Source organism: Nocardiopsis alborubida (assembly GCF_012396365.1).
Lineage (GTDB): Bacteria > Actinomycetota > Actinomycetes > Streptosporangiales > Streptosporangiaceae > Nocardiopsis > Nocardiopsis alborubida.
The window spans coordinates 279,757-321,849 of sequence record NZ_JAAXPG010000002.1; the positions used below are offsets into that span (position 1 = coordinate 279,757).

General features: G+C 69.8%; 40 protein-coding genes (1 of these 40 only partly in view). 19 read left to right on the forward strand and 21 right to left on the reverse strand.

Going from position 1 to position 42,093, the window contains the following annotated elements; genetic code table 11:
- Window positions 1-528: the 3' portion of an endonuclease/exonuclease/phosphatase family protein gene (locus HGB44_RS03595; RefSeq protein WP_061081276.1), read on the forward strand. 378 nt of this gene lie to the left of the window's left edge; the window shows 528 of its 906 coding nt (coding positions 379-906); its start codon lies off the left edge, out of view; its stop codon occupies window positions 526-528.
- A 286-nt stretch (window positions 529-814) separates the two neighbouring features.
- Here the strand turns inward: HGB44_RS03595 and HGB44_RS03600 are convergent, their stop codons facing one another.
- The 3 genes from HGB44_RS03600 to HGB44_RS03610 all read right to left on the reverse strand — a co-directional run bounded on the left by HGB44_RS03600 (window position 815) and on the right by HGB44_RS03610 (window position 2,385).
- Window positions 815-1,393, reverse strand: a complete 579-nt coding sequence (locus HGB44_RS03600; RefSeq protein WP_061081275.1) for a hypothetical protein — start codon at window positions 1,391-1,393, stop codon at window positions 815-817.
- Window positions 1,390-1,575, reverse strand: coding sequence for a hypothetical protein (locus HGB44_RS03605; RefSeq protein ID WP_061081274.1), 186 nt, complete (start codon window positions 1,573-1,575; stop codon window positions 1,390-1,392). The genes HGB44_RS03600 and HGB44_RS03605 overlap by 4 nt, the downstream gene beginning before the upstream one ends.
- A gap of 648 nt (window positions 1,576-2,223) precedes the next feature.
- Entirely contained in the window at window positions 2,224-2,385 is a 162-nt protein-coding gene (locus HGB44_RS03610; protein ID WP_168443940.1) for a hypothetical protein, read from the reverse strand.
- Here HGB44_RS03610 and HGB44_RS03615 point away from each other — a divergent pair.
- The 4 genes from HGB44_RS03615 to HGB44_RS03630 all read left to right on the forward strand — a co-directional run bounded on the left by HGB44_RS03615 (window position 2,363) and on the right by HGB44_RS03630 (window position 5,999).
- On the forward strand, window positions 2,363-3,271 hold the full coding sequence (locus tag HGB44_RS03615) for a type I-E CRISPR-associated protein Cse1/CasA (protein ID WP_168443941.1): 909 nt from the start codon (window positions 2,363-2,365) through the stop codon (window positions 3,269-3,271). The two genes, HGB44_RS03610 and HGB44_RS03615, sit on opposite strands and share 23 nt — an antisense overlap.
- Before the next feature lie 32 nt (window positions 3,272-3,303).
- Complete coding sequence (locus HGB44_RS03620) at window positions 3,304-3,489, forward strand: hypothetical protein (RefSeq protein WP_061081272.1); 186 nt, start codon at window positions 3,304-3,306, stop codon at window positions 3,487-3,489.
- Window positions 3,490-3,767: 278 nt separating this feature from the next.
- Entirely contained in the window at window positions 3,768-5,018 is a 1,251-nt protein-coding gene (locus tag HGB44_RS03625; RefSeq protein ID WP_061081271.1) for a hypothetical protein, read from the forward strand.
- Between the two features lie 180 nt (window positions 5,019-5,198).
- A complete protein-coding gene (locus HGB44_RS03630; RefSeq protein WP_061081270.1) occupies window positions 5,199-5,999 on the forward strand; it encodes a hypothetical protein in 801 nt (266 codons plus the stop codon).
- Between the two features lie 64 nt (window positions 6,000-6,063).
- On the opposite strand, the gene HGB44_RS03635 is transcribed toward HGB44_RS03630, so the two are convergent.
- The 6 genes from HGB44_RS03635 to HGB44_RS03660 all read right to left on the reverse strand — a co-directional run bounded on the left by HGB44_RS03635 (window position 6,064) and on the right by HGB44_RS03660 (window position 10,390).
- Window positions 6,064-6,252, reverse strand: coding sequence for a hypothetical protein (locus HGB44_RS03635; protein ID WP_061081269.1), 189 nt, complete (start codon window positions 6,250-6,252; stop codon window positions 6,064-6,066).
- 123 nt (window positions 6,253-6,375) lie between these two features.
- Complete coding sequence (locus tag HGB44_RS03640) at window positions 6,376-7,113, reverse strand: hypothetical protein (RefSeq protein WP_061081268.1); 738 nt, start codon at window positions 7,111-7,113, stop codon at window positions 6,376-6,378.
- A gap of 173 nt (window positions 7,114-7,286) precedes the next feature.
- A complete protein-coding gene (locus HGB44_RS03645) occupies window positions 7,287-7,805 on the reverse strand; it encodes a hypothetical protein (protein ID WP_061081267.1) in 519 nt (172 codons plus the stop codon).
- 282 nt (window positions 7,806-8,087) lie between these two features.
- Window positions 8,088-8,447 (reverse strand): hypothetical protein, encoded by a 360-nt coding sequence (locus HGB44_RS03650; RefSeq protein WP_061081266.1) that lies wholly within the window; start codon window positions 8,445-8,447, stop codon window positions 8,088-8,090.
- Between the two features lie 45 nt (window positions 8,448-8,492).
- Window positions 8,493-9,950 (reverse strand): hypothetical protein, encoded by a 1,458-nt coding sequence (locus HGB44_RS03655; protein ID WP_061081265.1) that lies wholly within the window; start codon window positions 9,948-9,950, stop codon window positions 8,493-8,495.
- Window positions 9,836-10,390 carry a hypothetical protein gene (locus tag HGB44_RS03660; RefSeq protein WP_082768417.1) on the reverse strand — a complete coding sequence of 185 codons (555 nt, stop codon included), beginning with the start codon at window positions 10,388-10,390 and terminating at the stop codon, window positions 9,836-9,838. The genes HGB44_RS03655 and HGB44_RS03660 overlap by 115 nt, the downstream gene beginning before the upstream one ends.
- Window positions 10,391-10,748: 358 nt before the next feature.
- Between HGB44_RS03660 and HGB44_RS03665 the strand changes: the two genes are divergently transcribed.
- The 4 genes from HGB44_RS03665 to HGB44_RS03680 all read left to right on the forward strand — a co-directional run bounded on the left by HGB44_RS03665 (window position 10,749) and on the right by HGB44_RS03680 (window position 19,851).
- Window positions 10,749-12,974, forward strand: a complete 2,226-nt coding sequence (locus HGB44_RS03665) for a DNA topoisomerase (RefSeq protein WP_082768416.1) — start codon at window positions 10,749-10,751, stop codon at window positions 12,972-12,974.
- 224 nt (window positions 12,975-13,198) lie between these two features.
- Window positions 13,199-14,095: a hypothetical protein gene (locus tag HGB44_RS03670; RefSeq protein ID WP_061081263.1), complete on the forward strand. Its 897-nt coding sequence runs from the start codon at window positions 13,199-13,201 to the stop codon at window positions 14,093-14,095.
- Window positions 14,096-14,140: 45 nt separating this feature from the next.
- Window positions 14,141-16,387: a hypothetical protein gene (locus HGB44_RS03675; RefSeq protein WP_210751121.1), complete on the forward strand. Its 2,247-nt coding sequence runs from the start codon at window positions 14,141-14,143 to the stop codon at window positions 16,385-16,387.
- Window positions 16,384-19,851 (forward strand): hypothetical protein, encoded by a 3,468-nt coding sequence (locus HGB44_RS03680; RefSeq protein ID WP_061081262.1) that lies wholly within the window; start codon window positions 16,384-16,386, stop codon window positions 19,849-19,851. The genes HGB44_RS03675 and HGB44_RS03680 overlap by 4 nt, the downstream gene beginning before the upstream one ends.
- Before the next feature lie 733 nt (window positions 19,852-20,584).
- Here HGB44_RS03680 and HGB44_RS32640 read toward each other — a convergent pair.
- Window positions 20,585-20,971, reverse strand: coding sequence for a helix-turn-helix transcriptional regulator (locus tag HGB44_RS32640; protein WP_325096931.1), 387 nt, complete (start codon window positions 20,969-20,971; stop codon window positions 20,585-20,587).
- Between the two features lie 47 nt (window positions 20,972-21,018).
- Between HGB44_RS32640 and HGB44_RS03690 the strand changes: the two genes are divergently transcribed.
- A complete protein-coding gene (locus tag HGB44_RS03690) occupies window positions 21,019-22,284 on the forward strand; it encodes a hypothetical protein (RefSeq protein WP_168443942.1) in 1,266 nt (421 codons plus the stop codon).
- Window positions 22,285-22,536: 252 nt separating this feature from the next.
- Here HGB44_RS03690 and HGB44_RS03695 read toward each other — a convergent pair whose 3' ends face one another.
- Genes HGB44_RS03695 through HGB44_RS03730 form a run of 8 tightly spaced genes read right to left on the reverse strand, consistent with a single transcriptional unit; the run spans window position 22,537 to window position 29,173 of the window.
- Window positions 22,537-22,905, reverse strand: a complete 369-nt coding sequence (locus HGB44_RS03695; RefSeq protein ID WP_061081260.1) for a metal-sulfur cluster assembly factor — start codon at window positions 22,903-22,905, stop codon at window positions 22,537-22,539.
- Window positions 22,905-23,381, reverse strand: a complete 477-nt coding sequence (gene sufU / locus HGB44_RS03700) for a Fe-S cluster assembly sulfur transfer protein SufU (RefSeq protein ID WP_061081259.1) — start codon at window positions 23,379-23,381, stop codon at window positions 22,905-22,907. Before sufU ends, HGB44_RS03695 begins: the two co-directional genes overlap by 1 nt.
- Window positions 23,382-23,400: 19 nt before the next feature.
- Window positions 23,401-24,702 (reverse strand): cysteine desulfurase, encoded by a 1,302-nt coding sequence (locus HGB44_RS03705; RefSeq protein WP_061081258.1) that lies wholly within the window; start codon window positions 24,700-24,702, stop codon window positions 23,401-23,403.
- A gap of 3 nt (window positions 24,703-24,705) precedes the next feature.
- Window positions 24,706-25,467, reverse strand: coding sequence for a Fe-S cluster assembly ATPase SufC (gene sufC / locus HGB44_RS03710; protein ID WP_061081257.1), 762 nt, complete (start codon window positions 25,465-25,467; stop codon window positions 24,706-24,708).
- A 7-nt stretch (window positions 25,468-25,474) separates the two neighbouring features.
- On the reverse strand, window positions 25,475-25,810 hold the full coding sequence (locus HGB44_RS03715) for a non-heme iron oxygenase ferredoxin subunit (RefSeq protein ID WP_061081256.1): 336 nt from the start codon (window positions 25,808-25,810) through the stop codon (window positions 25,475-25,477).
- Window positions 25,803-26,963 (reverse strand): Fe-S cluster assembly protein SufD, encoded by a 1,161-nt coding sequence (sufD, locus tag HGB44_RS03720; protein WP_061081255.1) that lies wholly within the window; start codon window positions 26,961-26,963, stop codon window positions 25,803-25,805. Before sufD ends, HGB44_RS03715 begins: the two co-directional genes overlap by 8 nt.
- Before the next feature lies 1 nt (window position 26,964).
- Window positions 26,965-28,377: a Fe-S cluster assembly protein SufB gene (gene sufB / locus HGB44_RS03725; protein WP_061081254.1), complete on the reverse strand. Its 1,413-nt coding sequence runs from the start codon at window positions 28,375-28,377 to the stop codon at window positions 26,965-26,967.
- A 19-nt stretch (window positions 28,378-28,396) separates the two neighbouring features.
- Window positions 28,397-29,173: a helix-turn-helix transcriptional regulator gene (locus HGB44_RS03730; protein ID WP_061081253.1), complete on the reverse strand. Its 777-nt coding sequence runs from the start codon at window positions 29,171-29,173 to the stop codon at window positions 28,397-28,399.
- A gap of 308 nt (window positions 29,174-29,481) precedes the next feature.
- Here HGB44_RS03730 and HGB44_RS03735 point away from each other — a divergent pair, with 308 nt between their 5' ends.
- Window positions 29,482-30,423: an ABC transporter ATP-binding protein gene (locus HGB44_RS03735; protein ID WP_061081252.1), complete on the forward strand. Its 942-nt coding sequence runs from the start codon at window positions 29,482-29,484 to the stop codon at window positions 30,421-30,423.
- Window positions 30,423-31,262, forward strand: coding sequence for an ABC transporter permease (locus HGB44_RS03740; RefSeq protein WP_061081251.1), 840 nt, complete (start codon window positions 30,423-30,425; stop codon window positions 31,260-31,262). Before HGB44_RS03735 ends, HGB44_RS03740 begins: the two co-directional genes overlap by 1 nt.
- Before the next feature lie 73 nt (window positions 31,263-31,335).
- On the opposite strand, the gene HGB44_RS03745 is transcribed toward HGB44_RS03740, so the two are convergent.
- The gene (locus tag HGB44_RS03745; protein ID WP_061081250.1) at window positions 31,336-32,028 is read right to left on the reverse strand and encodes an RICIN domain-containing protein; all 693 of its coding nucleotides are present in this window, start codon (window positions 32,026-32,028) and stop codon (window positions 31,336-31,338) included.
- Window positions 32,029-32,152: 124 nt separating this feature from the next.
- Here HGB44_RS03745 and HGB44_RS03750 point away from each other — a divergent pair, with 124 nt between their 5' ends.
- From HGB44_RS03750 to HGB44_RS03765, 4 genes are all read left to right on the forward strand, one after another.
- Complete coding sequence (locus HGB44_RS03750) at window positions 32,153-32,551, forward strand: hypothetical protein (RefSeq protein WP_061081249.1); 399 nt, start codon at window positions 32,153-32,155, stop codon at window positions 32,549-32,551.
- Between the two features lie 6 nt (window positions 32,552-32,557).
- Window positions 32,558-33,505: an EamA family transporter gene (locus HGB44_RS03755; RefSeq protein ID WP_061081293.1), complete on the forward strand. Its 948-nt coding sequence runs from the start codon at window positions 32,558-32,560 to the stop codon at window positions 33,503-33,505.
- Window positions 33,506-33,673: 168 nt separating this feature from the next.
- A complete protein-coding gene (locus HGB44_RS03760; protein ID WP_061081248.1) occupies window positions 33,674-33,874 on the forward strand; it encodes a hypothetical protein in 201 nt (66 codons plus the stop codon).
- A 211-nt stretch (window positions 33,875-34,085) separates the two neighbouring features.
- Window positions 34,086-35,198, forward strand: coding sequence for a COX15/CtaA family protein (locus HGB44_RS03765; protein ID WP_061081247.1), 1,113 nt, complete (start codon window positions 34,086-34,088; stop codon window positions 35,196-35,198).
- On the opposite strand, the gene HGB44_RS03770 is transcribed toward HGB44_RS03765, so the two are convergent.
- Window positions 35,134-36,420 (reverse strand): PrsW family intramembrane metalloprotease, encoded by a 1,287-nt coding sequence (locus HGB44_RS03770; protein ID WP_061081246.1) that lies wholly within the window; start codon window positions 36,418-36,420, stop codon window positions 35,134-35,136. The two genes, HGB44_RS03765 and HGB44_RS03770, sit on opposite strands and share 65 nt — an antisense overlap.
- 227 nt (window positions 36,421-36,647) lie before the next feature.
- Between HGB44_RS03770 and HGB44_RS03775 the strand changes: the two genes are divergently transcribed.
- The gene (locus HGB44_RS03775) at window positions 36,648-37,046 is read left to right on the forward strand and encodes a hypothetical protein (protein ID WP_061081245.1); all 399 of its coding nucleotides are present in this window, start codon (window positions 36,648-36,650) and stop codon (window positions 37,044-37,046) included.
- 75 nt (window positions 37,047-37,121) lie between these two features.
- Here HGB44_RS03775 and HGB44_RS03780 read toward each other — a convergent pair whose 3' ends face one another.
- The gene (locus HGB44_RS03780) at window positions 37,122-38,087 is read right to left on the reverse strand and encodes a heme o synthase (RefSeq protein ID WP_061081244.1); all 966 of its coding nucleotides are present in this window, start codon (window positions 38,085-38,087) and stop codon (window positions 37,122-37,124) included.
- 679 nt (window positions 38,088-38,766) lie between these two features.
- Here HGB44_RS03780 and tkt point away from each other — a divergent pair.
- The gene (gene tkt, locus HGB44_RS03785) at window positions 38,767-40,860 is read left to right on the forward strand and encodes a transketolase (protein WP_061081243.1); all 2,094 of its coding nucleotides are present in this window, start codon (window positions 38,767-38,769) and stop codon (window positions 40,858-40,860) included.
- Window positions 40,861-40,959: 99 nt separating this feature from the next.
- Window positions 40,960-42,066 carry a transaldolase gene (gene tal, locus HGB44_RS03790; RefSeq protein WP_061081242.1) on the forward strand — a complete coding sequence of 369 codons (1,107 nt, stop codon included), beginning with the start codon at window positions 40,960-40,962 and terminating at the stop codon, window positions 42,064-42,066.
- Window positions 42,067-42,093 lie beyond the last annotated feature (27 nt).

Genomic DNA, 42,093 nt, shown 5'->3' on the forward strand with positions numbered 1-42,093 from the left:
GTGGTGCACCTGTCCCACCAAAGCGCCCCGCTCGCTCTGCACCAGGCGTCCTTGGTCAACGATCGAGCCCGCCGGGTCGCGGACCGCGCCCAACCCCCCGGCGCCATCAGGGCCGAGGCCGCCGTAGTGTTCGGCGACGTCAACCAGCCCCGATTGCACCACCCCGCCGCTCCTCCAGAACCTCGTCCGCAGGAGTTGCCCGCGGCCAACCTCGCCTACCGGTACATCGGAGCGCCTGGCCACGAGGTCGTCAACCGGGACGTTGCGGAGCTGTTCGCCCGCTGCCGGTGGACCGACCTGGCGCTGCACCTCGCGGACCTGACTGAGGACCCCCGAGAACAGGCCGATCTCCTCGCGCCGACTGGACGCGGAGGATTCGCGGTCGACCGGGTCTACGTCACCGAGTCCGTGGTGCCCGCTTCTCGCGGACTGCACCAGATATCGGTTCCTAGCGACCACAAAGCCCTGGTCTGGGAGCTTATCCCGGCTCTGATCGACTCGACGCTGACCACCCAGCTGCACAGATAGTGCCACCGGAACGCAGACCGACAACATCCAGGCCCGGTGCTGGTGGCATCCGGCCGATATCGCGGTCAGCGCCGAACCGGTCTACCCACTCGGGCTCGCCGACCTCGTCCAGTCCTACCTGCGAAAGGGAGCGCCCCGCCTCCCCCATGCAGCTGTAAACCTCCGTGCCCGGACTTGGCCCATCCCGTCCGGGTACGGAATCCAGCGCCGTCTTCGTCAGGGGATGGAAGACGGCCCCGGGGCCCGCCCGGCTCCACGCCGGGCGGGCCACCGGCGGGCCACCGCGTCAGGTCGTCCCCTCCACTGGGGGAAGAGCGAGCATGAGGGGCTCACCGGCCACGCGCCCGTCCAGGGACCGCCAGGCCGTCACCCAACGCCGGAAGTACTCCTGGTCTCCCCCAAGGGAGACCACGAATGCGTTGAGCAGGGTGAACGACGGGAGTCTGTCGCGGTCGCGGGAGAGCGCCTCACAAAACCCCGCGGCCGAGCAGGTGCCCACCCGACGTGCCATCACCCGGTAGGAGGGGGAACCGGCCCAGCGCCGGTAGCGGCGCATCATCTCCACGAACTCTTCGACGGTGCGGGCCTCCAGGGGGTCGGGCCTGAGCTGGTAGCCGGGGACGTCGTCGGGCGCGTGCGGCTCGGGCTCCCGAGGAGCCGGGGCGGTGCGGGCCGCCGCGCGGGTGGAGCGCACACCTGTGTTCAAGAGCACGGGATCCAGGGTGACCTCCCGGAAAGGCACCACCGGGACTTCCCCCCAGAGTCGGCCGTCATCGTCCACCCGGATGTTCTGGGGGTGGGTGCCGGGCTGGATCATGAAGCGGATGTCGCCGCGTGCGCGGTGGTGGTGGGGTTGGGCGATCATCGCGTGTCCCGGGGCAGGGCGCGGCGGGCGACCTGGCCGGCGATACCGAGCGCAGCCGCGGCCAGGAGCAGGGCGGTGGCCACGTCGTAGCCCTGCCGGTGCAGGAAGAGGGCCAGGGCGATCACGGTGCACATGAGCACGATGCGCCCCGTCGCCGTGTCGATGACAAAGTGAGCGGTCATGAAGTTCTTTCGTGAGTGGCTTTCAGATTCGGCTGGATGGCCGCACCGAGCCCCGAAGCACGCGAGGGTGACGAGAAATGGAAGATGCCACGCGCGAGCAGGTACGGGCAGGGATACGGCTGAAAGGCCGATGGGGGAAAATTACCTCACGAGGGACCAGAGGACTACGGTCTTGCTAGAGGTATGTCCGCCTCTGGCGGTGCTGCTGCCGCAAATCACCTTCGTGCTGTTTGTCGCCTCGGTGGCACCTTACTGACCAGTACTGTTCGGCGGTGTTCGAGAACGTTCAGAAAAAGGGCCGTGCTGTTCTCGTGGCGTTCTGGAGCTTTGAAACGCGCACGGACGGGTAAGCAAAAGCGTGGGACAGGCCGGAAGGAATTTCCCAGTTTCGGCCATCCGTATTCCCGGTTTAGGGAATAATGGAACCCCGGTGAGAGGCTCGGCTGGATGACGGGGAGCGCGAGCCGGAAGATCTCGCGCTGACCGGTGACGGGCCTCAGGGGCCGGTCCCTGCTCCCCTCCATGAGCAGGGACCGGCCCGCCACCTCTCCCACACGCTGCCCCCAGGGCTTGCGTCGCGCGCACCAACACCGCGGTCCGCCCGGCGTGGAGCCGAGCGGGCCGCGAGGGACGAGGCGTTCACTCCTGCTAGCGAGCCTCCAGAGCGCGGATACTCTCCCGTACCTGGTCGATCCGCAGCTCGTACCCCATCGCCTCATACGCCGCCAGCGCCTGCGAGCGCTCCCCACGCGCGGCGTGCACCGGCAGCGTCCGGCAGTGCCGGGGGGTGAAGTCGGCGATCGCGGGCATGGGGCCGCTGCGCGGCAGCGCTTCTTTCCACCCCCAGGGGCGCACCCTGTTCGAGACGCTGGTCCTGGGCATGCCGTACGTGGCCCTGACCGGGCAGGATGAGGCCCCGTGGGAAGCGCCGCTGCCCGACCCGCTGGATCCGGTGCCCGCCCCTACCGGGATCGCCACCCTGGTCCTGGGCGGCTTTCGCCACGCTCTTTTGCTGGAGCCCTCCCCCGGCGAGGAGGAGGTGGTGCGCTGCTGGATCACCTGGGGCGCCCAGGACGCCCGCGAGCCGGTGAGTGACCCGTGGCTGATGCACTACCACGCCCAGGGGACCGAGCACGTGCCGCTGGCGCGCGCCGAGCGGGCCGCGTGGCGGTCGGTGCCCGACCTGTGCGATCCCCAGAGCCAGCCGCCGGTGTGGGAGCGCCTGTTCGCCGACCTGGAGATGCTGGGCAGCCCGCCGGTGGGGGCGACCATGTGCGGGATCGACCAGGAGCGCGGCAAGGCTCAGGACCGCCAGCTCGTCCACGACCGTACCGGCACGCTCGGAGAGGCCGCCGAACTCGTCCAGCGCGTGCGCTGGGTTCTGGCGGCGTTGGCGCAGGGGAAGTGGCTGGAGAGGGCGGTGCAGGAGTTGGCTCAGGGCATGGGCATCGGCAAAGCGTCCCGGGGGCCCGAAGTGGTGGCCGCGTACTGGGACCGGGGCGGCCGGGCCTGGCAGGCGCGCGAGCTGGTGGGCGTGCAGCGGCTCTCACTCCAGGTGTGGGAGGAGATGGTGAGTCCGGCGGTGCCGCCGCAGCCCCGCTTCGTCCGCCTGGCCGAGCGCGCCCGCACGTCGCTGTTGTGGGTGCTCGCGCCGCCCTCCCGTGTCCGTGGCGGGGCCGGGCGGGGTGCGCGCTGAGATGGAGGCGGCGCTGCACCGCCGACCCCACGGTGCGCGTCTCGGAGGAGGGCGACACGGTCAGCCTGTGGGTCCGCATCTCCCAGCACGATCGGTGGTGCGGGCAGGAGCCGGATGGTTTCCTGGAACACACCGTGGACTTGGAGCAGGCGCTGGGCGAGCGCCGCGTGGTCGACACCGCGGGCTCGGGCGTGCGCCTGTGCCGCGAGGGGTGCTGAAAGGCCCAGGCCGCGCTCAACTCACCCCCTGGCACCGCCCCGGAACGGCGTCGACCAGGAACCTGGTCCTGTTGGCTGACGCGCCGGTCGGAGTTGCCCAGGCGCTTCGCGGTGTGTGAAGATCTGGCTACGGTGTCCGAGGGCGCCGCGGCTCCCCCACAGCACCCGGCGCGCGGGGCGCGAGCCCGAACCGGCGGAACCGCCGCCCCTCACTCCTTGTTCAGCGACGAGTCCGACCGGACCTGACCTTCACGCGCAGCCGGGGCGCTGGAGCGACCATGTCCCGGACCACGGCACTGACCAAGCTGCGCACCACCGCCACCGGCGAAGGCCGCCAGACCGCCGCCAAGGCCCTCAGGGCGCTGCCCCCGCACCTGCCGCCCATCCCTGAGGCCAGCGACGGCCAGGCCCGGCTGGAGAGCCTGTTCCTGGCCAACCTCAACCGCCTGCCCGTGGTGTCCCACCCCACCGACCCGCCGTTCGCGATCCGCCGGTGCACGCCTGGTGTCACCGACATCGTCATCGAGATCGCCCGACCGCACCTGAGCGCGGTACTCAACGAGACCCTGCCCCGCGCCGTCCCCGATCAGGACCTGGACGGCATCCCCGGGATCCGGGCGCACCACCACCGCGGCCACCTGGTTCTGGAGCACCTGCGCCTGGCCGGGCGCATCCGCATCCCCCTCACCAGCACACAGTGGCACCGGACGCGGTCCTGGATGCTCACCGGCCTGCCCGCCGGAACGGTGGCGCCCTGGGCGACCCGTCCGCACGAGATGCTGCCCTTGGAAGAGGAAGAGCTCCTCTTCCAAGCGGAGTCCGAGCCCGGACCCGGAGCCGCCGAGAGCGCTCGGATGTCCTCCGCGCTGCTGCGCCGCCTGCGGCTGCTGCACGGCGCCCCCATCCCCCGGTGCTGGCCCTTCTACAACGTGTGGCCCAACCCCGTCCCCCGCAACTCCTCCGGGGCCCGCCTGCTCAACCTGGAATGGGGCAGCCGCCCCACCGCCCTGGAACTCGCCGAGCTGCTGACCGATGCACGCTCACCGATCGCACTGCCCGCACCGCTGCGCACCCGCACCCACGTCCACGCCGGTGACACCCCCTGGGTGCGGTTGCACGCCGAACACGACAGCCAACTTCTCCTTCGGCACAATCCCTTGCCCTCGCAGTCGCCACGCCCCTGGTCTTCTGAGCACGGCCCCCAGCGGCCGCCGTGGCGGATGACCGCGCGCGCCGACGAGCTGAGCGCACTGGACCTGGTGATGGAGGCGTTGACCGGAGCGCACCCCCTCGTGGACCGCAGTGACCTGCGCGTGGCACGGCGCCGCGAGGGAGGCTGGGACCTGTTCGCGCCCCAACTGCACTTTGGGCTGCTGGAGCATCTGCGTCAGGTCGCGCACTCACCCGCCTGCCCGCATCTGTGGCCTGCCGACATCGAGGACATGCTGAGCCCCTACGGCGAGTTCAGCATCGTGCGCGTCCGCGGCGTCGACATCGTCTTCCACGACCCCACGCAGGGGCAAGGTTGAGCGGGTGGCGTGGCTGCCGCGTGCGGGTGCACGCTGGCGGACTCCCCGTGACCCGCCATGGACCGGTGGACCCAACAGTCACCCGGATGAGCTGATTCCGTTGCCGGAAAACACTGGCCTACCAGGGCAAACGCCAGGCATACTCACATACCCGGCCCTCATCTGACACGGAGCATCACCATGGCCCCATCCCGCGACGTCGCCGAGTTCGCCCAGCGCCTGCACGCCGCCATCACCGCCCTGGACCCGGACACGGCACCGCCGCTGTCGGAGGACCCCAGCCCGGAGGAAGCCACCACCTTGATGGGCCTTCTTCTTGCGCACACCGACAACATGCTGCACGGCCTGTCGCCGGACAGGACACCTCTGGCTGCGGCCGTCTACAACCAGGTGTTGGGCAACCGACGCGAGGAGGGGCCGAACGCGCTGGTCTACGAGCGTTTCGCCGCACGGCTGCGGTTCACCGGAGTGGCGCTGATGTCCACTACCGGCCGAGGCCCGGCCACCATGATGAGCGGCTGCTTGCTGGCCGCCTATGAGGGCGCCCAGGCGGGTGCGGCAGCTGTCGAGTACTACGCCCGGCCTGATTTCGACAAGAACCAGCAGCTCAGCCTGGAGGACCGCGAGCGGCTGAACAAACACCTGGTCGAGGCCCAGAACCATCTGGCCACAGCCCGCAACGGCATCGCCATCATGGCCGGATACCCCGATGGTGAGCCCAACCCCGAGGACATCGGCACAACGTTGGAGTCGAAGGACCCACGGGTCACCAAGATCATCGACATGGGCGGCAGCGCCTACATCGAATACGAGTTCGCTACCCCGGACGGGCCCCGGCGTACGGCCGCGAACCTGCCGCTGGACGGCGCGGTCGAGTTGGTCGGGCTGGACACCGAGGAGCGCCACGCCAAGGTAGTGAGCATGGTCGAGGCCAGCGTGGACATGGTCGAGGCGGAAGGTTTCCAGGCCCCGCCCGGCTGACCACGTCGTACAACGGCCCGGAACCCCTGGCGGGTTCCGGGCCGTGTCACGTTCCCTGAGGCCGCTACCGGGCCACTGGCGGGCAGCCCGGTCGAGGCCGCGAGCGCCAGGCCCGGCGGGCCACGAACGCGCTCACGCCCGCCGCGAGGAGCGCCACGGATCCCCACGGGGCGCCCATGAGGGCCAGGCCCGCCACCAGCGCCGCGCCCATCCCGACGTCGGCGCCGGTCTGCACCCACCACCGCCGAGGCACCGGTTCTCGGTCGGCGGGAGGCCGAGCAATGGCGGGGGCTGGGGTGTGTCGGTCATGGCATCCATTCTGCGCTGGAAACGGGGATCTGGTACAGGAAACCGGCAGACGGGCACGAAGGCGCGTTCACACGGCCTGGTCGGTGCCGGTGGCCGCGGCCCCCGGCGGGAGCCCGTCCGCGCACACCGAACGCGGGAGTATGTCCACCAGCACGGACAGCGTGCCCGACAGCGCCCGCGGCACCGCTCGCCGGTACGCGGCCGTGAGCGGAACCCCGAAATAGGCCGGGCCCGGCTGGGCCCAGGTCGGATCCAGCGCCGCCCCGTCCGACAGCCGCCCAACCCAGGCGTGCGGCACCGCCCAGGTGCAGCCCGGGAACAGAATGGCGTAGCCCTCCACGTACACCAGCCCCGGCACGGCGTCGGCCATCCGCGCGGCGAACTCGAAGCAGTGCCCCGGTTCACCCCGGTAGTCCTCCAGGTCGGCGTCGAGCGGGGTCGGCGTCCACGCCCGCCCCTGCTCCAGGACCAGAGCCTGCGCCGAACCGTACCGCTCCCCCTCCTCGGGCGGGATCGAGGCGAGTCCGGCGAGTGTGGCAACCAGCGCCCGACGGGCGTGGACGGCACCCTCATCCAGCCAGGGTGCCCTCTTCTCCGTCTCCGGTGTGGGGGTGAACCCGATCTCGTCGGGAGCGACCCCGGCCCGGCCGTGGACCCACTGGTGGACCGCCACCTGGTGGTCGGCGCGTGAGCACACCGCCGCCCCTACCGGCGCGCGCCGGTAGGGGCGCCCTGCCGGGTAGGTCCAGGCGCCGATGAGGTCGTCCTCACCGCAGCCGCAGGAGGAGGCCAGGTACAGGCCCATTCCGCTTCCCGGGCACGGTTCCCCACGCGCGGGGTGTTTGGTCGCGGTGCCGTTCGCGCGCACTCGGGGTTTGCGCGAGCACGAGCGGCACACTGGTTCCACCCGCCGGGTCACAGCGGCGAGCGCGGCCGCAGCCGCGTCCGCGGGCGCATGGTCCTGTGCTGGGGTCGCTGTCACGCGGTCCACCCCCGCCCGGGGACGTAGGAGGCGCCCGCGGGCACGCCCAGGTGTTCGCGCTGGTAGCGGCCGATTCGCCACAGCTCCGCGATCCACTCGGGCACCTCGCTCCAGTTCTGGCCGGGCTCGGGTAGGCGCGGCAGTGCCGGGAGGTCCTCGGTGAAGCGGGCGGAGTCGTGCTCGGGCTCGTAGGGGCGCCACTCCACCGCGCACTCGTCCACGGCCTCCACGGTGTCGTGCAGGCGGCACCGCTGTTCCAGCCACACCCGCTGGATCTCGTCGGAGGCCTCCACGCGGTAGACGCGCAGCAGCCCCGCGTGGGACCAGTACCGGACCGGGTGGGCGTACAGGCTGGTGCTGTGCGAGCGCAGCACCGTGTTGGCGCAGCGCCTTCCCTTGGTGGTGCGGGCGGTGCACTGCGGATCGTCGGTGGCCGCGATCACCCAGCGCGCCGGGCCGTGGTCCACCGGGTCGAGTTCGAACAGGTAGGGGCCCCTGTCGGGGTCGAGCATCATGAGGGGTTGTCCTTCGTGGTCTGGCTCAGGGCCGGGAACTCTCCGGCCCTGGGGACGTGCGGGGTCAGGCGGATGCAGCGGTGGTCGGGGCCTGGTCGACAGGGACAGCAAGCAGCCGCTGCACGGCCGTGGGCGGCGGTGACCGCGCCCACCACCAGTTCGCGTGGGGCAGCGTGGTGTCCAGCAGGATGCCTTTGCAGGCCACTGCGTGGGTCCGATCGGTGAGGTCGTTCGGTCTGCGGCCCGTAGAGGTCGGCCGGGTGTTGGGGTGCGCGTCGGTGGTCATTGCGGCGCGGAGAGTTCACGGTCATCCTGTCCCGGCCAGAGCCCGGCGGCGTCGGGCAGGGTCAAGAGGACGTTCGTCGCCACGACGTAGCCGATGACCGCCACGCCGCCTGCCCCAGAGGCGAGCAGGTTCAACAGCACCCCGGTGATCGCGGATGCGAGCCACACCAGCCCGGCTAGGCGGGGGTTGGGCGCTCGGTGGGGGTTCGTGCGCACGGCCGCCACCAGGTCGCCCACCATCGCCACGACGGCCAGGCCCCAGACCCACGCATCGGCACGATCGGGATCGGTGATCACCAACCAGATCAGGGCGACGAACGCCGCCAGGCCGGCCGCGATCGCCGTCACGGTGAGCACGAGTTTCCAGGTCTCCCATAGCGCATGGCGCAGCTTCGTGTGTCCTCACTGGTCGTGGTAGGCGGAACGCAGACCGCGCAGCACGTCGGCCAGGCGCGGGTGCTTGGTGAGCGGTGCTCGGGAGGGGTTGAGGGCGAGCACGCCCTCCAGCGCCGTGCCGATGGTGGACCGGTTGCCCGCCACCACCACCGCGCGCAGGTGGTCGAGCGCCTCATGCGTCTTGCCCGCGCCCAGCTTCCTCGAGCCCAGGAGCGGGGCGGCCACGGCCAGCAGCCGCGCCACCGCTGTGGTCAGGGCGGGGTGGTCCAGGATGACGGCGCCCGCCCGCCCTTCCCAGTCGTCCTCGTCGCGCTGGACTTGGTCGACCGCAGCCTGGGACAGCCCGGCCTTCTCCAGGGCGGCGGTGTAGCCGGTGGGCCGGGGCCGCTCGGGTTTCCCCGGCTGGTGATCGGCTTCGCGTCCCCGGTCGCTGGCTGGGTGGACCTGCTGCCACAACCGCTCTCCCGCCGTGCTCCAGGCACGGGCGCGCGCGTCAGGGTCCAGGTCGGCCACGGCCGCCATCGCGGCGTTGAGCCGTGCGGGGGTTTCCTGGCCGATGGCGTCAGCGAAGGCGCGCAGGACCTGGCGCACCGCAAGGTCGGTGTCCGGGGCCAGGTGGTCGCTGATGAGGGTGTCCAGTGCCGCCAGGTCGGCGGCCCCGTCCAGGTCCCCGCCCAGCGCGTTGAGATCGAGGTCGTCGCCGGGCGTGTCCAGGGCTTCCTTGGTGGCGGCACGCCTGAGGATCTCGGTCACCGGCTCCCTCAGCGTGGACGGCCACTCGTCCGCGGCAGGCAGTCCGGCGGCCGCTACGGCCGCGTCCACGTCCTCGGTGCCCGCGTCCTGCGCCCACCGGGGCAGGTCCGGGTCGTCGTCGGCCGCCGAGTCGGCCGGAGTAGGAGGCAGCGCTTCCAGTGCCCGTTTCCCCGCCTGGCCCAGCAGCGGCGCGCGCAGCGCCTCGGGATGCTCGCGCAGTCGCGCCACCGCGCGGATCAGCGCCGTGCCGTCGGCGGCGGCCACGGCCTCCACCAGGGCGCGGGCCGGGCCGCTGCGGTACTGGGGCAGGTGCAGGAGCAGGCGCACCGCGGACACGATCGTGGACACGTGCGCGGCCGCTTCGAAGGGCCAGTCCGCGGCCGCCACGGCGGCGGCCACGTCGCCGTCGCCGGGGGCGGGCAGGCCGTGCGGCGGCGCGGCGGGGCCGCCCCCGGCCCACGCCGTGGTGCGCACCGCCGCGCGCATGATGTCGACCAGGTCGGCGCGGGTGCCGCGCCGGTCCCGGGCGTGCTCGGTCAGCACCCGGTAGGCCGGTTCGGCGCCGGGGTGGTGGGCGGCGGCCGACGCCGCTGCGGTCAGGGTGTCCTGCTCCAGCCACACGCCGACCATGCTCGGCGTCTCGCGCAGGGTCGCGGTGAGCAACACCGCGCCCAGGCGGGTGGCGGCGGTGCTGGCGGTGTGCGCCGACATCTGTTCGTCCAGGGCCTCGATGAGCCGTGCGGCGTGGGCGCGGTGCGCGGCCAGGGTGGGCGCCAGCGGCGCGGTGTAGTCGGGGTGGCGCTCGGCGGCGCGGTGTAGTCGGGGTGGCGCTCGGCGGCGCGGTCGAAGCGGTCGCGGGCGCCGTCGGCGCTCAGGCCGAGCGCGGTGCCGATGCGCGGCCAGGGCAGGCCCCGCCCGCGGGCGGCGCCGAGCAGGCCCAGCACCGCGCGGTCCAGGGCGCGTTCGGCCGGGGCCACGCAGTGCAGGTGCTCCAGCAGGGTCGTGTTGCTCATCGCGTCGGGGGCGCGGCCGCCGTAGGCGTCGATGTCCGCGGCGGCGCCGAGCAGGTCCAGGACGGGGAATTGCTCCGCCAGAGGCGCAGCGGAGGAAATCCCGCCCACGTCGTGGGCGGGGGTGTGCTCTGTGGCCATGGGGGCGAAGCTACACCCCCGACATGCCTACGCGGAGGTTTTCGCCATTTCCCGGAGGTGTCACCGGTGTGCCACATGCCGGAGCAAACCCCGGTGTCGCGAAGGCGGCGACGGTGTGCTGCACGAGGTTCAGGTGTTGTGCCTTCGGGGGTGTCGATGAGCATGAGCACTGGATGGCGCGCAGCCGATAAGCCACGCCGGACGTGGCGGGTGGAGAAGAAGAGCCCCGGGGCAGACCCGCTCTGGGGCTCTTCTCCACCTTCACTCATTCATTGAATCGTCTTCCTAATCATCATTTACAGTCATCCATCAGATAGGCTTCACTGGCGAACGAGTCATCTATTCGACAGGAGGCAGCATGACTGTCGGGATTCTGATGGAGAAGCCGTCCGCGGCACGCAACGGGAGCAGGGCGTGGGGCGGGCCGAAGGGCACTTTCGACGGCGAGCGGTACGTCATCACCCACGCCAGGGGGCACCTCTACGAGTTCGTCGCCCCGGACAAGATGGTCCATCCGTCGCTGGCCGACAAGTACAAGAACTGGGACATGGCTAACCTCCCTTGGGATCTCCGCGACTTTTCTTGGGCCAACGAACCGATCCAGGACACCGCCCAGGTCCGCAATAACGTCAAGCAGGCCCTGTCGGGCTGCGACGAGATCGCCATCGCCACGGACTGGGACGAGTCGGGCGAGGGCGACGCCATCGCCATCAACGCGCTCGTTGAGCTGGGGCTGACCGGTAAGAAGATCTCGCGGCTGCACTTCACCGACGAGTCGGAGAAGTCCCTGCAGCAGGCGTTCAAGGACCGCCAGCCGGTGCAGTCGGTGCACGACCACCCGGCGTTCAAGAAGGCCCGCTTCCGCTCAATGTTCGACTTCGCCTCGATGCAGTGGTCGCGGGCAGCGACGAACATAGCCCGACAGTCCGGCCAGGACGCGGTCCTGCGCCAGGGACGGCTGAAGTCGGCGATGGTCAAGCTCGTCGGCGACCAGCTCAAGGCCTACAACGACTACGTGAAGCGGCCGTTCTTCCAGAACCGCTTCCTCGACGAGAACGCCGTTGTCTACACCAACCCGAACGAGCCGCGCTTCGACAGGGCCGACCAAGTGCCGCAGAAGTACACCGCCTCGTCGGTGGTCAGGGACAGCGCGGAGATGAGACGGACCACTCCCCCGAAGCTGCTCGACCTCGCGGCGCTGTCGTCGATGCTCGTGAGCAAGGGTGTGAAGGCCCAGCTCACGCTCAAGACCTACCAGGCGATGTACGAGCAGCAGGTCGTGTCCTACCCGCGCACCGAGGACAAGACGATCACCCCGCAGCAGCACGCCGAGCTCGCGCCGCTGGCCGACCGGATCGCCGCGGTGGCGGGCGTGGACACCAAGCACCTGACCCATCGCGAGCCGAGGAAGACCCACGTGAAGCCGGTCGGCGCGCACGGCGCGAACCGCCCCGGCCCGAACGTGCCGTCCTCCCTCGAGGACGTCGAGCAGCGTTTCGGTACCGCCGGCCGCCTCATCTATCAGACGCTGGCGAAGAACTACCTGGCCATACTCGCCGCCGACTACGAGTACGAACAGCAGAAGGGCCACCTCGAGAAGTACCCCGACTTCAAGGGCATCGCCAACGTGCCGAAGAAGATGGGTTGGAAGTCGGTCTTCGATCCCGACGCCGGGGACGAGGATACGGCTGGCGACAAGGACGAGTCCGCTCATGGCCTGGGCACCAGCGCCGAGCCGTACGTGCACGAGGGCGCGAACAAGCGTCCGGAGCACCCGAGCATGAAGTGGCTGATGAAGCAGCTCGAGAAGAGGGACGTCGGCACCGGCGCGACGCGGACGAGCACGTACTCCGAGATCACCAGCGCCAAGGCGAAGAACCCACTGCTCGTCGAGAAGGGCAAGAAGCTCACCCTGGCCTCGGTCGGCGAGATGAGCTGGCTGCTGCTGCCGGACACCCGCATCGGCGACCTGTCGCTGACCGAGGAGGTCTACGCCGGCATGCGCGCCGTCGCCGAGGGCAGCGCTGATCCCGATCAACTGCTGGCCCGGGTCGCCGATTGGGTCCGCGAGGACATCAAGGTGATGACGAGGAACGCTGACGCCATGCGCGCGACGCTCGGCCTGGCCAAGACCGAAGTGGCCGCCCGTGCCGAGGGCGTTTGGGCGGCCGCGCCCGACGGCCCGAAGAAGGTCTCGTTCAAGAAGGTCTGGGCTGGCCACGAGTTCACCGATGACGAGATCGACCGCCTGTTGGCCGGTGAGGAGATCTCCTTCGAGGCGACGTCCAAGGCCGGTAAGTCCTTCTCGGCCAGGGGCAGGCTCGGGCTCGGCGAGTTCAGGGGCCGACGCTACGTCGGCTTCCAGCTCGAGGTCTCTGACCGCCCCGAGGCGTGGTGCAAACGCTCGTTCTCCGAGGACGAGAAGCAGGCCTTGGAGGCCGGCGAGACCCTCGAGCTCGACGGCTTCGTCTCCAAGAACGACAAGATCTTCTCCGCGAAGGTGAGCTGGGATGCGAAGGCGAAGCGGATCGTCCCCCACTTCGACGACAAGAAGTCCACGCCGCGGGCGAGGGCGCGTGCCTGATCCACCGACCGCTCGAGGCCGCTGGCCACCCGGACGAGTCGTCCGGGTGGCCGGACTCCTTTAAATGGTCAATGAATGACCATTCATAAGCGACCCATCCGATAGAGTGTCCCCATACAGTCTTCATCCATGAATCCATTGCAATCATATAGTGATGGGTGAGGGAGAGGTGAGCGGGCGGATGCGAACGATCGCTGAGCCGACGGCGGGAGTGGGTGCGCGGCATGCCTGAAGTCAAGAGCGCGTACAAGGTCCCGGTCAGCCTGGCCAGGGGCCTGCCAGACCACGAGATCGGTCTCGGCGGCAAGAGCTGGCAGATGCGGCCGATGCCGATCAAGCAGATCGGCTTCTTCCTCGGCGGGATCATCGTCGTCGCCTGGTGCGCGACTTCAACCTTCATCGCCGACTCCGGCGCTAAGTTCATCGCGCTCTTCGTCCTGTGGTCGCTGGTCTTCGTCCTCTACATGGGCCAACTAACCAAGACCAAGGAGCTGCGGATCATGACGGTGCCGCCGCTGCTGGCCTACCTGCCGAAGTCGGCGCGCCAGGTCTTCACCAGGCGGAACTCGAACCCATCAGGCTTCTACTCGATTGTCGGCATCGAGTGGATCGACGTGGACGGGCGGATCCACTACTCCGACGGTGGACAGGGGCAGGTCTACCTCGTCGTCGGGTCGGCGAGCTACCTGCTCTTCGACGAGGACCGGGTCGGGATCCTCAAGCGCAACGACGACTTCTGGAAGAAGGTTGAGACGACCTGCGAGCACGTCTTCATCACGACGAAGGAACCGCAGCGGATCTACCACCAGATGGCGAATCTCGAGCGGCGCAACCAGGCATTGGAGGTCCGGGACCCCGATCTCATCGAGCTGCAAAACGAGCAGTACGACATCCTCACCCAGCACGTCGGTGGCAAGTTCGCATCGATTCACCAGTACCTGCTGCTCAAGGGCAAGAGCGAAGACGCGCTGCGCCGTGGACACACGATCCTTCAGGCCGAGGTCGAGAACAGCGATCTGATGATCAAGGAAGCCACGATGCTCGACCGCGAAGAGGCCCAGTCGATGCTGCGGGTCTTCTACTCCGGCATCGATGACCAGCTCGCCCCCGCCGCAACTTGAGCGACATCCCCCAACGAGACGACGAAGTAAGGACGCGGACGAACCATGGCGCTGATGAGGAAGAGCCGGAAGCAGCTGGGTATCCCGGCCGAGGCTGAGCCGGAGACCGGGTCGAGCCAACCGATCGACGGGCCCGAGCCCCAGATGACGACCGCCGCTAGGCGCGGCCTGCTCGGCTGGTGGGCCCGACGTCAGGAGGAGCGGCAACTGGCCGGATCCTACTTTTTCTACCCGCACCTCATGGCGCTCAAGCCCAAGGAGCGCTACCTCTTTCGATCGGACTACTTCGAGGTCGACTCTTCGGTCGCCTGCGTCCTTGGCTACTTCCACGACGACGCCTCACACGACGCCTTCGCCCCGTTCTGGGGCATCGACAGGATCCCCTCGGGGCTCGACGAACGTGTCACGGCGGTCGTGCTCGAGCAGGTTGTGCGCAAGGACGACAAGTGGGTCGACCAGTACACCAAGCAGTCGGAGAAGCTCGACTCCCTCGAAAGCAGCGAGCAGGAAGCCTCAGGCACGACCTCGTCGAAGCGCAAGGCCGCCAAGGCCTCAGCCGACCGCGAGGCGATCATCGGTGAGCTCCAAGACGGAGCGACCTACCTGCACGTGCACAACCGCCTCTTCCTCAAGGCACCGGACCTGGAGATCCTCGAGGACACCATTGAGCGGGTCACGCGTCTCTACATCGACCGCTTCGGCACACTCAAGGCCGCAGCCTACGTCGGCGAGCAGCGCCAGGAGCTGTCAGGCCTGTTCAAGAACAACGACAAGAAGCGCGGCAAGGGCTTCCACTACACCTCGACCGAGTTCGCCGGCTCCTACTCGCTGGTGACCAACGGGCTCAACGACAAGAACGGAGAGTACGTCGGGTTCATGGTCGGAGACGTCAATTCCTCGGCTGTGCTCATGGGTGTCAATGACTACGCCCACCACGTCGTCATCGCCGACCCGACGCTGTCGGAGTACCTCGGCCGCGAGCGGGTGTCGAACATGTGGTGCTCGAAGCTGTCTCAGGCGACGATGCTCGACAACGGCCGCGTTGTCCACCTCGTCCTCGACGGGGCCAAGATGGACAAGCTCGGGCCGACGTTCGACCGCCTGACCGCCCGCGTCGACCTCAACTCCGGCGACGTGAACATGTTCGAGATGTTCGGCGAGGAGAAGGACGAGCTGGCGATCTTCTCCACGCACATGGAGAAGCTCAAGCTCATGTTCGAGCAGCTCTATGAGTCCTCGGACGGGGCAGTGGCCTCGATTATCAGGGGCAACCTCGAGCGGATCGCCACGGACTTCTACATCGACCAGGGAATGTGGCGCGAGAACGCTCAGCACATGCGCAAAAAGCTGCGTGTGGTCGGCATCGACCACGCGCATGTGCCGAAGCTACAGCTGTTCGTGTCCTACCTCGACATGGCGCACAAGCGTCTGCTGGCCTCGGACAAGAACGACCCCGACCAGCTCCGGGCGCTCAACCTGCTCCAGACCATCGGCCAGACGATGCTCTCAACCAACGGCGACCTGTTCAACAACACCACGGCCGCCGCGATCGACGGGGTCCGCGACGCCCGCCGGGTGCTCTACGACTTCTCACGGCTGATGACGCGCGGGCGCGGCGTGGCCATGGCCCAATTGGTCAACATCGTCGGCTTCGCCGTAGCAGAGCTCGGTGTGGGCGACACTGTGATCATCCACGGGGCCGACCTCATCGACGACCGGGTGAAGACGTACATCACCGAGCAGTTCGAGCACCTCTTCGACCGGGGAGGGCGCGTCGTCTACAGCTACAACGACGTCGACAAGATGCTCTCAGACTCGAAGTTCAACAAGTTCGACGCCGCCGACTACACCGTGCTCGGGCCGATGCGCGACTCGACGGTGCTCGAGTACCAAAGGCAGCTGGCCCAGCAGATCCCCCGCGACCTCGCCAACCTCATCACGACCCGCGGCGAGAGCCTGTCGTACCTACGCCGCGGTGTGACGAATGTTGTCTTCCACCTCGACCTGGCACTGGGGATCAACCCCTACCGCGAGGCCCAGCGACGCAAGGTCCGCCTCGAAGCGGCCAGGGCCGAGGAGGCCGAGCGGATGGCCCAGATCCTCGACGACGACCCGACGCCGGGTGCGAACCTCACGTCATTGGGGAGCAGCATGAATGATGATTCAGACGATGAATTGACTGATGACCCGCCCGGGGCACGGAAGACGAAGCCGACCGCGGGGCCCACCAAAAAGGCCTCGCGCCGCGGCACGGCGACGAGGGGCAAGCGGACGAAACTGGCCAAGTCGTGAGCAGAGGGGACGCGATGGAGCGCGAGGGCGCGATCACGCGCGTGCGAGACGGCTTCGGCGGCGCCCTGGCCAGGCTGGGGTGGAGCAAGAGCGTCGTCGGCGTGTTCCTCGTCGTGCTCGTGGCCCCGCTCCTGATCGGGCTCCTGGGAGGCTCCACGGCCTTCGCCGACGACAACGCCTCGGAGGATGAGGACAACTACAGCCTGTACAAGCTCGCGTCCAACGGCGCGGGCTACTTCTCTGACTCCAACGAGCCCGGCGAGAGCCTCGGCGGGGCGTGGGAGAACATCGCCGAGTCCGAACCGGGGGCTGCGGGCTCCTTGCTCGGCTACGGCGACCCAACGGTCTCGCAGTTCAAGCGCTGGCTCTCGGCCGGGTTGTCGGGCTCGACGCAGACGATCACGCACGAGACCCTGAGCCAGGGGGGCGACGCCTTCCTCGCCTACGGCCAGTTCGGGGCGGCCAACAAGGACCTGGGCTTCGACTCAATGTCGAGCGGGGTCATCGGCGACATCATCGGTGGCTTCGCGGGCTCGGTGGTCTGGGCCTGCTACGGCGTGGCCCTGCTCATATCAGGGCTCTTCTTCGCCTTCATCGAGCTGCTCAAGTTCCTCAACCCCTTCGCGTGGTTCTACACAGCCGTCGCCGACGTGACCACCGCAGCAGGGACGAGCGGTGGCTACCAGCAGGGCTTGGCCGACGGGATGCTCAACAACTGTGAGGGCGAGGACTGCGGGCCCCCGGGGCCCCTGTTGGGCGTGGCGAACTTCATTGGCGAGTGGTACGGCATGCTCGTCAACCTGTCGTGGACCGTCCTCGTCCCGCTCTTCCTCGGTTTCCTCCTCATCGGCCTCGTGCTGTTCAAGAAGATGGACCGCGGCTCGGCGATCAAGAAGTTCGCCGTACGCCTGCTCTTTCTCGGCTTCGGCCTGCCGATCTTCGGATCGATGTACACCGCCGTCCTCGACAGCTTCTCCGAATCCGGGGTCGACGCCTCGGCCGGCGCCACCCAGGTCGTCCTGTCCAACTACGTCGACTTCAACGCCTGGGCGATGAACTCCCGCCTGCTCGTCCCCGAGGACGCGACCATCGGCTGGAACGAGGGCAGAGGTCAGGCCGATCCGAAGTCGACGATGTCGGCCCGGACCTCGGCGCTGGCGATCAACATCGTCTCCCACTCGGCCTACCGCGACGCCGGCTGGGACGCCGGCGGTGTGTCCGCTGATGCGGAGGACGCATGGAGGAACGCTTCGAACGTCGACCTCACCCAGGAGGAGCCGGGCTCGTGGCAGCAGGTCGGCACGACACTGGACATCCTCAACCGCTACATCAGCGGGCAGGAGACGCCGGCCTCGGACTTCGAGTCGGGCGTGAAGGGCTGGCTGTCAGAGAACGCCGACGAAGACGTCAAGGAGGACTGGTTCAACAACACGGGCAGCTACGGCGACGTCGAGCAGTTCGGCGACGAGGACGACCCGAAGGCCTCCGAGGCCCCGATGATCTCGACCCAGGACGAGGGCCTGCAGTCGGAGGTCTCCGACGGCGTGCGGACGTTCACGACGAAGAACCAGGAGGACTCGGCCAAGACCTGCGGCTTCATGGTCACGACCGACAACGGCGCCCCGGCCAAGTGCAGCATGTCGCCCCTGTCGATGTACAACTACCTCAACAGCTCGTTCTCCTCCGATAGTCTCACTTCGTTCAGCTCAGAAAACGCGATGTCGGGCCTCGTACGCGAGAACCACGCCTCGGTGAGCCAGGTCGGCTCGGGACCGGCGTCGTTCATGTACTGGGCCAACACCGTCACGCTGCTGGGCAGCGTTTGCCTACTGGGCATCTGGTACGCCTTCGGCATGGTCATCGGCGCACTCAAGCGGACCTTCTCGCTGATCGCGGCGATCCCGTTCGCCACCCTGGGTGCGATCGCGGCGATCAGCAAGGTGATCATCTACTCGGTGGCGATGATCCTCGAGGTCATCCTCACGATCTTCCTGTATCAGTTCGTCTCACGATTGATCATCGGCGTGCCCTCGATCGCCTCTGGGCCGCTGACCAACCTCGTGAGCGAGAACGGGCTCCTGTCCACGCTCGGCCTAGGCCCGGTGGCGGTGGTCGTCCTCACCTTCCTGTCCACACTGCTCATCATCGCCGTGACGTTCATCCTTCTGCGCGTGCGCAAGACTGTGCTCCAGGCCCTGGACGAGGTCGTGACGAAGCTCGTCGACAAGTTCCTCGAGACCGACACCGCGCCGAAGGCGAAACAGGGCGGGCTCATGCAGGCTGCGGCCGGGGGTCTTGGTGCTGGCGCGGGCATGGCGGCGGGCAACAAGCTCGCCCAGGCCACCGGCGGCAAGCTCAGCGGACTGAAGAAGCCCAACGGCAACGGTCAGCCTGGCCCCGGCGGAGGGGACACGAACAAGCCCAACGCCAGCGGGATCCCGAGCAACGCCCAACTCGAGGGCGGTAAGGCCAATGTCCTCGAGTCAGGCCAGTCCGGCTCCAGGCAGCAGGGCCCCGGGGGCAATGGATTGCCTCAGGGCGGTCCGGGCACCTTCAACGGGTCGAGGCCGTCGTCGAGCGAGCGCGGCTCGACCGGTCAGCTGGAGCAGTCGGAGCAGGACAGGAAGGGGGGACCGCTGCAGTTGGCCGGCTCGCGTCCGGGATCGACACAGGAGGACAAGGCCGCGGCCGAAGATGTTGCTCGGCAGGGAGGCCTGTCAAGGCTGGGCTTCGACGCGAAGGACCAGAAGAAGGCCGAGATCCCCGGCGGCGGTGTGACGACCGGCGACGTCGCGAGCTCTGCTCCGGGAGCTGGCCAGGGGCATGGCGACAGCAACCGGGTCCTCGAAGGCAAGGTCCTTCCCAGCCCGCCTGGGGGCCGCAGGTCGAAGGGCGTCGAGTTCGGAGCAGACCAGACGAACTACTCCGGCTCGAACCCCGGCGACCAGCAGGCCCGATCGACGCCCCGTCCGGGCAGCAGGACCGGCGGTACCTCGGTCCCGACGCGGTTCGGCCCGCAGGCCGACCCCGGCGGCCAGGCGGGGACCCCGAGCATGAAGCCCGTGCTGCAGAGCTCGCAGGCCGCACGCCCCAGCGGGGCGATCCCGCTGCCGGCCGGTCCGACCCCCGCTGCGTCGAGTGGGCCCGCAACCGCGGCACCGAAGGCACCGGCGAGCACCGGTCCCACGGCGGTCGGCGGACCGAGCACCGTCGGCGACGCTCCTAGCGGTAACGGGTTCTCGCATCGATACCAGAGGTCGGGGAGCCAGGCGCCCCACGTCCAGGGTCAGCAGGCCCCGTCTGCGACCACGCCTTCCGGCGGGGCGGGGCAGCCCGCCCCGCAGGGCTCGTCGGCAATCAAGGATTCGAAGTTCAAGGCGGGTCCCCGCCAAGGGGCCAAGCAGCCCAGGGCCCGTGAGAACGCGGAGCGTCCGAGTCCGGTCAACCGGCCGGACGGCTCGTAGGAACCGATAGATGAGATCTGGCCCCGCAGGGGAGGCGGTCGATACGACCACCTCCCCTGCCTGCTGTGGGGAGGTGCGATGGGCCTGAGGACGGGACTGACGGCCGTGCGCCTGGCTGGGGGTTCAAGCGGGCCCAATTGATCTGCCCATCGCAGGTCACCTCTCGTCGGGATCATTCACCGCAGCACGCCTCGGCGACGAACGCATGCAGCTGCACCGTGCCGGGACCCGACCACCTGCGGTCGGAGTCCACGACGACAGCGCGCACATACCCGTGCGGCGGTCCCGGTGATCATCATGAACTTCGTCCTTGCCTGTCGGGGTGGCGGGAGTCAGCTCTGATGCAATCGCACCAGGACTCGCACCCACGCCCGGAAGCTAAAGCTGGACCAAAGGCTATACACATGACCATCTGATCCGCCCCCGCTTCCATCGACACAGGCAGTACCTGCTGCTCGAATCGACTCAGAGATCGTGTACCACTTGTACCACTTGAGCATTGATTGACGAGAATCCTCGACTGAACTGGGGGTTCATCGAGCTTCGCACTGTGTCTGATCTGCGGTAGGTCAAGCACTCACAGCCTCAGACGAGAGTTGATGGAGTACTGGATGCAGGTCATCGTGCTGGCCCTCCCCTTGGCGGACACAGCGACGAGCGTCGACCCGGCATGCGGAAAGCCCCCGGCCGCTCTGGCTCCGGGGGCTTCGTCAGTGTCGTGGGCGAGGTGTTGTTAGGCGACGCGGTGCTCGCGCAACCACGTGTCGAGATCGTCGATGAGATAGACGACGCGCGATCCGATGCGGACATAGGCCGGGCCGTCACCGGTCACGCGCCACTTCTTCAGCGTTCCATACGAGAGCCCGGTGTAGTGTGCGGCTTCTTCGGTAGGCAGGGCAGCACGGTCGGTTCTCACGGAGGTCGTACGTCGGCTCGTGGTGGACCGACCCGTGGTGGACCGACCCGCTGCAGTGGGCATCGTAGGTTCTCTCTTTCGTCTTTGACACCGATCCACTCCGGTGCACGTGGCGGACAGTCTATCCAAATCATGATTGATAGACCACCCATGCAGTGAGTCATACACGATTCGAATAAGCGCCCATTGGTGATTATGAGTCATGCGTGGCCCATGCAGAGGCGGCAGTAGTCGATGTTTACACTGGCCCAATGACACGCGCGACGACAAGCAAGCTGGCTCCGGGGGAGCACACTGCCGAACGCTCGACCCCGAGACAGCTGGCCGACGGTACGTATCGGATGACCTGGACGCTGGTCCATCGCGATGGACGCAAGGTGCGGAAGGATTCCTACGGCGCGACCAAGGGCGAGACCCGGCGCAAGGCGAAGCGTAAGGCCGAGGAGCTGTTGCGCACGGGGGGCGGTGCCTGGCGTCTGTCAGACCAGCTGTCGGACTACATCGACAAGGTGACCCGGCCGGCACTCCAGAAGGCCAAGCTCGCGGACCTGAGCCGGGAGAAATACGAGGAGGGGTTGCGGTTCCTCCTCGGAGACTGCGCGAAGTGCAAGAGCAAGGGCAAGCGCCACCAGCATGGATTCAACCGGCACACCATCGGGTCGGGCACGGCCCCTCGAGCCCTCGAGGAGACCTTCACAGAGATCGCCCAGCTGCACAGCCTGTCCACGGCGAAGTCGTGCCGCACGGTGTGGAACAAGTACATCGCTAAGCGCCTCGTCCTCGACGGGATGATGGACTTCAACCCCGTGAAGGATGCGCGCCTGACCGACCTGACCGGCGTCGAGAGGCCGCAGAGAAAGCGCGGGGGTCGGGCTCTCATGCGCCAGGAGTACGAGCTCACGCTGCAGTGGCTCCTCGATGCCGATCCGACCGACTGGCCGGTCTCGCACAAGACGAACGGGTGGATATGGCGTCCTGAACTCCAGGTCTCCACCTTCCTCACCAGCATCGACATGACCCTGCTTCAGGCGACCACCGGGCTACGGCAGAGCGAAGGTCGTCTGGTCGACTGGTCCATGGCGCACGTTTCCGGCAACGGGGTCCTGAGCATCGACGTACCGGAGCACGTGGCCAAGGGCGGCCACCCGCGTGTCGTCCTGGTCCTTGATCAACGGGTGGCCGAGCGACTTCTCAAGCGCCGTGATGAGCAGGGTGGCGAAGGGTTCATCGTCGGTGCGCCGATGGATCCTCTGAAACCCTGGCATCGACAGAGGTGCGGTCAGGAGTGCCGGGAGCTCTACATGCGCATGGCCAAGGCGACCGGGATCGCACTGTTTGAAGAGCAGCGCTCGCACTTGTGGCGCACGACGTTGCGCTCGTTCTTCGTGGGCCAGGTATCTGAGGCGGTACTCAACTCCCAGTTCGGCCACTCGACCGAAGTCGCTAACCTCTACTACACCGATGCCTCCGACCTCAACGGCCTCGCCCAGGCAGCCAAGCTGGTCGACGATGAGTAGCGGCGGCCGCTGGAGAGTCCCGCACAGTACCGCACAATATCCCGCACAGTGTGGGTAACGTGCACCCACCCGGAGCACCCCCGGTCACCCTAAAATCACATGATGACCGAATCACCATGCGGGGATCACATCACCAGGACCGAGCCGAGGCATGCTCGATAGCAATCCAAACTGCGTCCAGACGAGGCGTTTTGATGCAGAAAAAAGCTCTCTGACCTGCGAATATGCAGGCCAGAGAGCGTGCGGCGCGTGTCAGACGTTGAAGCCCAGCATGCGCAGCTGGTCGCGCCCGTCGTCGGTGATCTTGTCCGGACCCCACGGCGGCATCCAGACCCAGTTGATCTTGACCTCGCGGCCGAACTCGTCCAGGGCAGAGACGGCCTGGTCCTCGATCACGTCGGTCAGGGGGCACGCCGCGCTGGTCAGGGTCATGTCCAGCGTGATCACCTGCTCCTCGGCGTTCACCCCGTACAGCAGGCCCAGGTCGACGACGTTCACGCCCAGCTCGGGGTCGATCACGTCCTTGAGCGCCTCGCTGATCTCCTCGACCAGCGCCTCCGCCTCCGGGGAGAGGGGAGCGCCCTCGGCGGCCTCGGTCGTTGTCGTCTCGTTCTCGCTCATCAGGCGGCTTCCTTCTCCAGGGACTGCGACACGGCGTCCTTCCAGGCCATCCACCCCAGCAGGGCGCACTTGATCCGTGCGGGGTACTTGGACACGCCGACGAACGCCACGGCGTCCTCCAGCACGTCCTCGTCGGGCTCGCCCTTGCCCTTGGACTGCATCAGCTCGGTGAAGGCGTCCAGGGTGGTCATGCCCTCGGCGACGGTGCGGCCGATGAGCAGGTCGGTCAGCACCGAGGTACTGGCCTGGCTGATCGAGCAGCCCATCCCGTCGTAGGAGACGTCGCTGACGACGGCCTCGCCGTCGAGCGCGTCGGACCCCGCGGCGGGGGTGAGCGCCACCCGGAGCGTCACCTCGTCCCCGCAGGTGGGGTTGATGTGGTGCGCCTCCGCGTTGTGCGGATCGCGCAGGCCCTTGTGGTGCGGGTTGCGGTAGTGGTCCAGGATGATCTCCTGGTACATCGCGTCCAACTGCATGGTCAGGCTGTTCCTCGTTCTAGGGCCGGGTTCCGAAGAACTTCTGCGCGGCCCTGATGGCCTCCACGAGCGCGTCCACGTCCTCCGACGTGTTGTAGAGGTAGAAGGACGCGCGCGTGGTCGCGACGACGCCCAGCCTGCGGTGCAGCGGCCAGGCGCAGTGGTGGCCCACCCGGACCTCCACGCCCAGGTCGTCGAGGACCTGGCCCACGTCGTGCGGGTGGATGTCGTCCACGGCGAAGGACACGGCGCCGCCGCGGTCCACCGCCTCGGTGGGGCCGACGATCCGCACGCCCTCCAGGGCGCCGATCCGCTCCAGCGCGTACCCGGTGAGCGCGTGCTCGTGCTCGGCGACCCGCTCCATGCCCACGCGGGACAGGTAGTCGCAGGCCGCGGCCAGGCCGACGGCCTGCGGGGCCATCGGCACACCGGCCTCGAAGCGCTGGGGCGGGTCGGCCCAGGTGGAGTACTCCATGTGGACCACGCCGATCATGGAGCCGCCGGTGATGAACGGCGGGATGGCCTCCAGCAGCTCCCGGCGGCCCCAGAGCACGCCGATCCCGTTGGGACCGAGCATCTTGTGCCCGGAGAAGACCAGGAAGTCCACGCCCAGCGCGGCCACGTCGACCGGCATGTGCGGGACCGACTGGCAGGCGTCCAGCACGGTCAGCGCACCGACCTCGCGGGCCCGGTCGACGATCTCACCGACCGGGTTCACGGTGCCCAGCACGTTGGACTGGTGGCTGAACGCCACCACCTTGGTGCGCTCGTTGACCAGGTCGGCGATCCCCGACAGGTCCAGGCGCCCCTCGTCGGTCACCGGGAACCAGCGCAGCGTCGCCCCGGTGCGCTGGCACAGCTGCTGCCAGGGCACCAGGTTGGCGTGGTGCTCCATCTCGGTCACCACGACCTCGTCGCCGGGCCCCACCTGGAAGCGGCGCAACTCCTCGTCGGCGGTCGCGGAGTTGCTCAGCGCGTAGGCCACCAGGTTGACGCCCTCGGTGGCGTTCTTGGTGAACACCACCTCACCGGCGTCGGCCCCGATGAACCGGGCGATGGTCTCCCGGGCCGCCTCGTAGGCGTCGGTCGCCTCCTCCGCGAGCTGGTGCGCGCCACGGTGCACCGCCGCGTTGTGGCGTTCGTAGAACTCACGTTCGGCGTCGAGCACCTGACGGGGCTTTTGCGAGGTGGCCCCGGAGTCGAGGTACACCAGCGGCCGCCCGTCGCGGACGGTCCGGGAGAGGATCGGGAAGTCCTCCCGGATCGCCGCGACGTCGAGCGGGGCCGCCCCGGCCCGACCGAACTCGCGGACTGTGGTCATGGGTTACGCGCCCGCCTTCACGAAACGCTCGTAGCCCTCGGCCTCCAGCACGTCGGCCAGCTCCGGGCCGCCGGACTCGGCGACGCGGCCGTTGGCGAACACGTGCACGAAGTCGGGCTTCACGTAGTTGAGGATCCGGGTGTAGTGCGTGATGAGCATGACGCCCATCTCGCCGCCGGCCTTGGCGCGGTTGACGCCCTCGGAGACGACCTTGAGCGCGTCGACGTCCAGGCCGGAGTCGGTCTCGTCCAGGATGGCGACCTTGGGCTTGAGCAGCTCCAGCTGGAGGATCTCGTGGCGCTTCTTCTCACCGCCGGAGAAACCCTCGTTGACGCCGCGGGCGGCGAAGGCCGAGTCGATGGACAGGTCCTTCATCGCCCCCTGGAGCTCCTTGGAGAACTGGCGGAGCTTGGGGGCCTCGCCGCGCACCGCGGTGACGGAGCTGCGCAGGAAGTTGGACATGGACACGCCGGGGACCTCGACCGGGTACTGCATGGCCAGGAACACGCCGGCGCGGGCGCGCTCGTCGACGCTCATCTCCAGGATGTTCTCGCCGTCGACGAGGACCTCGCCCTCGGTGATCTCGTAGCGCGGGTGGCCCGCGATCGCGTAGGCGAGGGTGGACTTGCCCGAGCCGTTGGGGCCCATGATGGCGTGGGTCTCACCGGAGTTGACGGTCAGGTCAACGCCCTTGAGGATCTCCTGCCGCTCGTCCTCACCGATGAGGACGTCGGCGCGCAGGCCGCGGATTTCGAACTTGGTCATTTCAGCCTCAGGAATTCTTCTCATCCAGCGAGACGAGCACGTCGTCGCCGTCGATCTTCACGTCGTAGGTGGGGACCGCCTGGGTCGCGGGCGGATTGATCGGCGCCCCCGAACGCAGGTCGAAGCAGGAGCCGTGCAGCCAGCACTCGATGGTGCCGTCCTCGACCTCGCCCTCGGACAGACGGACCTCGGCGTGCGAGCACACGTCCCGCACTGCGTACACCTCGCCCTCGCTGCGGACCAGGGCGATGGGCGTCTCGTCGTCGGTCTCGATCCCGAGGACCCCCTCCTCGGGGATCTCCGCGAGCTCGGCGACCTTCACCCAGCGTCCGGCCTCACTCATGGGCGGCCAGCTTGCGCTCGACCTTGGCCATGATCTCCTCACGCAGCTCCTCGACCGGGATCCGGTTGATGAGCTCCAGGAAGTAGCCGCGGATGACCAGGCGCCGGGCCTCGTCCTCCGGGATGCCCCGGGAGCGCAGGTAGAACAGGTGGATGTCGTCGAGGCGACCGCTGGCGGCGGCGTGCCCGGCGCCCTCCACCTCACCGGTGAAGATCTCCAGGTTGGGCACCGAGTCCACGCGGGTGTCGTCGGTGAGCTGGAGGTTGCGGTTGTGCTCGTAGGAGTCGGTGCCGGTGGTGCCCTCGCCGATGATCACGTCGCCGATCCACACACCGTGGGCGTCCTTGCCGCTCAGCGCGCCCTTGTACTCCACCCGCGAGCGGGTGTTGGACATGTTGTGGTCGATGAGCGAGCGGTGCTCGTGGTGCTGGCCGTCGCCGGTGAAGTACAGCCCGTGGAGCTCGGCGTTGGCGCCGCGCCCCTTGTAGGCCACCTTCGGGGAGAGCCGGACCAGGTCGCCGCCCAGGGTGATCACGATCGACTTGAACGTGGCGTCCTTGGCCACCTGCGCGTTGTGCTGCGAGACGTCGACGGCGTCGCCGTCCCAGTCCTGGACGCTGACCAGCGTCAGGCGCGCGCCCTCGCCGACGTGGATGTCCACGCTGCCCGCGCGCACGCCCGTGCCGGTCTGGTTGAGGACCACGACCGCCTCGGCCAGCGGCTTGACGTCCAGGACGAACTGGTCGTAGCGCGTGCCGCCCTGGGCCTGGCGGTTGACGACGACCGGCCGCTCCAGGGCCGCGCCCTGCGCGACCGTGATGACCGTGGCCTCCTCGAAGGAGGTGTAGGCCTGGGCGGTGACGCGGTCGGCGGGGAACCCGGCGGTGCCGAGCCGCGCGTCGCCGCGGCCGACCGTCTCGACGGTGGCGCCCTCGGGGGCGTCCACGTCGAGCTTGTCGGTGCCGTCGGCGACGGCGCTGCCGTCGTGCAGGCCCTTGAGGCGGCGGATCGGAGTGAAGCGCCACTCCTCCTCGCGGCCGCCCGGGACGGGGAAGTCGTTCACGTCGAAGGACCCGTGGGTGGCCAACTTGGAGAACGGGATCTCCCCGAGGCCGTGGCTGTGGGCCTTGGGTTCGGTGCTGGGGCTGGTCAACTTAACCAACCGCTCCTTCCATCTGAAGCTCGATCAGCCGGTTCAGTTCCAGCGCGTACTCCATGGGCAGCTCGCGCGCGATGGGCTCGACGAACCCGCGCACGATCATGGCCATGGCCTCGTCCTCGTCCATACCCCGGCTCATCAGGTAGAAGAGCTGGTCCTCGCTGACCTTGGAGACGGTCGCCTCGTGCGCGAGTTCGGCGTCGTCCTCGCGCAGGTCGTTGTAGGGGTAGGTGTCGGAACGGCTGATGGTGTCGATCAGCAGCGCGTCGCACTTGACCGAGGACTTGGCGTGGTCGGCACCCTCCTGCACCTGCACCAGTCCCCGGTAGGAGGCGCGGCCCCCGCCGCGTGCCACCGACTTGGAGACGATGGTGGAGGAGGTGTTGGGCGCGCAGTGCACCATCTTGGACCCGGTGTCCTGGTGCTGGCCCTCGCCCGCGAAGGCGATGGACAGGGTCTCGCCCTTGGCGTGCTCGCCCATCAGGTAGACGGCCGGGTACTTCATGGTGACCTGGGAGCCGATGTTGCCGTCGATCCACTCCATGGTCGCGCCCTCTTCGGCCACGGCGCGCTTGGTGACCAGGTTGAAGACGTTGTTCGACCAGTTCTGGATGGTCGTGTAACGGCAGCGGGCGTTCTTCTTGACGATGATCTCCACGACCGCGGAGTGCAGCGAGTCCGACTTGTAGATCGGCGCGGTGCAGCCCTCGACGTAGTGGACGTAGGCGCCCTCGTCGACGATGATCAGGGTCCGCTCGAACTGGCCCATGTTCTCGGTGTTGATCCGGAAGTAGGCCTGGAGCGGGATCTCCACGTGCACGTTCTTGGGCACATAGATGAACGACCCGCCGCTCCACACGGCGGTGTTGAGCGCGGCGAACTTGTTGTCGCCGGCCGGGATCACGGAGCCGAAGTACTCCTCGAAGATCTCCGGGTGCTCCTTGAGGGCGGTGTCGGTGTCCAGGAAGATGACACCCTGCTCCTCCAGGTCCTCGCGGATCTGGTGGTAGACGACCTCGGACTCGTACTGCGCGGCGACACCGGCGACCAGGCGCTGCTTCTCCGCCTCGGGGATGCCCAGCCTGTCGTAGGTGTTCTTGATGTCCTCGGGCAGTTCCTCCCAGGAGGTGGCCTGCTTCTCCGTGGACCGCACGAAGTACTTGATGTTGTCGAAGTCGATCTTGGACAGGTCCGCGCCCCAGTTGGGCATGGGCTTCTTGTCGAAGAGCCGAAGGGACTTGAGGCGGAGCTTGGTCATCCACTCCGGCTCGTCCTTCTTGGCGGAGATGTCGCGGACGACCTCTTCGTTCAGACCGCGGCGGGCCGAAGACCCGGCCGCGTCGGAGTCGGCCCAGCCGTACTCGTATGTTCCGATCCCCTCAAGCTCGGGATGCGCGATAGACGTCATGCGCGGACTCCTCCTGGACTCAGACGTCCTTGTGGTGAACTGAGCCGCCCGCCGCCTGGCGGATGGCCTTGGACGCGGGGGTGCCGTCCTCCCCGCTCGCCGCGTCGCCCCGGGGGGTGACGTGGGTGGTGCACACACCGTCGCCGTGGGCGATGGTGGCCAGCCTGCGCACCGGGGTGCCCAGCAGCCGCGCGAAGGCCTCGATCTCGGCCTCGCAGAGTTGCGGGAACTCGGCGGCCACGTGCGCGACGGGACAGTGGTGCTGGCACAGCTGATCGCCGCCGCCGGGTGCGGGCGCCTGGCCCGCGGTGGCGGCGTAGCCGTCGTTGGAGAGGGCCTCGGCCAGCAACCGGACGCGTTGTTTCGCGGGAACAGCGTCCAGCAGGGGCTTGTAGCGCCGCTCCAGGTCGGCGACCTGACTGCGGGCGAACTCGCCGACGGCTCCGGGACCGGCCGTGTCGGCCAGGAAGCGGAGCGCACTGGTGGCGAGGTCGTCGTAGGCGTGGACGAAGGCGTCGCGTCCGGCCTCGGTGATGGCGAAGACGCGCGCCGGACGGCCCCGGCGGCGTCGCCCGCCGTGGGGCCGGGCGTCGCGGGCCTCGACCATGCCCTCGCTGGTCAGGTTGTCGAGATGGCGGCGGATGGCCGCCGGGGTGAGCCCGAGCCGCTCTCCCAGTGCGGAGGCGGTGATCGGGCCCTTCTCCAGGATCAGCCGCGCGACCCGTGCACGGGTACCGGTCTCGGCCCCGCGCTCCGGTCCGGCCAGGGGGCGGGACACACTGGACGCCTCGGACACAGTCTTCCCCTCCCTCTCTCTGACGCTGCTCCTGGTTTTGACAACATCAGTGTGGCGTAAATAAGTCCGTCGAGGCAAACCCGACCCCATGGACTTGGTCACGAAGGGCAGGCTTGCCTAACAGGGGGTTCACGCACCGGCAACCCTCCGGACACGAACAAGGACGGGCCCGCGATCCTTCCCGACGACCACATGGTGAGACCGCCGTACCGCGATGCGGACAGGGGTGTTCGGGTCCCCGGCGGGCCGCCGGCGCCCCGGCCGGGGCGGTGAAGCCCTCCGCCGGGCCGCACGTAGACTCAGGGCCCATGGACACAGCCGCGGTCGAGGTCGTCGACCTGGTCAAGCGCTACGGCGCCACCACCGCAGTCACCGGCCTCACCTTCAGCGCGCGCCGGGGCGCGGTGACGGCGCTGCTCGGTCCCAACGGAGCGGGCAAGACCAGCACCATCGAGATCTGCGAGGGCTTCCGCCGCGCCGACGGCGGGCGGGTGCGGGTACTGGGGCTGGACCCCGTGGCCGACTCCGGCGCGCTCAAGCCCCGCGTCGGGGTGATGCCCCAGTCCGGGGGCGTGCCCACCGGCGCCCGCGCCGCCGAGTGGCTGCGGCTGATGGCCTCCTTCCACGCCCGGCCGATCGAGCCCCGCCTGCTGCTGGAGCGGCTGGGCCTGACCTCTGTGGCCACCACGCCCTTTCGCCGCCTGTCCGGCGGCCAGCAGCAGCGCCTGTCCCTGGCCTGCGCCGTGGTCGGCCGCCCCGAGCTGGTCTTCCTGGACGAGCCGACCGCGGGCCTGGACCCGCAGGCGCGCATGGCCACCTGGGACCTGGTGACGGCCCTGCGCGAGGCGGGCGTGGCGGTGATCCTGACCACGCACTACATGGAGGAGGCCGAGCGGCTGGCCGACGACGTGGTCATCATCGACCGCGGCGCCGTGGTCGCCGAGGGCACCCCCGCCGAGCTGACCGGGGAGCGCCGCGAGGTCTGCTTCTCCACCGAGGTCCCGGTGGACACCGCCCTGCTGGAGGCCGCCCTGCCCGAGGGCAGCCGGGTGGAGGCCCAGGGCCCCGCCGAAGGCCGCCGCGAGTACGCGGTCGTCCCCGGCGGCGCGGGCGCGCCCGGGCCGGAGTTCCTGGCCACGGTCACCGCCTGGTGCGCCTCGGCCGGAGTCCTGGCCGAGGACCTGCGCGTGCGGCGGCGTACCCTCGAAGACGTCTTCCTCGAACTCACCGGCAGGGAACTGCGCGACTGATGCACGAGCACACATCCACCGCCTCCGCACGGGTGGGCGCCGGCGCGCCCGCGTCCGGAGGCGACGACGCCTCGCTGTTCACCCCCGCGCCCGGGGCCGCGCCGATGTGGCGGATGGTCGCCGCGCAGGCCGGGATGGAGCTGCGGGTCATGCTGCGCCACGGCGAGCAGTTCCTGCTCACCATGGTGATCCCCGTGCTGCTGCTGGTGGGCTTCAGCCTCACCTCGGTACTGGACGTGGGCGAGGGGGCGCGGGTGGACGCGCTCACGCCCGGCGTGCTGGCGCTGGCGGTGATGTCCACGTCGTTCACGGGCCTGGCCATCGGCACCGGATTCGAGCGCCGCTACGGGGTGCTCAAGCGGCTGGGGGCGACCCCGCTGTCGCGCTTCGGCCTGCTCGCCGCCAAGACCCTGGCCGTACTGGGCGTGCAGGCGATCCAGGCGGTGGTGCTGTGCTCGATGGCGCTGGTGCTGGGCTGGTCCCCCGCGGTGAGCCCGGCGGGCGTGCTGGCGGCCGTGGCACTGGTGCTGATGGCCACCGCCGCGTTCAGTTCACTGGCCCTGCTGATGGCGGGCACGCTGCGGGCCGAGGCGACCCTGGCCGGGGCCAACCTGGTCTACGTGCTGCTGCTGGGCCTGGGCGGGGTGCTCTTCCCGACCAGCAGCTTCCCCGGTCCGCTGGAGCAGGCGGCGTCGGCGCTGCCGATCACCGCGCTCAGCTCGGGGCTGCGGACGGTCCTGGCCGACGGCTCCCTGCCGGGCCCGGGCGCCTTCTCCGTGCTGGCCGTGTGGGCGCTGGTCTGCGGCGTCCTGGCCAGCCGCCTCTTCCGCTGGGAGTGACATCCCCTCCCGCCTGGAAGAGGGAGGGTCCGAGCGGGTTCCGCGGGGCGCGGGCGCTGGGCCCCGTCCGGGGTCAGCCCACGGGCAGCAGGCGCCACTGCTGGTGGGCGTGGCCGCCGTCGGGCGCCTGGGCGATCGTGGTGCCGTTGTCGGGGGCACCTCCCTGCGCCTCCAGGGCCTGGCCGGTGGCCCGGTTGACCAGGCGGACCACGCCCGGCCCCACCTCGATGAGCGACCAGTGCTGGTTGGGCGAGCCGGTGCGGGTGAGCATCGCGGCGCCGGGCTGGGCGGCCGGGTCGGCGGGGATCTCCAGCAGCTTGCCGCTGCCCACGCCCTCGATCTCGTAGAAGCCCCCGTCCACGGGGATGAAGCGCCACTGCTGGTTGGTCTGGTCGTGGCGGTCCCACAGGTGGACGGGCGCGCCGTTGGCGGTGGAGGTGCCCGCGACGTCCATGACGCGGCCGCCGTGGACGTTCTGGAGCGCGTAGACGAGCGCGGGGTCCAGGCCCGCGGGGTGGACGACCTCCTCCTCCGACGGCTCCTCGGCGGGCTCCTCGGCCTCGGGGGCGCCGGGCGGCTGGACCAGGATGCCCGATGCCGTGGTCATCTCCGACTCGTCGGGCTGGTCGCCGCCGGACACGAGCAGGCCCCCGGTGTAACCGCCGACGAGTGCCACCAAGAGCAGTGCCAGGGCTCCGGCAAGGAGCGGCCAGCGGGGGACGTACCGCTCGTGGGCGCGGGGGGAACGGGCACGGCGTCGGGACATCGAGGACACTCCAGCGGGCTGCGGGCGGGGGCCGCGTTGATCCGCGACCCGGACCATTTCACACCACTTTGCCGGTTTGGTGCACGTTCGCCCGCCACGGGCGCGCGCTCGATAGGGTCCGGTCATGGAAGCGATCGGAGTCCCCTGGTTCATCGCGGTCCGCTACCTCGGTCCGCCGTTGTTCCTGCTCGTCGCGGGAGGCGCGCTGGTGGTGTGGCGGCGGCCCGCGCGGCCCGGACTGGTGTGGGCCGCACTGCTGGTGAACCTGCTCGCGGCGGCGCTGCCGTTCCTGTGGATCGGGGTACAGCTCCTGACCGGCCTGGCAGGCCAGACGGTGCACGGGCTGGTCATGACCCTGGCGCAGCCCGCGGTGGCGATGGCGGCCTGGGGCCTGCTGCTGGCCGCGGTCGTGGCCCGGACTCCGGGGGCGGCGCGGGACCGGGAGAGCCGGAGACGGAGCCGGGAGGACCGGGGCCGGACGCGGCCCGGGGAAACGGAGAGGACCCCCGAAAACGTAGGATGAATGCCCATGAGCACTCCGTCCCGACCCAAGGCAGCGTTCTCCCCGCTCCGCGCGGTGGAGGCGGTGCCCCCGGTCTGGCTGGTGATGGTCGGCATCGTCTCGGTGCAGACCGGCGCCGGGGTGGCCAAGAACCTCTTCGACGCGCTGCCCCCGGCCGCGGTCGTGTGGCTGCGGCTGCTGACCTCGGCGGTGCTCCTGGTCCTGGTGGCGCGGCCGGCGCTCAGGGCGCGCTCGCGCGGCGACTGGCTGGTGGTGGTCGGCTACGGCGTCGCACTGGCGATGATGAACTTCCTCATCTACCAGGCCTTCGCGCGCATCCCGCTGGGGATCGCGGTCACCATCGAGTACCTGGGGCCGCTGACCATCGCGATCCTGGGATCGCGGCGCCGGATCGACCTGCTGTGGGCGGGCATGGCCGGGCTGGGCGTGGTCGCGCTGGGGCTGGAGTCGGGCTCGATGGACCCGCTGGGCATCCTGTTCGCCGTGCTGGCGGCGGTCGCGTGGGCGGGCTACATCCTGCTCAGCGCGTCGACGGGCCAGCGGTTCAGCGGCGCGTCCGGACTGGCGATCGCCAGTGTGGTCGGCGTGGTCGTCATGGCTCCCGTCGGCGTGTACGAGGGGGGCGCGGCCCTGCTGGACTGGCGCCTGCTGCTGTTCGGCCTGGTGGTCGGCGTGCTGTCCTCGGTGGTGCCCTACACGCTGGAGTTGAACGCGCTGCGCCGGATGCCGCCGCGCGTCTTCGGGGTGCTGATGAGCCTTCAGCCCGCCGCAGCGGCGCTCGTGGGCCTGGTGGTGCTGGGTGAACTGCTGACGGTGTGGCAGTGGTTCGCGGTGGCCTGCGTGATCGCGGCCAGCGCGGGTTCCACGCGCACCTCGGCCCGCGACGGCGAGGGCGGCCGCAAGACCGACGGCGCGTCCGCCGGAGCGCCTCGGGAGAGTCCCGGGGAGCGGTAGGCGGTCGGGACCGGAACCGCCGCGTCCGGAAGCGGGGCCGTCGGGAAGGCCCGCCCGGAGGGCTGAGGACAGGAGTTTTGCCACTCAGTGTTTCCGAATGGACACGAATGGTTATCTGTCCTGGTGGGTCGGCCAACCGGCTGGCCACTCGCATTCGAAGGGGGAGCCATGCGCACCACCGCCAAGATGATGATGACCGCCCTGTTCACCGCCGGCCTGCTCGGCATGGGGTTCGGGACCGCCTCCGCGGGTGAGCACGACACGGACGTCTACCAGGCGTGCGTGCAGGAGCAGAGCACGCTGGGCCTGATCCCCATCGTCCTGGACGTGGACCTGCTCAACCAGTGCATCTCCAACCACGTCGGCTAGGACCGCGCCGACCGGTCATCGGAGGCGGGCCCTCCCGAGCCGACGAGCCCGGGGATCGGGCCGATCGGGAGAACGGGTCCCGCTCCCGCGGAGGGGGCGTCCACACGTGGGCGCCCCCTCCCCCTGTGTCGGAGCGGCGGCGTCGCCGCAGGTGGGAGACTGCGCAGGGGGTGGGCACCGGCCCCCGGAGCGATGTACTACAGTCTGTCGTATGTCTGTTTCCCCAGCCTCCGCGGTGCTGGCCGCGAACTCGTTCCCCCCGCTCGCGGCGGAGGACATCTCCCTTCTCGGATTCCCCCTGTGGGGCTGGCAGATCGCGGTCGCGACCGCGGGAGTGCTCGCGCTGGTGCTGCTCGCGCGCACGATCTGGACGCCCACCCAGCGGTCGCTGCGGGCCTGGGCGCTCGGCAACATCGTCGTCAACGCCGGGATCGCCGTCACCGGCGCCACCGTGCGCGTCACCTCCTCGGGCCTGGGCTGCTCGGAGTGGCCCCGGTGCACGCCGGAGAGCTTCGTGCCCATCGACACCGGTCACGCCGCGCTCAACGCCGCGATCGAGTTCGGCAACCGGACGCTCACCTTCGTCGTGCTGGCGGTCGCCGTCATCACCTTCGTCGCGGTCATGCGGATGAGCCCGCGCCGCCGCGACCTGGTCCGGCTGGCCGCCATCGTGCCGTTCGGCGTCCTGGGACAGGGCGTGGTCGGCGGCATCACCGTGTGGACCGACCTGCACCCCGCCTCGGTGGCCGCGCACTTCCTGCTGTCCATGGTGGTGGTCTTCATCACGGTCGCCCTGTACGTGCGCTGCCAGGAGCCCGAGGGCAAGCCGCAGGTGTCCGTGGGCCCGATGCTGCACGCCCTGAGCATCGGGCTGGTCGTGGTCGGCTTCGTGCTGCTGGTCGCCGGGACCGTCGTCACCGGCACCGGCCCGCACGGCGGCGACGCCGCGGCCCCCCGCTGGGGGTTCGACCTGGCGGCGGTCACGCGCCTGCACTCCGCGCTGGCCTGGCTCACCACGGCCGGGGCCCTGCTGGCCGCGGTCATCGCCATCCGGAGCGGCACCCGGCGGCCGGTCCGCAGGAGCAGCCTGTTCCTGCTGGTCACCGTCATCCTCCAGGGCGCCCTGGGCTACACCCAGTACGCCCTGGAACTGCCCGAGCCCCTGGTGGTCCTGCACGTCCTCGGCTCGGCCCTGACCTGGGTCGCGATCTGCCGCCTGTACTTCTCCACCACGCGTCTGGTGCCGCCGGGGCAGGAGCTCAGCGAGGACCCTGCTGACCGTGACGGGGAACATAGTCCTGTTGGGCCCGTGTCTGGGCGATGACATGGGCGAAGTCGGCCCGGCGCAGGAAGCCGGAGTCGGTGGGGTTCTCCGCCCAGCCCGGGGCGACCGGCTGGGGCATCCGCCCCAGGAAGGTGTCCCGGGCCACGTGCATCAGCGCCAGGAACGAGTCCCGGTGCACCTTCCAGTCGGGCACGGGCAGTCCGGCGTCCAGCCTGCGGTGCAGCAGCGCGAGCTCGGTGGCGGCGAGCTGGTACTCGCGCATCGCCTCGCGGCCCCTGCGCCCCGCGTTGCGCGCCGCCCACTCGCGGGCCCGGCGGCGCCCCTGCAGGGAGCTGAGCATGGCGATGTCGGCCTGGGTGACCAGCCCGGTGGAGACGTAGGGCGGCAGGTGGCGGGCGATCGCGCCGACCTGGCGGTGGCGGTCGCGGGCGGCCAGCGCCAGGATCGCCATGAGCACGCCGAAGAGCACCATGTAGGCGACGGCCAGGCCGGACCAGCCGAAGTAGGTGGAGCCGTTCCACATGCCGTGCAGCAGTACCGCCGCGGCCCATCCGGCGACGGGGGCCAGCAGGCGCGGGGCTCCGGAGCGCATGGCGGCGTAGGCCACCCCGATACCGATCATCGCGGTGTAGACCGGGTGCCCGAACGGGGCGATCAGCCCCCGGATGGCGAAGGTGGCCACCAGGGTGCCGTCGAAGAACGCGCTGAGGAAGTACAGGATGTTCTCGGTGAAGGCGAAGCCGGTGGCGACCATCCCCGCGTAGATCACCCCGTCGGTGAAGGTGTCCAGCTCGTGGCGGCGCCGCCAGAGCAGGATCAGCAGCACCACGCCCTTGGCGCTCTCCTCCACCAGTGGCGCCACCGCGGACGTGCCCAGGAAGTCGCCCAGGTCCCGGCCGAACAGCGGCACCGTGACGTGGGCCAGGCCCCAGCTGTTGAGCAGCAGGGAGGCCACCACGGCCACGCCCGCGCCCCAGGCGAAGGCGAAGAACAGGACCCAGCCGGGCTCGGGCTCGATCCGGTCGAGCATGAGGATGAGCGGCACGAGGATGCACACGGGGATGACCGCGGCGACGAGGCTGACGGCGAAGCCGAGCCCTCCGTCGATCCCGGCGGCCGCTCCCCCGGCCAGGGCGAGCAGCCACAGGTAGACCAGCATCCCGATCATGCAGACCACGCTGACGGTGGTGCCCAGGATGAGGGTCATCGAGTAGCGCGAGCGTCGGCCCTGGAGGATGGCCTTGCTGTCGAGACGGGGCATGGGCACCGATCGTAGCGGGAACCGGTCCGACCACGGCTTTGGCCCCCGGCCGACCGCGGGGAGGGCCGTGGGGGTCGGCGGGGGCTGGGGGGGGGGAGGACCGCGGGGAGGGCCGGCGGGCCGGGAAGGGGCCCCGCGTCGGGCCTCCGGTGGTGCTCCGTGTCCGGCATGCGCGAGGATCGAAGGACCGAAGCCGTCCCCGACCCCGAACCGAAGGTGAGCCGCGCATGGACCGGGCGACCACGACCCCCGACACCGCTGGCCCGTTGCGGGCCCTGCGTGTGGCCGTACTCCTGCACCTGGCGGCCCTGCTGTGGGAGGGCTCCACGGCCGGGCAGCTGGTGACGTTCAACACGGACGCGCTGGCGCCGCACTACTACGGCGCCTTCGGAACGCACGCGGCGGCGGGACTCCAGGCGGTGGCCGCGTTCTGGTACTGGCGGCGCTCGGGCGGCGCCGCGGGTACGCCGCGGCTGGTCCTGCTGGTCAGCCTGCTGGCCCTGGTGCTCGGCTTCGCGCAGGCGGCGCTGGGCAGCTACGGGCTGATCCAGGTGCACGTCCCCCTGGCCCTGACCCTGACCGGGGTCGCGGTGTGGTCGGCGGTGCTGGCCTGGCGCAGGCCCTGACCGGTGACGGCCCGAACGCCTGTGGGCGGCGCCCCCGGGAGGGGCGCCGCCCACAGGCGGACGTACGGGGCGGACTCAGCCCAGGACGCCGGCGATCAGGGGGTCGACGGTGACCGCCACGAAGAGCAGCGCCAGGTAGCCGTTGGACAGGTGGAAGAAGCCCATCGTCTTGAGCTGCGCGCCGGTCACACCCGCGCGGGAGCGGTTGAGCAGGCGGTGCGCCTGGACCACCAGCAGCGCGCCCAGGGCGACGGCGACCGCGCCGTAGAACCAGGTGGTGCCCGCCACCGGCCAGAACAGCACCGACACGATCGCGGTGGCCCAGCTGTAGAGCACGCACTCCAGCAGCACCCGGCGGTCGGTGGCGACCACGGGCAGCATCGGCACCTTGGCCTGCGCGTAGTCCTCCTTGTAGCGCATGGCCAGCGTCCAGGTGTGCGGCGGCGTCCAGAAGAACACGACCAGGAACAGGACGAACGGCGCCCAGTCCAGGCTGTTGGTCACCGCGGCCCAGCCGATGAGCACCGGCATGCACCCGGCGATGCCGCCCCACACCACGTTCTGCGCGGTGCGCCGCTTGAGCAGCAGCGTGTACACGAAGATGTAGAACAGGATCGCGAAGACCGACAGCACGGCCGAGAGCACGTTCACCAGGAGGGCGAACCCGACGGTGGAGCCGATGGCCAGCACCAGGCCGTAGACGAGGGCTCCGCGCGGCGTGACCAGGTCCATCGCACCGGGGCGCTGGCGGGTGCGACGCATCTCACGGTCGATGTCGCGGTCGATGTAGCAGTTCATCGCGTTCGCGCTGGCCGCCGACATGGTGCCGAAGACCAGGGTGGCGACCGCGGTCCACAGCGGTGGCACCCCCCCGGCCGCGACGAACATCACCGGGATGGTGGTGATGAGCAGCAGCTCGATGACGCGGGGCTTGGAAAGGGCGACGTAGGCGCGGACGTGGGCGCCCAGCGAGGCCCTGCGGGGGGCCTGGGGCCGGTCGCCGTCCGGGTTCGTCCGCGGAGCGCGGTTGGTGAGGGCCATCAGTACCCGGTCCTCACGGCCGGACGGTTCTCTCGCGTCCCCCCGGGGGCCACCGGCTCGGTTTCAGACACGCGGATACCTCGACAACTCTAGGGGTTTCGACACTGCTCGCCACGCGGGGGCCGGCGGACCGACAAAGCGTCTGGATCGGCGGAAACCCCGTCAACGACATACTGTAGTACTTCCTCGCGCGCGCCTGAGACCAGCCCCCTCACAAGGGAAACCGCTGGTCCTCGGGCCGGGATGCGGGCGGGGGTCCGCCGGGTGTACTGAAGGGTCGCACACGCTCCGACGCGCTTCCAGCCCGCCACGCGCCGCCCGCGACCACCCGCCCCGCGGCGCACCGCCCGCGGCCGCGCCGCCCGCGACCGCGCGGGAGGCGGCGCGGAGGCCCCTACCAGCCGGTAATGAGAGGTGTCGGGCAACGACATCCTGGGTAGCGGACGATAGGCTCGATCGTGGCCGAACCCGTCGTGGTCTCCAGCCCGCGGCGGCCGTCGCCCGGGGACGCCGCGTCCGCGCCCTGAACGGCCGCGGGTACGCGTTCCCGCAGTACTCGGTCCCGCCCCCGCGGCGGGCCGCCCGGGTCCCGGCGGCGGTTCGAGAACGAACGCAACCGACACACCCCGCGCTCCGGCCGCCGGGCGCGGGGGGTGCCCGAGAAGGAGAACGAAAGTCCGTGAACGCCCACACCCCGCAAACCCTGGAGTGGTCGGACCTCGACCTCCGCGCCGTCAACACGGTCCGGGCGCTGGCGATGGACGCGGTCGAGAAGTCGGGTAACGGACACCCCGGCACCGCGATGAGCCTGGCGCCCGCCGCCTACCTGCTCTTCCAGAAGATCATGCGGCACGACCCCTCGGACCCCGAGTGGACGGGCCGGGACCGCTTCGTGCTGTCGATCGGCCACTCCAGCCTCACCCTGTACATCCAGCTCTACCTCGCCGGATACGGCCTGGAGCTGGAGGACCTCAAGAGCCTGCGCCAGTGGGGCAGCCGCACGCCCGGCCACCCCGAGTTCAGCCACACGCCGGGGGTGGAGACCACCACCGGTCCGCTGGGCCAGGGTGTGGGCAACGCGGTCGGCATGGCCATGGCCGCCCGCCGCGAGCGCGGCCTGTTCAACCCCGAGGCCGGTCCGGGCGCCAGCCCCTTCGACCACCACATCTACGCGTTCTGCTCCGACGGCGACGTCCAGGAGGGCGTGAGCCACGAGGCCAGCGCCCTGGCCGGGACCCAGCAGCTGGGCAACCTCATCATGATCTGGGACGACAACCGGATCTCCATCGAGGACGACACCCGCATCGCGCACTCCGAGGACGTGGCCGAGCGCTACCGCGCCTACGGCTGGCACGTGGAGGAGGTCGACTGGAGCGCCACCGGCGAGTACGTCGAGGACGTCGAGGCCCTGTTCCAGGCGATCGTGCGCGGCAAGGCCGAGACCGAGCGCCCGACCTTCATCCGCCTGCGCACCGTCATCGGCTGGCCCGCGCCCAACAAGCAGAACACCGGCGCCATCCACGGCGCGGCCATCGGCCAGGACGAGATCTCCGCCACCAAGGCGATCCTCGGACTGCCCGACGAGCCCTTCGGCGTCGAGGACGCGGTGATCGAGCACACCCGCCGCGCCGTGGACCGGGGCCGCGAGGCCCGCGCCGCCTGGGAGGTCGAGTTCAGGGCCTGGCACGAGAGCGCCGGGGAGCACGCCGAGCTGTTCGACCGCCTGGTCGAGAAGAGGCTGCCCGAGGGCTGGGAGAAGGCGGTTCCCTCCTTCGAGCCCAGCGAGAAGGGCGTGGCCACCCGCAAGGCCAGCGGCGAGGTGCTCTCGGCCCTCGCACCGCTGCTGCCCGAGCTGTGGGGCGGTTCGGCCGACCTGGCCGGGTCCAACAACACCACGCCCAAGGGCGAGCCGTCCTTCCTGCCCTTCGACCGCGCCAGCGAGATGTTCCCGGGCAGCCCCTACGGGCGTGTGCTGCACTTCGGCGTGCGCGAGCACGGCATGGGCTCCATCCTCAACGGCATGGCCCTGCACGGCCCCACCCGGCCCTACGGCGGCACGTTCCTCGTCTTCAGCGACTACATGCGCCCCGCGGTCCGGCTGGCCGCGATCATGCAGCTGCCGGTCACCTACGTGTGGACGCACGACTCCATCGGCCTGGGTGAGGACGGCCCCACCCACCAGCCGGTCGAGCACCTGTGGGCGCTGCGCGCCATCCACGGCCTGGACGTGATCCGTCCCGCCGACGCCAACGAGACCGCCGTGGTGTGGCGCTCGGTCATCGAGCGGGGCGACCGCCCGTCCGCGCTGGCGCTGACCCGCCAGAACCTGCCCGTCCTGGACCGCGAGGAGTACGCCTCGGCCGAGGGCGCGGTCAAGGGCGGCTACGTGCTGGCCGAGGCCGACGGGGACGCCCCCGAGGTGATCATCATGGCCACCGGCAGCGAGGTGCAGATCGCCCTGGACGCCCGCAAGGCGCTCCAGGAGGCGGGCACGCCCACCCGCGTGGTGTCCATGACGTGTGTGGAGTGGTTCGAGCGCCAGAGCGAGGAGTACCGCGAGCAGGTGCTGCCCTCCTCCGTGCGCGCCCGCGTGTCGGTGGAGGCCGGGATCGCCCTGGGCTGGCGCCAGTACGTCGGCGACGCCGGCGAGTCGGTGAGCCTGGAGCACTACGGAGCCTCCGCCCCGTACCAGGTCCTGTACGAGAAGTTCGGCTTCACGACCGAGGCGGTCGTCGAGGCGGCCCGCAAGACCATCGCCAGGGCCGGCAGCTGACCCCGGCGGGCCCCGCCGGAGGACCCCGGCGGGGCCCGTCCTCCTTTGACGTGTGTGACCGGGGGCGGCACTCCGCCCCCCAGGAAGGCGGAAGAACCCATGAGCAACGCACTCCGCGACCTGTCCCAGGCGGGCGTGTCCGTCTGGATCGACGACATCAGCCGTGAGCGGCTGCGCTCCGGCAACCTGGCCGAGCTGATGTCGACCCGCCACGTGGTCGGCGTCACCTCCAACCCCACCATCTTCGACAAGGCGCTCGCCGAGGGCGACGCCTACGACCAGCAGGTCCACGAGCTGGCCGTGCGGGGCGTGTCGGTGGAGGAGGCGGTCCGCATGATCACCACCTACGACATCCGCTGGGCCGCGGACACCCTGCGCCCGGTCTACGACTCCACCGACCGCGTGGACGGTCGCGTCTCCCTGGAGGTGGACCCGCGCCTGGCCAACGAGACCGAGCGCACGGTCGCCGAGGCCAAGGCGCTGTGGTGGATGGTGGACCGGCCCAACCTGATGGTCAAGATCCCGGCGACGGCCGCGGGCCTGCCCGCGATCACGCAGACGCTGGGTCAGGGCATCAGCGTCAACGTCACGCTGATCTTCTCCCTGGAGCGCTACCGCCAGGTGATGGACGCCTTCCTGGAGGGGATGGAGCTGGCCCGCGCCAACGGCCACGACCTGTCCCGCATCCAGTCGGTGGCCTCGTTCTTCGTCAGCCGCGTGGACACCGAGGTGGACAAGCGCCTGAAGGAGATCGGCACCGACGAGGCGCTGTCCCTGCTGGGCCGCGCCGCGCTGGCCAACGCCCGCCTGGCCTACGAGGCCCACGAGGAGGTCTTCGCCTCCCCCGAGTGGAAGGCCCTGGAGGAGCACGGTGCCACGCCGCAGCGGCCGCTGTGGGCGTCCACCGGCGTGAAGGACCCCTCCTACGAGGACACCCTCTACGTCGCCCAGCTGGTGGCGCGCGACACCGTGAACACGATGCCGGAGGCCACGCTGGAGGCCACCGCCGACCACGGCGAGATCACCGGCAACACCGTGCTGGGCACCTACGAGCAGGCCCGCGCCGACTTCGCCGCGCTGGAGAACGCCGGGATCAACCTGACCGACGTGTTCGCCGTGCTGGAGGACGAGGGCGTGGACAAGTTCGTCAAGTCCTGGGAGAGCCTGCTGAACGCGCTCTCGGCCAAGCTCGACAAGCTGTCCTGAACCGCGCGGCCGTCCCGGCGACGGGAC

Bases quoted from the DNA above. Each gene is read 5' to 3' on its own strand.
- HGB44_RS03600 (WP_061081275.1), bottom strand. From the start codon at position 1,393: ATGATCGCCCAACCCCACCACCACCGCGCACGCGGCGACATCCGCTTC.
- HGB44_RS03605 (WP_061081274.1), bottom strand. From the start codon at position 1,575: ATGACCGCTCACTTTGTCATCGACACGGCGACGGGGCGCATCGTGCTC.
- HGB44_RS03610 (WP_168443940.1), bottom strand. From the start codon at position 2,385: ATGCCCGCGATCGCCGACTTCACCCCCCGGCACTGCCGGACGCTGCCG.
- HGB44_RS03625 (WP_061081271.1), top strand. From the start codon at position 3,768: ATGTCCCGGACCACGGCACTGACCAAGCTGCGCACCACCGCCACCGGC.
- HGB44_RS03630 (WP_061081270.1), top strand. From the start codon at position 5,199: ATGGCCCCATCCCGCGACGTCGCCGAGTTCGCCCAGCGCCTGCACGCC.
- HGB44_RS03640 (WP_061081268.1), bottom strand. From the start codon at position 7,113: ATGGGCCTGTACCTGGCCTCCTCCTGCGGCTGCGGTGAGGACGACCTC.
- HGB44_RS03645 (WP_061081267.1), bottom strand. From the start codon at position 7,805: ATGATGCTCGACCCCGACAGGGGCCCCTACCTGTTCGAACTCGACCCG.
- HGB44_RS03655 (WP_061081265.1), bottom strand. From the start codon at position 9,950: ATGTCGGCGCACACCGCCAGCACCGCCGCCACCCGCCTGGGCGCGGTG.
- HGB44_RS03660 (WP_082768417.1), bottom strand. From the start codon at position 10,390: ATGGCCACAGAGCACACCCCCGCCCACGACGTGGGCGGGATTTCCTCC.
- HGB44_RS03665 (WP_082768416.1), top strand. From the start codon at position 10,749: ATGACTGTCGGGATTCTGATGGAGAAGCCGTCCGCGGCACGCAACGGG.
- HGB44_RS03670 (WP_061081263.1), top strand. From the start codon at position 13,199: ATGCCTGAAGTCAAGAGCGCGTACAAGGTCCCGGTCAGCCTGGCCAGG.
- HGB44_RS03675 (WP_210751121.1), top strand. From the start codon at position 14,141: ATGGCGCTGATGAGGAAGAGCCGGAAGCAGCTGGGTATCCCGGCCGAG.
- HGB44_RS32640 (WP_325096931.1), bottom strand. From the start codon at position 20,971: ATGACTCATAATCACCAATGGGCGCTTATTCGAATCGTGTATGACTCA.
- HGB44_RS03690 (WP_168443942.1), top strand. From the start codon at position 21,019: ATGACACGCGCGACGACAAGCAAGCTGGCTCCGGGGGAGCACACTGCC.
- HGB44_RS03695 (WP_061081260.1), bottom strand. From the start codon at position 22,905: ATGAGCGAGAACGAGACGACAACGACCGAGGCCGCCGAGGGCGCTCCC.
- sufU (WP_061081259.1), bottom strand. From the start codon at position 23,381: ATGCAGTTGGACGCGATGTACCAGGAGATCATCCTGGACCACTACCGC.
- HGB44_RS03705 (WP_061081258.1), bottom strand. From the start codon at position 24,702: ATGACCACAGTCCGCGAGTTCGGTCGGGCCGGGGCGGCCCCGCTCGAC.
- sufC (WP_061081257.1), bottom strand. From the start codon at position 25,467: ATGACCAAGTTCGAAATCCGCGGCCTGCGCGCCGACGTCCTCATCGGT.
- HGB44_RS03715 (WP_061081256.1), bottom strand. From the start codon at position 25,810: ATGAGTGAGGCCGGACGCTGGGTGAAGGTCGCCGAGCTCGCGGAGATC.
- sufB (WP_061081254.1), bottom strand. From the start codon at position 28,377: ATGACGTCTATCGCGCATCCCGAGCTTGAGGGGATCGGAACATACGAG.
- HGB44_RS03735 (WP_061081252.1), top strand. From the start codon at position 29,482: ATGGACACAGCCGCGGTCGAGGTCGTCGACCTGGTCAAGCGCTACGGC.
- HGB44_RS03740 (WP_061081251.1), top strand. From the start codon at position 30,423: ATGCACGAGCACACATCCACCGCCTCCGCACGGGTGGGCGCCGGCGCG.
- HGB44_RS03745 (WP_061081250.1), bottom strand. From the start codon at position 32,028: ATGTCCCGACGCCGTGCCCGTTCCCCCCGCGCCCACGAGCGGTACGTC.
- HGB44_RS03750 (WP_061081249.1), top strand. From the start codon at position 32,153: ATGGAAGCGATCGGAGTCCCCTGGTTCATCGCGGTCCGCTACCTCGGT.
- HGB44_RS03755 (WP_061081293.1), top strand. From the start codon at position 32,558: ATGAGCACTCCGTCCCGACCCAAGGCAGCGTTCTCCCCGCTCCGCGCG.
- HGB44_RS03760 (WP_061081248.1), top strand. From the start codon at position 33,674: ATGCGCACCACCGCCAAGATGATGATGACCGCCCTGTTCACCGCCGGC.
- HGB44_RS03765 (WP_061081247.1), top strand. From the start codon at position 34,086: ATGTCTGTTTCCCCAGCCTCCGCGGTGCTGGCCGCGAACTCGTTCCCC.
- HGB44_RS03770 (WP_061081246.1), bottom strand. From the start codon at position 36,420: ATGCCCCGTCTCGACAGCAAGGCCATCCTCCAGGGCCGACGCTCGCGC.
- HGB44_RS03775 (WP_061081245.1), top strand. From the start codon at position 36,648: ATGGACCGGGCGACCACGACCCCCGACACCGCTGGCCCGTTGCGGGCC.
- HGB44_RS03780 (WP_061081244.1), bottom strand. From the start codon at position 38,087: ATGGCCCTCACCAACCGCGCTCCGCGGACGAACCCGGACGGCGACCGG.
- tal (WP_061081242.1), top strand. From the start codon at position 40,960: ATGAGCAACGCACTCCGCGACCTGTCCCAGGCGGGCGTGTCCGTCTGG.